The sequence below is a fragment of the Bythopirellula sp. genome (genome assembly GCF_041737835.1).
In the GTDB taxonomy this organism is placed as follows: Bacteria; Planctomycetota; Planctomycetia; order Pirellulales; family Lacipirellulaceae; genus Bythopirellula.
Window position 1 is genome coordinate 1 of sequence record NZ_JBGSQY010000050.1, and the last position, 57671, is coordinate 57671.

46 protein-coding genes and 1 riboswitch (1 of these 47 running past the window's edge) are annotated in these 57671 nt (G+C 55.2%); of the genes, 16 read left to right on the forward strand and 30 right to left on the reverse strand.

Features of this window, described 5'->3' with window-relative positions; translation table 11 throughout:
* Together AC6T8Q_RS15330 and AC6T8Q_RS15335 are read left to right on the forward strand one after the other, a co-directional pair.
* Window positions 1-760: galactose-1-phosphate uridylyltransferase (locus tag AC6T8Q_RS15330; protein WP_500679915.1), on the forward strand; the 760-nt coding region annotated here is incomplete at its 5' end.
* 266 nt (window positions 761-1026) lie between these two features.
* Complete coding sequence (locus tag AC6T8Q_RS15335; protein WP_500679916.1) at window positions 1027-3213, forward strand: alpha-amylase/4-alpha-glucanotransferase domain-containing protein; 2187 nt, start codon at window positions 1027-1029, stop codon at window positions 3211-3213.
* A 48-nt stretch (window positions 3214-3261) separates the two neighbouring features.
* On the opposite strand, the gene AC6T8Q_RS15340 is transcribed toward AC6T8Q_RS15335, so the two are convergent.
* The 3 genes from AC6T8Q_RS15340 to AC6T8Q_RS15350 all read right to left on the reverse strand — a co-directional run bounded on the left by AC6T8Q_RS15340 (window position 3262) and on the right by AC6T8Q_RS15350 (window position 5446).
* Window positions 3262-3561, reverse strand: a complete 300-nt coding sequence (locus AC6T8Q_RS15340; RefSeq protein WP_500680096.1) for a GxxExxY protein — start codon at window positions 3559-3561, stop codon at window positions 3262-3264.
* A gap of 153 nt (window positions 3562-3714) precedes the next feature.
* A complete protein-coding gene (gene bioD, locus AC6T8Q_RS15345; RefSeq protein WP_500679917.1) occupies window positions 3715-4401 on the reverse strand; it encodes a dethiobiotin synthase in 687 nt (228 codons plus the stop codon).
* 187 nt (window positions 4402-4588) lie between these two features.
* Complete coding sequence (locus AC6T8Q_RS15350) at window positions 4589-5446, reverse strand: shikimate dehydrogenase family protein (RefSeq protein WP_500679918.1); 858 nt, start codon at window positions 5444-5446, stop codon at window positions 4589-4591.
* 234 nt (window positions 5447-5680) lie between these two features.
* Here AC6T8Q_RS15350 and AC6T8Q_RS15355 point away from each other — a divergent pair, with 234 nt between their 5' ends.
* Window positions 5681-6475, forward strand: a complete 795-nt coding sequence (locus AC6T8Q_RS15355) for a hypothetical protein (RefSeq protein ID WP_500679919.1) — start codon at window positions 5681-5683, stop codon at window positions 6473-6475.
* A 33-nt stretch (window positions 6476-6508) separates the two neighbouring features.
* Here the strand turns inward: AC6T8Q_RS15355 and AC6T8Q_RS15360 are convergent, their stop codons facing one another.
* The 19 genes from AC6T8Q_RS15360 to AC6T8Q_RS15450 all read right to left on the reverse strand — a co-directional run bounded on the left by AC6T8Q_RS15360 (window position 6509) and on the right by AC6T8Q_RS15450 (window position 31062).
* Window positions 6509-7309 carry a class I SAM-dependent methyltransferase gene (locus tag AC6T8Q_RS15360; protein WP_500679920.1) on the reverse strand — a complete coding sequence of 267 codons (801 nt, stop codon included), beginning with the start codon at window positions 7307-7309 and terminating at the stop codon, window positions 6509-6511.
* A gap of 146 nt (window positions 7310-7455) precedes the next feature.
* Window positions 7456-8256, reverse strand: coding sequence for a PEP-CTERM sorting domain-containing protein (locus AC6T8Q_RS15365; RefSeq protein ID WP_500679921.1), 801 nt, complete (start codon window positions 8254-8256; stop codon window positions 7456-7458).
* The gene (locus AC6T8Q_RS15370; RefSeq protein WP_500679922.1) at window positions 8253-9164 is read right to left on the reverse strand and encodes a hypothetical protein; all 912 of its coding nucleotides are present in this window, start codon (window positions 9162-9164) and stop codon (window positions 8253-8255) included. The genes AC6T8Q_RS15365 and AC6T8Q_RS15370 overlap by 4 nt, the downstream gene beginning before the upstream one ends.
* Window positions 9161-10072, reverse strand: coding sequence for a DUF1559 family PulG-like putative transporter (locus AC6T8Q_RS15375; protein ID WP_500679923.1), 912 nt, complete (start codon window positions 10070-10072; stop codon window positions 9161-9163). Before AC6T8Q_RS15375 ends, AC6T8Q_RS15370 begins: the two co-directional genes overlap by 4 nt.
* A gap of 152 nt (window positions 10073-10224) precedes the next feature.
* Window positions 10225-10457: riboswitch (cobalamin riboswitch) on the reverse strand.
* 53 nt (window positions 10458-10510) lie between these two features.
* Window positions 10511-11680, reverse strand: coding sequence for an alpha/beta hydrolase family protein (locus AC6T8Q_RS15380; RefSeq protein ID WP_500679924.1), 1170 nt, complete (start codon window positions 11678-11680; stop codon window positions 10511-10513).
* A 37-nt stretch (window positions 11681-11717) separates the two neighbouring features.
* Window positions 11718-11948 (reverse strand): type II toxin-antitoxin system HicA family toxin, encoded by a 231-nt coding sequence (locus AC6T8Q_RS15385; protein ID WP_500679925.1) that lies wholly within the window; start codon window positions 11946-11948, stop codon window positions 11718-11720.
* Window positions 11941-12174: a type II toxin-antitoxin system HicB family antitoxin gene (locus AC6T8Q_RS15390; protein ID WP_500679926.1), complete on the reverse strand. Its 234-nt coding sequence runs from the start codon at window positions 12172-12174 to the stop codon at window positions 11941-11943. Before AC6T8Q_RS15390 ends, AC6T8Q_RS15385 begins: the two co-directional genes overlap by 8 nt.
* Window positions 12175-12298: 124 nt before the next feature.
* On the reverse strand, window positions 12299-13870 hold the full coding sequence (locus tag AC6T8Q_RS15395; protein WP_496921155.1) for a sigma-70 family RNA polymerase sigma factor: 1572 nt from the start codon (window positions 13868-13870) through the stop codon (window positions 12299-12301).
* 1128 nt (window positions 13871-14998) lie between these two features.
* A complete protein-coding gene (locus AC6T8Q_RS15400; protein ID WP_500679927.1) occupies window positions 14999-15565 on the reverse strand; it encodes a PEP-CTERM sorting domain-containing protein in 567 nt (188 codons plus the stop codon).
* Window positions 15555-19613: a hypothetical protein gene (locus AC6T8Q_RS15405; protein WP_500679928.1), complete on the reverse strand. Its 4059-nt coding sequence runs from the start codon at window positions 19611-19613 to the stop codon at window positions 15555-15557. Before AC6T8Q_RS15405 ends, AC6T8Q_RS15400 begins: the two co-directional genes overlap by 11 nt.
* A gap of 285 nt (window positions 19614-19898) precedes the next feature.
* Entirely contained in the window at window positions 19899-20711 is an 813-nt protein-coding gene (locus AC6T8Q_RS15410; RefSeq protein ID WP_500679929.1) for a class I SAM-dependent methyltransferase, read from the reverse strand.
* Between the two features lie 175 nt (window positions 20712-20886).
* Window positions 20887-21183 (reverse strand): type II toxin-antitoxin system RelE/ParE family toxin, encoded by a 297-nt coding sequence (locus tag AC6T8Q_RS15415; protein ID WP_500679930.1) that lies wholly within the window; start codon window positions 21181-21183, stop codon window positions 20887-20889.
* 2 nt (window positions 21184-21185) lie between these two features.
* Window positions 21186-21437, reverse strand: coding sequence for a hypothetical protein (locus AC6T8Q_RS15420; protein WP_500679931.1), 252 nt, complete (start codon window positions 21435-21437; stop codon window positions 21186-21188).
* 60 nt (window positions 21438-21497) lie between these two features.
* Window positions 21498-22862 carry a YcjF family protein gene (locus AC6T8Q_RS15425; protein WP_500679932.1) on the reverse strand — a complete coding sequence of 455 codons (1365 nt, stop codon included), beginning with the start codon at window positions 22860-22862 and terminating at the stop codon, window positions 21498-21500.
* Complete coding sequence (locus tag AC6T8Q_RS15430) at window positions 22859-24427, reverse strand: DUF697 domain-containing protein (RefSeq protein ID WP_500679933.1); 1569 nt, start codon at window positions 24425-24427, stop codon at window positions 22859-22861. Before AC6T8Q_RS15430 ends, AC6T8Q_RS15425 begins: the two co-directional genes overlap by 4 nt.
* A 280-nt stretch (window positions 24428-24707) precedes the next feature.
* Complete coding sequence (locus AC6T8Q_RS15435) at window positions 24708-26987, reverse strand: glutamine amidotransferase (protein WP_500679934.1); 2280 nt, start codon at window positions 26985-26987, stop codon at window positions 24708-24710.
* Window positions 26984-29122: a BatA domain-containing protein gene (locus AC6T8Q_RS15440; protein ID WP_500679935.1), complete on the reverse strand. Its 2139-nt coding sequence runs from the start codon at window positions 29120-29122 to the stop codon at window positions 26984-26986. Before AC6T8Q_RS15440 ends, AC6T8Q_RS15435 begins: the two co-directional genes overlap by 4 nt.
* 3 nt (window positions 29123-29125) lie before the next feature.
* Window positions 29126-30022 carry a DUF58 domain-containing protein gene (locus tag AC6T8Q_RS15445; protein WP_496921162.1) on the reverse strand — a complete coding sequence of 299 codons (897 nt, stop codon included), beginning with the start codon at window positions 30020-30022 and terminating at the stop codon, window positions 29126-29128.
* Window positions 30023-30102: 80 nt separating this feature from the next.
* A complete protein-coding gene (locus AC6T8Q_RS15450) occupies window positions 30103-31062 on the reverse strand; it encodes an AAA family ATPase (protein ID WP_500680097.1) in 960 nt (319 codons plus the stop codon).
* A 210-nt stretch (window positions 31063-31272) separates the two neighbouring features.
* Between AC6T8Q_RS15450 and AC6T8Q_RS15455 the strand changes: the two genes are divergently transcribed.
* Window positions 31273-33630 (forward strand): DUF4159 domain-containing protein, encoded by a 2358-nt coding sequence (locus tag AC6T8Q_RS15455; protein ID WP_500679936.1) that lies wholly within the window; start codon window positions 31273-31275, stop codon window positions 33628-33630.
* 37 nt (window positions 33631-33667) lie between these two features.
* Complete coding sequence (locus tag AC6T8Q_RS15460; protein ID WP_500679937.1) at window positions 33668-33901, forward strand: hypothetical protein; 234 nt, start codon at window positions 33668-33670, stop codon at window positions 33899-33901.
* 42 nt (window positions 33902-33943) lie between these two features.
* Here the strand turns inward: AC6T8Q_RS15460 and AC6T8Q_RS15465 are convergent, their stop codons facing one another.
* A complete protein-coding gene (locus AC6T8Q_RS15465) occupies window positions 33944-36205 on the reverse strand; it encodes an efflux RND transporter permease subunit (protein ID WP_500679938.1) in 2262 nt (753 codons plus the stop codon).
* A gap of 274 nt (window positions 36206-36479) precedes the next feature.
* Between AC6T8Q_RS15465 and AC6T8Q_RS15470 the strand changes: the two genes are divergently transcribed.
* Complete coding sequence (locus tag AC6T8Q_RS15470) at window positions 36480-39638, forward strand: organic solvent tolerance protein OstA (protein WP_500679939.1); 3159 nt, start codon at window positions 36480-36482, stop codon at window positions 39636-39638.
* A 56-nt stretch (window positions 39639-39694) separates the two neighbouring features.
* Here the strand turns inward: AC6T8Q_RS15470 and AC6T8Q_RS15475 are convergent, their stop codons facing one another.
* The 6 genes from AC6T8Q_RS15475 to AC6T8Q_RS15500 all read right to left on the reverse strand — a co-directional run bounded on the left by AC6T8Q_RS15475 (window position 39695) and on the right by AC6T8Q_RS15500 (window position 45904).
* Complete coding sequence (locus tag AC6T8Q_RS15475) at window positions 39695-39856, reverse strand: hypothetical protein (RefSeq protein WP_500679940.1); 162 nt, start codon at window positions 39854-39856, stop codon at window positions 39695-39697.
* 234 nt (window positions 39857-40090) lie between these two features.
* Complete coding sequence (locus tag AC6T8Q_RS15480; protein WP_500679941.1) at window positions 40091-40690, reverse strand: hypothetical protein; 600 nt, start codon at window positions 40688-40690, stop codon at window positions 40091-40093.
* Entirely contained in the window at window positions 40687-41379 is a 693-nt protein-coding gene (locus tag AC6T8Q_RS15485; protein WP_500679942.1) for an RNA polymerase sigma factor, read from the reverse strand. The genes AC6T8Q_RS15480 and AC6T8Q_RS15485 overlap by 4 nt, the downstream gene beginning before the upstream one ends.
* Before the next feature lie 24 nt (window positions 41380-41403).
* Window positions 41404-42354 (reverse strand): hypothetical protein, encoded by a 951-nt coding sequence (locus AC6T8Q_RS15490; RefSeq protein WP_500679943.1) that lies wholly within the window; start codon window positions 42352-42354, stop codon window positions 41404-41406.
* Between the two features lie 194 nt (window positions 42355-42548).
* Window positions 42549-43709, reverse strand: a complete 1161-nt coding sequence (locus tag AC6T8Q_RS15495; protein ID WP_500679944.1) for a DNA topoisomerase IV subunit A — start codon at window positions 43707-43709, stop codon at window positions 42549-42551.
* Window positions 43710-43810: 101 nt separating this feature from the next.
* Window positions 43811-45904 carry a DNA topoisomerase VI subunit B gene (locus tag AC6T8Q_RS15500; RefSeq protein ID WP_500679945.1) on the reverse strand — a complete coding sequence of 698 codons (2094 nt, stop codon included), beginning with the start codon at window positions 45902-45904 and terminating at the stop codon, window positions 43811-43813.
* Between the two features lie 504 nt (window positions 45905-46408).
* Here AC6T8Q_RS15500 and AC6T8Q_RS15505 point away from each other — a divergent pair.
* The 8 genes from AC6T8Q_RS15505 (at window position 46409) to AC6T8Q_RS15540 (ending at window position 55433) form a co-directional block, all read left to right on the forward strand.
* Window positions 46409-46798 carry a hypothetical protein gene (locus AC6T8Q_RS15505; RefSeq protein ID WP_500679946.1) on the forward strand — a complete coding sequence of 130 codons (390 nt, stop codon included), beginning with the start codon at window positions 46409-46411 and terminating at the stop codon, window positions 46796-46798.
* 80 nt (window positions 46799-46878) lie between these two features.
* Entirely contained in the window at window positions 46879-47256 is a 378-nt protein-coding gene (locus tag AC6T8Q_RS15510) for a hypothetical protein (protein WP_500679947.1), read from the forward strand.
* A gap of 206 nt (window positions 47257-47462) precedes the next feature.
* Window positions 47463-48050, forward strand: coding sequence for a peptide deformylase (gene def / locus AC6T8Q_RS15515; RefSeq protein WP_500679948.1), 588 nt, complete (start codon window positions 47463-47465; stop codon window positions 48048-48050).
* 182 nt (window positions 48051-48232) lie between these two features.
* Window positions 48233-49165 carry a methionyl-tRNA formyltransferase gene (gene fmt, locus AC6T8Q_RS15520; protein WP_500679949.1) on the forward strand — a complete coding sequence of 311 codons (933 nt, stop codon included), beginning with the start codon at window positions 48233-48235 and terminating at the stop codon, window positions 49163-49165.
* Window positions 49166-49278: 113 nt separating this feature from the next.
* A complete protein-coding gene (locus AC6T8Q_RS15525) occupies window positions 49279-49446 on the forward strand; it encodes a hypothetical protein (protein ID WP_496921184.1) in 168 nt (55 codons plus the stop codon).
* A 17-nt stretch (window positions 49447-49463) separates the two neighbouring features.
* Window positions 49464-50888 (forward strand): tRNA (N6-isopentenyl adenosine(37)-C2)-methylthiotransferase MiaB, encoded by a 1425-nt coding sequence (miaB, locus tag AC6T8Q_RS15530; RefSeq protein ID WP_500679950.1) that lies wholly within the window; start codon window positions 49464-49466, stop codon window positions 50886-50888.
* A gap of 220 nt (window positions 50889-51108) precedes the next feature.
* The gene (locus tag AC6T8Q_RS15535; RefSeq protein WP_500679951.1) at window positions 51109-54294 is read left to right on the forward strand and encodes a [protein-PII] uridylyltransferase family protein; all 3186 of its coding nucleotides are present in this window, start codon (window positions 51109-51111) and stop codon (window positions 54292-54294) included.
* Window positions 54295-54335: 41 nt separating this feature from the next.
* Entirely contained in the window at window positions 54336-55433 is a 1098-nt protein-coding gene (locus AC6T8Q_RS15540) for a hypothetical protein (RefSeq protein ID WP_500679952.1), read from the forward strand.
* On the opposite strand, the gene AC6T8Q_RS15545 is transcribed toward AC6T8Q_RS15540, so the two are convergent.
* Complete coding sequence (locus AC6T8Q_RS15545) at window positions 55430-56134, reverse strand: hypothetical protein (protein WP_500679953.1); 705 nt, start codon at window positions 56132-56134, stop codon at window positions 55430-55432. The two genes, AC6T8Q_RS15540 and AC6T8Q_RS15545, sit on opposite strands and share 4 nt — an antisense overlap.
* Window positions 56135-56299: 165 nt before the next feature.
* Between AC6T8Q_RS15545 and AC6T8Q_RS15550 the strand changes: the two genes are divergently transcribed.
* The gene (locus tag AC6T8Q_RS15550) at window positions 56300-57202 is read left to right on the forward strand and encodes a DMT family transporter (RefSeq protein WP_500679954.1); all 903 of its coding nucleotides are present in this window, start codon (window positions 56300-56302) and stop codon (window positions 57200-57202) included.
* A gap of 155 nt (window positions 57203-57357) precedes the next feature.
* Window positions 57358-57671 carry the 5' end (the start) of a hypothetical protein gene (locus AC6T8Q_RS15555; protein ID WP_500679955.1) on the forward strand. It continues 1039 nt past the right edge of the window, so 314 of the gene's 1353 nt are visible here — the first part of the coding sequence; its start codon is at window positions 57358-57360; its stop codon lies beyond the right edge, outside the window.

Genomic DNA, 57671 nt, shown 5'->3' on the forward strand with positions numbered 1-57671 from the left:
ACCTTTTGCTGGGTACTTAGGTCCCCCGCTCGCCCCTGATGGGGTGCATGAGGTGATTATTGAATCGCCGCGGCATATTCAGGATTGGTCCGAGCTTGCGACGGACGAAATCGCCACGGTGCTTCAGGTCTTTCGAGATCGCATCGCCCATGCCTACACGAACTGCGGCATGCGGACGGCCGTCCTGTTTAAGAATGTCGGCCAAGGGGCGGGGGCCTCGCTTGAACATATCCACAGCCAGTTGATTGCCTTGCCGTTTGTGCCGGAAGTGCTGGAGACCGAGTTGGCCGTGGCGGCGAAGTTTCAAAGCCATTCGGGCGAATGTTTGATGTGCCGTCTGTTGGCCAATGAACGAAGCGAAGGAAGTCGGTTCGTTATCGAGAACGACTTCTTTGCCGCGTTCTGTGCTTACGCTGGTCGCCAGCCTTATGAGACTTGGATTGTCCCCAAAGTTCATGCGAGCGATTTTCTTAAAATCACGACCAAAGAGTCCTCGGCGTTGGCTGAAATTCTTGGCGAATTGGTCCGTCGTTTGCGTACACTTCTTGCACCGCTTGCCTACAATTTGGTGCTTCATACGGCACCCGTTGGGGACGAGCGGCAAGCAGCGTTTCATTGGCATTGGGAACTGATTCCGCGCAGCACATCGTTGGCGGGGTTCGAATGGGGTACCGGCATGCACATTAATTCGGTATCACCGGAACGAGCGGCAATCCGACTGAGGGCGTCAAAATCGGGTGAAAAAGTGCCGATTCAGTAAACTGGGCGGACTTCGTTAGCTCTTTGCCCTGTAGTGTTTATGCCAGCAAACGACACTGACTTGGGCCGAACATTGCGAAAAGTTGGGTAGTTGCCGACTAGCATATTCCGCAGTAACCGGCGATCTTAAAGGGACACCGTGACTGCTAGCTTGAGCATGCTCAGTTAACTCACCAACCAACGGCAAAACACGCTTAACCCTCACCCGAGGGAACACGATAAAATCCTACACGCGACCGCGATTTCGCCTTTCACTCGATAGTCATCATGAATCAACCTTTACGACTCGTACTTGTGCTCCACAATCATCAGCCAATCGGCAACTTTGATGGCGTGTTCGAGCAGTCCTACCAAGACAGCTATTTGCCGTTTCTCGACGTGTTCGAGCGGTACGACAGCAAGCTGCGGATCGCCCTCCATACGAGCGGGTCGTTGATGGAATGGCTCGATGACCGGCATCCGGAATATGTCGACCGGTTGGCCGCGCTCGTGGCCAAGGGACGCATCGAGATCATCGGCGGGGCCTTCATGGAGCCCATCCTGGCGATGATCCCCTCGCGGGACCGCGTTGGACAGATATCGACCTACTCCAAGTGGCTCGAGAATCGTTTGGGTGCAGACGTACGCGGCATGTGGGTGCCGGAGCGCGTTTGGGAACAGTCGATGACCAGCGACATCGTCAAAGCCGGTATTGAATTCACGGTTCTCGACGACTTCCACTTCAAGAACGCCGGTCTCACCACCGAACAGCTGCATGGCTATTTCGTGACCGAAGACGATACCAACGTGCTGAAGGTGTTCCCCGGCAGCGAACAGTTACGCTATCTGATTCCATTCCAGCCGGCGCTTGAAACGATCAAGTACCTGCGCAGCGTGGCGGACACCCATCCCGGTGCGGTCGTCGTGTTTGGCGACGATGGCGAAAAGTTCGGCACTTGGCCCGGTACGAAGGAACATGTGTACGATCGCGGATGGCTTGTGCAATTCTTCGACGCCCTGTGCGCAAACAGCGATTGGCTCAAGGTGACGACCCCCAGCGAAGCCATTCAAAGCGTGCCGCCGCTTGGCAAGTTGTACATTCCCGAGGGCAGCTACCGCGAAATGACCGAGTGGGCCCTCCCCGCGGCGAAGATCAACGAATTCGAAGACGCGCACCACGACTACGAGGCTCAAGGCCTGTGGCAACGGGTGTCGCCGTTCATCCGCGGCGGTTACTGGCGGAATTTCAAGGTGAAGTATCCTGAAACGAACGTCATGTATTCGCGGATGCAGATGATCAGCCGCCGCTTGCAGCAAATGGTCGACGAAGGAGCCGCTGGCGATCTTGTTGATTACGCGCGAATGGAACTCTATCGCGGCCAGTGCAATTGCAGCTACTGGCACGGGGCGTTTGGTGGAACTTATTTGCCACACTTGCGCAACGGTGTGTACACGCATTTGATCGCGGCCGAGAACCTGCTCAATCAATCGGAAGGCCGCGGCTGGCAACACGATCAGCAACCGTGGGTCGAGATCGATGCCAGCGATTTCAACTTTGACGGCCGACCTGAAACTCGCTTGGCGAATAACAAGCTGATGATGCTCGTTTCGCCCGTCGAAGGGGGCCAAATCTACGAACTCGATGTCAAAACCATCTGTCACAACTTGCAGGCAACGCTCACCCGCCGCCCCGAGTCCTACCACCGCAAGGTGTTGCGTGGCCCAAATACAAATGGCGATGGCGTAGCGAGCATTCACGATATGGTGGTGTTCAAGCAGGAAGGGCTCGACCAGCGTTTGGGTTACGACACATGGGCGCGCAATTCGCTTGTGGATCACTTCTACGCTGAGAATGTTTCGCGTGAAGCGGTGGTGGCTGGCACGGCCGAAGAGCAGGGCGATTTTGTCCATGGTCCTTACGAAGCCAAACTTCGCCGCAATCCGGGCCGCGTGCAATTGCAGCTGGTCCGCGAAGGCAACGTCGGTGGCAAGTCAATTCAAATCACCAAGGGCATCACCCTCAACGACGAAGGCACAACGGTCGAGATCGCGTACTTGATCGAGAACTTGCCCGAACACAGCGGCTTTATCTTTGCTCCTGAACTGAACTTTGCGGGTTTGCCGTCGGGCAACGATGATCGCTATTTCCGCACCGCCGACGGTCAGTCGATTGGTCAGCTCGGCCATCAGTTGGATTTGCACGACGCCCACGACTTGGGCCTTGTCGATCAATGGTTGGGTATCGATGTCGGTTTGAACTTCGATCGTCCCACGTCGGTTTGGACTTACCCCGTCGAAACGGTGAGCCAATCGGAAGGTGGCTTCGAGCTGGTGCATCAATCGGTAGCCGTTGTGCCGCACTGGCATCTCACGCCCGATGCGAATGGTTGCTGGAGCGTGACGATCCGCTTGGCGGTCGACACCAGCATGGCCGAGCAAAGGATGGGCGAAGCCCCGGTTGCGGCATCGGTTTAAAGATCGAACCGCTCATTGACGCTGATATGCGCTAATGTTGGTAGGACATCATTTAAGAAATTCAGAAAGAACCATGCGCTTCCATTCAATTTTGGCAATGGGACCAAAGTTGATGAGATAGCCGACCGGCTTGCGGGTCAATCGCATGTAATTTAGCAATTGAGCTTCGTGATCAACGATGAGTTCACGAACCGATTTGAGTTCAACAACGATCTGCGAATAGATGATTAGGTCAGGCACATAGCGTTTCTTGAGCATGTGATCCTTGTAGAAAGTGGCGAGATCCTGCTGTGGTATAAAAGGAATCCGTCGTAATTCGCACTCAATCTCCAAAGCTTCTTGATAGATTTCTTAGAGTAATCCTCCGCCTAAAACTTTGTGAACCTCGAACGCTGCGCCCATCAGATCATAACCCTCTTGTGAAAAGGGTTTGTCACGCTCATTCGGTAACAAAGACATTATCTATCTCATTTATTAGCGCACATTAGCGTCAATTAGCGGTTAACTCCCACCCGCTAATTTGTACCAATCAACGCCCTCGCGGAAATCTTGCTGCTGATAATTCACCGAGGCCAGCACCGGCACGTCGGTGCGGCAGGCGATTTCGTCGGCATTGGTTTTCGTGCTTTCGTCGTCGGGAAAAAGCGCGAGCCGATTGAGAATAACTCCCGCCACGGGCAGTTCGGGTAGCAAAGTTTTTGCCGCGACCAATGTGAGCAGCGTGGCGTTGATCGTTCCCAACTCGTTCACTGCCACGACCATCAACGGATAGCCAAATTCTCTGGCGAGCGCACAGTTGTCGTCTTCATCGCTCATGGGCGACATGAGGCCACCCGCCCCCTCGACGAGCACGATATCGCTCCGTTCGCGCCAGACTTCAATCCCCGTGCGGAGCAGATTGCGATCCACTTCGCGTCCTTCAAGACGCGCGGACACGGGGGGTGCCAGCGGCGCGACGAATCGTTGGGGGCAAACTTCTTCGAGCTTGCCGGGCTGACCGGCCGCTTCCCAGAGTTTTAATGCATCGGGGGCGACGACGTCGTTGCCATCGCGCTTGCAATCGGTGGCCACCGGCTTGTACACGCCGACTTTGTAGCCGGACTTCACCAGCGCCCGGGCGATCAGCCGCGTGACGTGGCTCTTGCCGACACCCGTGTTTGTTCCCGTGATATAGAAGCCAGGAGTCATAGTTTTTCCTTTTTGTCATCCCGAGGGATCTGGCAAGAAGCTGAGAGCGGATAGTCAAGAGTCCAGAGCCAGACAGTATGGCTCTCGACCCTCAGCTCTTGACTCTCGACTGATCCAAGCCAGATTCCTCTGGTTGCCGTATTTTCCCTTCGGGAGTTATGGCTCCCATCGGAATGACAGTTGCAAATTACAAAACCAAAAATTCTTCAACCGCTTCGCGCATCGCTTGGCGGTCAGCCGCAGCGCCGGTCCAGATCTCGAACGCGAGCGCCGCTTGTTCGATGAGAAGCGTGAGGCCATCCACGGTGCGACAGCCCCGCGATTGGGCCTCTTTGATCAGCCATGTGTTGGGCGGATTGAACGCCACGTCGGCGACAATCGTGTGTTTTTCTAAACCATCGAGATCAAGCGGCAAGCGTTCGTTCGGTTGATTGGGCCCGACCGGCGTGGCATTGATCAACAGCTGAAACGTGCCATCAATTGCAAACAAGCTGTCGCCCGCGAGTTCCTCAACACGGCAGCTTCCCAGTGGCGTTTCAGTGACTAATGTTTTGGTAAGCTCTTCGACCTTTTCGGGGCGCCGGCACAGAAAGCGAATCTCGCCCGCCCCCACCAGAGCCAACTCCGCGGCAATCGCGCGCGCGATGCGACCCGCGCCGACAATCGTGACCTGCAAGCCTTTCACGGAACCAGTTTGCTCGAGCAACTGTCGCAGGGCTCGCCCTTCGGTGTTGTAGCCAGAGAACTTGCCATCGGATTGCTTGATGCAGTTGACCTGGCCGCTGATTCGCGCGGCTTCGCCGATCTCTTGCAGATAGGGGACGACGCTGTTGCGATGAGGCGGAGCCAGCATGATCCCGTTGAATCCGAAAATTCGCGCCCCGCGCAAGGCCCCTTCCAAATCCAGCGGCGGAACTTCAAACGTCAGAAACCGCCAATCAAGCCGCGCGGCCTCGAATGCTTTTTCGAGCATGTACTGTGTAGGATTGCCGGCGATCGGCTCGCCCATCAAACAGCAAACGTCTTGTTGGGGGTGACTGGTCAAGGAGGTTTCCAATTCTTACGTAAGCACCAGCGATTCGTCGAATCGCGGCTATGCTGGCGCAATCGTCATAGGACATAGAACCCTCCATTTTGACCTGATGGAGGCCGATTTTCAACGCCGGGAGGAAACGCAAAGAACGCGAAGGCGCAGAGATTCGCAGAGAAATCTGTCAAAATTAAGTGAAGACCTCTCTTTGCGGCCTTTTGCGACTTGGCGATCTTTGCGTTTATTTTCATGCCCCGCAATTACCCACTCACGACGCTGTTTATCATTGCCACGGTTTGCGTGGATTTGGCAGTGATGCTGACGGGCGACGCGGGTTCGGTACTGGCTGCCGAGAGTGGGCTTCGTTTCTATGTGTGGAACTACGCGATCCCCGCGCAGTTCGGTGCGCTCGCTCTGTGGGCCGTGTTTGGCCGAACGCATCGACTCACCAAGGCCGCGTGGGTGACGCTCGCTTGCGGGCTGCTCTTTGCGGTCATCTGGTACACCGTTGAACCGGGCTTTCGCGGCGAGTCGATTTCATTCAGTTTCATTCAGTTCTTTGCCGTGATGCTGGGAGCGGGTTTGCTGAAGTTGTGTGGCGTGGGGAAAGCCATTTCCAACGAAACTTTTCAAGTTTCCTTGATTGAGTTTTTTGGTTGGACCATGATCGTCGCCCTCTGGGCGTTTGGGCTGCGCTTCGGCGGGGTCGATTTCTTGATCGATCAATATTGGGTCGTGTGGATCATCGCGGCCTCAGCGGCGCCGCTGTTACTTGTGCCAGTTCTGTTTTCAAGGATCTCGTCGGGCTCGCGACTGCTAAGTTTGTTGGCACTCTATTTATTCGTGTTTGGCGCTTATGCTCTCCTCACGAAGTTCATGGAAGGCCCCATGCCATTGTGGGCTCTTTCGCTGGCGATTACACAGGTGACATACATCTCAGCTTGTTGGTCGGTGGTGCGGATGGATGAAGTAATGCAAGAACGTCGAGTCGTCTCCGAATCGAGCCGCGAAAAGTTGAAGGTCTTCGATCCGCAAGAAAGTTAGCCGGCAGTGTCCCACTGCCGTGTGAGTCACATTTCACCATTCCACGGCAACGGGACGTTGCCGGCTAACGGAAGAATTTCTTCGTGCCTTGATGCGCACATACGGTGCAACATACTGCGAACGATGACCAAAACTTCCCGTCGCTGCGTCTTCATCGGCATGCATGGGTTCGACCAAATCTTCGATCACGAATCCCGCACGGCACATGCCGCCGACGAGTTGCTCCCAGCGATGCAGAAATTCCAGCGTCCCCGGCTCGCGGATGCGGCAATGCTCGGCGGGTGGGAGTGGACCCGTGCGGTAATACTGTTCCATCAGACGATAACCGCTGCCGGTGGGACGAATCTCGGCCTGCAAACTCGTGGGAGACTTATGCTGGCTGATATAGAGTCCGCCGGGCTTCGTGACGCGTGCGATTTCCGCAAATGTTCGCGTCACGTCGGCTACATAACACGTACTGACGGGATGAATCACGACGTCGAACGTCCCCGCCGCGAACATCGCAAGTTCATCCATTGAGGTTTGCACAGCGCGGATGTCGAGCTTTCGTTCCGCGGCAACGCTTCGATCGAGGGCCAGCATTTCGCCACTTATGTCGACAACCGTTACGCGCGCGCCAGCCGCGGCATAAATCGCGCTGTGACGTCCGCCACCGGCGGCTAGGCAGAGCACTTCCAAGCCGGCCACACTACCGCCTAGCCACCCCAAAGGGTCGACCGTGTCGAGAGGTCGGGCGAGCTCTTCGTTGGATGCAGGCCGCGCGAGGGGAACTTGTTGCCGGGCGAGCTTATCCCACGCGCGGGCATTGTGTTCTTTTTCCGGTGTGTCGGGCATAAGCTAAGCTCGCGGAATGGTTCGCGCACTCGAATCCAAGCAGTTCATCAATTGAACCATTCCGCAAGCCGCATGTCACGACATAAACAGGCTCTCACTAGCCGGAGACAAACTTGTCTCCGGGCCCGGAGGAAGTTGCCCTCCGGCTAGCATCGACGTGTGGCAAATGCAACAATCGCCAGACCGAAGAGTGCGATGGCACTTGGCTCGGGAACTTGCCCACCCATTGCCGAGGCGGCAATCGTAACGCCATCGAGTTCAAAATTGGCGTTGGCCGCGGTATCAGCCACGCTGAAGCGGATATAACCCACCTTCGAGAGCGACGTGCCAGAAATATCGAGCCAAGTTCCCCCCCCCGAACCACTCAGCAATTCAAGAATGTCGGGATTGCCGGGATCGGACAGCCGTAAGCCGTTGAAATCGCTCAACGCACCGGTAAAAGGTTGCTGGAAGCTCGAGGGGTTCGTGCCAGCCAAGTCGTTGTAACCTTGCGTCGGGATATCGAACGTAACCACGCCCAGGCTTTCCCAGCTGATGCCGTCGGCGCTGACTTCAACCTCGGCATCGTCGATGCCAAAGGCGAACAGCGGATTGCCGGCTTGGTTGTTGGGATAATCTTCGTCGGCGATCCCCACGTTGGTGAAGACGCCAATCTCGGGACCAGCACCAGGAATCGCAAAGTGCGAGAGCCGCAACGTGAGATGACCGGTCTCGCCGATGGAAATGAGCTCATCGGCGCCATAAGCCGGATTAAATGCGGTGACATCACCTGGGAAAATTCCTTCGCCCGTATAGCGTTCCGGCGAGCCGAGTGCTGTGCTGGGATCGCTGTATCCCCCCGCCGGGTTCGTGCCGGGATCGTACGAGATGACTTGGTTCGCAAATTGCGCGTAAGTCGATTGTGTGCCAAGGAGTGCCGCGAGGCACAAACCTAAATTCCATTTCATGAGACAATTCTCCGATCGTGATGCAAAAGTCGTGGAAGCATGAACATAAACGAAAACAGCAACAGGCCTGTTGATGGTTCTGGAAGGACGGAAACTAAGGGGGAAGGGGGAGGGGGGAAGGCGGACGGTGATTCGACGCCGTAGCTTGTTTGCCAGTGTGCGAGATCATCGGCACTCAAGGGAGCAGGGGATTCGCCGCGTTGCCAGGCGAGAAAGTCGCGGCCGTCGATGTCACCATCGCCATCGAAATCGGCATCGACTTCGGCGGCAAGTGGATTGCGTGCGAAGGCTTGGTTGCTGAAGCTGGGCGAGAACGCCAAGCTATGCCAACTTTGGTTCAACACGTCGCGGGAAGAAATGCCAGATCCCGAACGTGCCCAAGTGCCGCCGTCGTAGGGATTGCCCGTGGCGACGCCGTACTGCCAAAAGCCGGTGATGAACCAACCCTCGGCATACCAATCGCCGGGATCGACCGATTCCGCTCCGTCGGTGGGTCCCGAGGTCGCAAAGCCTTGTTCATCGAAAAACGTGTCGTCGGTGATCGCAAACTGGCCGTCTTCGTTAGCATCGTAACCCATGCCCACAACGCCGGTGCCGAAGCCACCGATGCTGCCAATCTTCGCGAACAGGCGATTGTCGGCTGCGATGATCGCCGTGATCATGTTGACCGCTTTGATGTTGCCATCCCAGCGGAAGCCCCAAACAAGCGAATTGTCGGTCGTGGCATCACCCTGCCAGTCGAGGGCCAGAGCCGCTTGATTCGCGCCGCTGCCGACCCAGAAATCGATGTCGTCGAAATTAACAACCGCATCTGCCATCGCGTTGGCATTTGCCACGCACAAAAGCGCGATCATAAAAAATGCCGTTAGCCGGCAGCGTCCCGCTGCCGTGTGCGATTGATAAATCACAGCGCTTCGCCTCCACTGCGAGTCAGCAGCGCATTGAGCATGGCTTGTTCAACCTCGTCATGGAGGAATGAAACATGTCCATCGCAAAAGGTGACCGACGCGCCGCCGGGATGGGGGCTACCGATTTCGTTGTCGAGGCTCGGATGATTGATGGGGTTGGATTGTTCCTGAGCAAAGATGTTATGTCCGTTCGCCCATTCCATGCTTGTGGTCGCGATATCTCCACTAGGCGTTGAAAGTTTTGATTCGCGTCTGAGGAACGCCTCGCCAATCATAGCCGTGTGGGCCGAGCCATCGGTCATTTGCTTGAAAGTGACGGGTTCGTTAAAGAGCATGACTCCCAGCGACTGGTCATTAATATGTTGAGTCGAGGGATTCTCAGCCTCCGGATCTTCATAGACATCGCGCCCATCACCTTCGACGCCGTACAATCCCGCGTAGTCGGTAAAGCCTTGCCCCCGCCACAAAGTTGCCGTACTGTAAAACTGTTCGCTTGGTGTGCTGGGACATAGGAAGAGAGGAATCGTAATCGTGGTGAGATCACGATTGGGCGATTGGTAGGCAGGCAGATCGATATCGTATTGATCCCATAGCGATTGATACTCGATGAACGGAAGCAACTGGACGTTCCAGGAGACAAGTTGCTTGCCCGAGCCACCCGGCAGCATGTTGTTGCCAATACAGCCGATGGGGAGTTCCCCACGTTGTTGCTCGAAATTGAGCGTCGCCGTGCCATTCTCGCGCAAGTGGCTTTGGCATTGCGTGCGGCGCGCGGCTTCCCGAGCGGCTTGGATAGCTGGCAGCAAAAGCCCCACGAGCACGCCGATGATGGCGATCACCACCAAGAGTTCCACGAGAGTGAAACCACGCAACTTAAACGGACTAGGATGTGCTCGAACGCCAAACATGAACGACTTTCTGGTGTTCGCATATTTTTGCCGGGACCTTCAGCGCAGCAATGCGCCTCAGAATCAAATTCAGACCGACAAAGAAACGCGAACTCGCAGAGTTTCCTCAATTACGCGGCCGGCGTCCCTCGCGCCCATGCTACATGTAGCTAGCCACATACAACGCATTGGTAGGTCTTCTGACTCCCAAGCTCAAGCGAACCGGGCCTTCTCACCGCAAGCAAGCTGACGGCAATGGCTCTTAGAATTAGTTCGCTTGATCGGCTCGGTCACAGCGGCGGGGCCGTCCCGGACTGAGATTCCCGAAGAATCTGGCACCGGAGTTCCCTGTTGTGTCGGCGTAAAGAGTTTTTACCAACCGACCACCAACGCACGATCAAATACAGACCGAAGTGTAATGCGTGAGCAGCGGAGTGTCAAACATACATAAATTAGCAGTTATTTTGCCTTATTCAGCAACCCAATCGCCTGTTCGCAATCAATCGCATGATCGGGGCGAGGGTATTCCGCGGTGAAGACTCGCAAGTCATCTTCGGGCAAGACTTTCACAAAACTTTCGTCGATTTCGCCGGCGGAATTTTCGAGGGCTTTCAAATTCAGGTCTAAATGTTTCGCTAAAAAGCGAGACGCGGCGGCGCGTTTCGAGGGCCCATAGTCGTGGCCTTCGCTTGGGAAATGGGCATTCTCGATTTTGTCGTCTGCGTTAAAGAAAGAATAAATTCGCTTGATATGGGGGTACTCGACTTCGGGTGTGTTGAGAGTCCAATCGCCGCCGTCGGAGATGAGCATCATCGGCTTGGGTGCCACGAGCGCGGCAATCTCGACATTGTTGGTTTCATAATCTTTTGTTTTGTGAATCGGCATCGCGCTTTCGCATTCGCAACCGCCGAAGAAGTGAGCCGATACCTGTACTACGGGGATGGACAGATCAATGCGGTCGTCAATCGCGGCGAGCAAGAATGTTTGCGTCCCACCACCCGATTCACCGGTGACTGCGAGACGGTCTTCGTCGATAAAACCGAGCGATTCCAGAAAATCGAGAGCACGGATGCTGTTATAAGTTTGCAGACGCTGCACTTGATAGCGGCGATGCTCGCACTGAGTCGACTCGCCGTAGCCGATCATGTCGTAACAAAAGGCCGCGGCCCCCATGAGTGCTTGAGCCGCGCAACGCTTTTGCATGTATTCCTGCATGCGGCCGTTGCCGAGATGACCGTGGGGATTCAAGATGCCGGGGATTTTGCCGGTGAACTCAGCGGGGAGATAAAGGTTCCCCGTCACCCAAAAGCCAGGCAAGCTTTCAAATGCCACGTTTTCGACGGTGTAGCCATCCATCTCGCGTTTGTCGCGACGGATGACTTTGAGATCGCACGGCTTCGGCAACTTTTCGAGTTGTATTCCGCGCCGCAGTCCCGTGCGAAGCAAATCGGCGCGCTGCTGCCAGCTCGCACGATCGTTGTAGAGCGAGGCCTTTTCAGCGAGTTTTTCCCGGCCTTCGGCTTCGGTGTAGGCGGGTCCCTGGAGGAGGGTGATTTCTTGGGCGTGAGATGAGAAACTCGACGCTACTAACAGCACAACAAGAAGTCTAGATATCTGAACAGAGTTCATCGTGATCTACTCAAAGAAAAGATAGACTTCATAGTTTCTAAGACTCATTCAAGCGTTTTTCAAATTCAGAAGGAGAAATCTTTATGTCCCTTAAGATACTGCGCAAGGTACCAATTTTAAGATCCTTGCCCGCATGCACTGGCACTGATGTACGTAAATCTTCTTTTTGCAAAAAGTGATGGCTACCGCGCACACGAACGACTTCAAAACCCTCGCGTTCAAGGAACTTTATCATTTCCTTGCCAGCAATTCGCGGTAGCTTAGCCACCTGCAAGCTCCGCCAATTCGAGGTCGATCGTCCGTAGAGAGGGTTGCGTGATGCGACTCAGCGCGTCTTCCAAACCATAAGTTTCTACATAGCCGGCAAGTGCCTCTTTCAGATCAGCAATTGCCTCGTCCTCTGTTTCTCCCTCCCCGTAAGCTGGGATGTCCGGTAAACGAGCGGTAAAGCCGCCTTGGTCTGGATCAGGGATGAGTTCTATCGTTACAGACATGAAAAGGCTCCTGATAGTTCGTGGTTCTCGATTATACTCGGATCGTGAGCATTTTCGCACCAACAAAAAACCCCGCGAAGTGAAACACCTCGCGGGGTCGTTAGTTTTTAAGATCCGAGCGTTGTTAGTCCAAGAAGCCCGACAGTTCGGCACTGCGGCTCGGTTGCTGCAGTTTGCGAACGGCCTTGGCTTCGATCTGGCGGATACGCTCGCGGGTCACTTTGAAGATGTGGCCCACTTCTTCGAGCGTATAGCTGTAACCGTCGCCCAAGCCATAACGCAGCTTGATGATTTCGCGTTCGCGATAGCTGAGCGTCTTGAGCACCTTGGAAATCCGAGTACGCAACATCTCTTGAGCGGCACCGATGGCGGGGCTTTCGGCACCCGAATCGGGTAGCAAATCGCCAAAGTGGCTGTCTTCGCTGTTGCCGACGGGGCGGTCCAAGCTGATCGGATAACGGCTCATAGCCAACACGCGGCGGGCTTCGTCGACGGTGCATTCGGCGGCACGAGCGGTTTCTTCAATCGTCGGTTCGCGTCCCAGGCGTTGCAGCAAAGCTCGCGAAACGTTCCGCACGCGGCTCATGGTTTCGACCATGTGAACCGGAATGCGAATCGTGCGGCTTTGGTCGGCGACGGCCCGGGTGATCGCCTGACGAATCCACCAAGTGGCGTAGGTACAAAACTTAAAGCCACGGCGATATTCAAACTTGTCGACGGCACGCATCAAGCCGGCGTTGCCTTCTTGGATCAAATCCAAAAAGCTCAAGCCGCGGTTGCGATACTTTTTGGCAATCGACACGACCAAACGTAAGTTGCCTTCGGACAAGCCGCGTTTGGCTTGCTGATACTTGGAAAACACGTCCCGCAAAAAGAGGACGCGGTTACGAAGGCTCGTGGGTGTTTCTTGAGTCATCCGCAAGATGTTGCGATACTCAACCATCAAAGGCTTCCGCTCGGACATCGGGCGGCGGTCCTTCTTCATTTGGTCGAGTTGCTTCTTGAGATCATCCACGCGGCGGCTGAACTCTTCGAGCGGAGCAATCATCGCTTCGATTCGCTGAGTCCGCAGACCCAACTCTTCGATCAGCATGACGGCCCGACGACGACGGCCCGCGAGGCGAACCCAAGCGGCTTTGCGAGCAGCGGGCTTGGCGCTTTTGCTGGTCGCCGTGCGATAGTCTTCCTCGTTGCGCTGGAGCAAGATTTCGAGCGTGCGCAAATTGTGAGGCAATCGGCCGAGAATTTGTTCTTTCTCCAAACGGTCGGTCACCGACACCTGCACCGTGCGATCGAATGGTAGTTCACCACGATGTACGCGGTTGAGCACCTTGTAGGCCACGCGAATCACATAGTCGCAGGCCAACAACCGGCGCCGGAAGGCCGTGCGAGTGTGCTCAATGCGGCGGGCCAAGTTGATTTCTTGCTGGCGGGTGAGCAGCGGAATCTCGCCCATCTGCGTCAGATACATCCGCACGGGATCGTCCGACCAGGATTCGAGATCGACAGTTTCATCGCCAAACTCGCTGTCCTCTTCGCCGTCAGCCTCTTTAACGTCGGTATCCAGCCCGAGCGACAAATCGTCATCGACGTCAACGTCGACGACATCGTCGATACTCTTGGTATCGAATTCCTTCTCCACGTCGGCGACGTTCGATTCATCATCCAATTCGTGATCCAATATCGCGTCGTACAAAGTCAATACTCCTCAACTACGGGAAGTCAGCAAGTGGTTTATGAACGGTTCGTGCTGGGATGAGCGATTGTGGCCAGGACCCAAGCCGGCCTTGTGGCCAGAACCCAAGCGGGTCGTGCGATCAACATCCGACGAGTTGCCAGGAAAGGGATAACGATGTCAAGCAACGGAAATGCAAGCAAAGCTCGCAACGCGTCGCGCAGGTGCATCGAACATTTGGCAAATCGAACCAGGAGAGTGAACGCGGCGATCAAACTATTCCCCTAAAAACACAAACCTTAAGAAAGTCATTTGAAAAGATTGGGTCTGTCATCAATTAAGACAACTAATTCTAACACCAATCGTTTCAAGGGCTTTCGTCTTACTCAATTTGGAAAAAAATTACGTTTACACGAGTCACACTGGACAAGTTTCCGCGCGACGAGCGCGAATCAAATTACCCAATGCGAACAATCTCAATCGTTAGGAAGCTTGCTCGCAGAATGTGTCGGCAGACTTCACGCGATCGGCACGGCCTATCAGCCTCGTGAGACTTCCCCCAACTTGGGTGTCTCGTGCTCGATCCTCAAAGTCAGCCCACATGCCCCTATGAGCGCGCTTGAATTTCAAATCACTGCTTTCTGAAATGGTCCTTCCTGGAAATGACGGTTTCCCAATCATGGCAAACCCACCATCAACCGAAGTACCGATCATTACCTCGGAACAAGTAACCGCACGCAACTTGTTCCGGAACCGTTCTCAGACCCTAGTCTCAATCAACCCGGCCAGCAGATATGCCCTTAGGCAATAAGGTCACTTGGCAGCTTTGGTTACACCACAATGAGAGTGTGAACCTGGAGGGGAGATGCCGAAGTAAGCGACTTATTTTGCGTGCGTCTGGCTCTTTGGGGAGTTACTTGAGGGGAGGGGGGAGAACCTATCGTTTTCAACCTTATAATTTTATCTGGGGACGAGCGGCGGTCCAGTGTTTTTTTGAAGAAAAACTTGACAAGCGATGAAAGTTGTCTTTTTCCTCGCCTTGAGTATGACGAGCGAGCCACAGTTTGTTGACTCGAATCTCGCAAATTCTATTTCAAGCTCATTACCAAATTAGTTGCCAGATAAGCACTTGCGCCCAATATGAGCGAGTCAGTTCTTATTCCTAGACCGGCAGAGTGCTGGCAACAATCCACTTCCGATCAGCACCAATAATAATGCGGACGGCTCGGGAACCACGCCTAAAATGATTCGGTCAGGTCGATAAGTGATCGGCAGCGTGACATCACCCACGGTCACTGAACTCACAGCATTTGCAAACCTGCCGGTAATCGACTTGGCCTTGAGTATCACAAAGGATCGAGAGGTGTTTGGCACATAATTGTCCAGTAATGAAAGTTCCAATAAACCACCGTCTATGGTTACATCCCCGATCACATGTAAGAAATCATGTTTCGAGCCTGCTTCTGTGCCGCCAAGCTCGATGTCGAGTAGGCCGTTGTCTGCAAATGTTACGCTTCCCTCGATGGTCAGATTTCCGGGCGACGTTCCTGGAGAGATGGCTGCCTCGTTAGCAACAGTGAAATCGCCCACTAGAGTGCCATTGCCGCTCATGACGGTCGTCGCTCCATTGATCTCCATGGGATGGCTTCCGCCGTTGAACAGAACCTCCAGTCGTTTTCCAGCCTCCGCCAGGATCTCTGCGCCATCAAGAGCCAACAGATGAGACGAACCGACGAAATTGACAGATGCGTGCGTTGAGCGCGCGAATTGCGCCAGAAATCGATAATGACGACGTTAGCAGATTCCAGGTCGTGTTGCTACCGATAACAAGTTCACCTGATACATCAACTAGTGCCACATCGTATGAGGCCTTCCAGTGACGTTCGTCGCTGAGCCCGCACACGCGCGAATTGTCAGTCAGTATCAACTCACCAGCAAAAGTGAGCCCCGGCAAAAAGACACCTTCCTTGAAGCCTGGCCTAATCGCGCCGATAAAAGCCTCGTCATGAACCGTGACACTACCGGCAAGAATGCTAGGTGACGCCTCCCCAACGCCAGACGTCTGTAAAGGTGGTGTGCTATAAAGAGTTCCGCCATAGACGTGGACATCGTTATCGATATTGGTGGCAGGGTCGGAATAGTGATTGCTGCCGAGTATGAGACGGCCAGCTTCTTCAACCCTGATAATTCCCGAGCCCGCATTGCTTGGTGAGCCAACGCGAAATGCCCCGGACTCCAGGGTAATGTTCCCGGAATATTCATTGGCATTGCCGAACCAGCCGACATAACGGCTAAAAGGATTTGTTTGTGTTCCGAGTATAGTCAGATCACCGCTGCCTTGGATGTTGCCATAGAACAGTGTTGACAAATTGTGGTGCATCGTCGAATCGCTTTGGACGTTGATCGTGCCCGTCGAACGCGCGACGCTGATACCTCCTCCATCCAAGGTGACGTTATTGGCAAAGTTACTGCTACCCGTTACCTCAAGCAGGCCTCCCGAGACTGAAAACGCAGCCTGTGGAAGCGTATTGTTGGTGACGAACAAATGTCCTTCTTCGACGAGTACGTTGCCCGAAAAACCGCTGGCTTGAGAATTTGTAAATTCAGCAGTGCCATCAGTTCTTTTGGTAATTGTTCCAGAGCCAGTCAGTACTGCATTGATTCTGCCATCTTCGAGGTATAAGTTTTCGACGTCTATCGGAGTTGCCGTGCCCGCCGTGAACAGACTCCTGTTGCGAATGTGAATTTCGTCAAATTCTACAAGACCGCCGGAGAATTGCATTTCATACGTCCCGTTGTCCAAATAGACTTTGTCATTGGCAGGGATAGCGGATCGATTTTCGACGATAAGCTTGGCGTTGGCGGTAGGTGAGAAATAGTCGGAACCAATAACCCAAGTTCCACCTGTGTAAGAGTTGGTGCCGCTCGTGCGCATGCTATTGGAACTCACGACGACCGACACGGCCCCGCCACCAGCGTTGTCCACGATGTTTGCGCCAACGCGCTCCGATTGGTGGAATATAAGTTCCGTGTCCTCACTTGTGCCGGCAGTGATTTCGCCATTGATGATTTGTTGGTTGCGGAAGACGCCGCCGCTGACGACTGTGAGTCGATGGCCATTAAGGTTTACCGTGTTCGGATCACCGGTCGAGTCCACTTGCAGGGAAGCAACAGTTAAATCGCCCGTGAGGGTGTGATTGCCAATAACTCGCACGTGCTGGTGGGGTGCCGCGGTGTTCAAATTTCCAAGGCTGGCGGGAGTTAGCGTTCGAACCTTACCGGTGTTATCGAGAGTGGCAAATCCATTTTCTGTTACCGCCCAGGGACCGATAATTCCGTGTTCTGGGATACGCCCTAGGATTCGAGCAGCATTCAAGTTCCCCGCTTCAAGAAACCGCAGAATGGATCCTTGTTCTCTATTGAGCTGGCCAATCGTCAGCCCAGCGGCCAAACTGCCATGGTCGGAGCTTACGGCGATTCGAGTACTGCCTTGTTTGAGATGAAGTGTACCCAGGTGTTCGGATGTGGGTGTCGTTGAGTTAGAGGCCAACGAAATATAACCCCCTTTTGAATCCACGACCACCGTGTCAGCAATGCGGTCTGTGTTCGCGTTAGGGTATAAGTACAGGGTACTGCCTTCCTCGATTGCAATCTTGTTGATTCCCGAGAGACTTCCGCCATACATATTGAGTGCAGCCTCGTCGAGTAAGCGTAACGTACCCGTCAAGCTCGATTGGGCGGTGCGTAATTCCAACCCTCCAGAACGATATGTCAGGTTGTTTCCTCGAATAGTCCCCGTGATCGCGATCGATCGAGTCGATGAAACCGTGGATCCCTCATTGCCAACGTCCAAGGTCCCGGCGAAAACCAAGGGTACATACGAATTTCCAGCGTAATGGAAAGCAGATCGGGTCGAATTGAATCCACCATGAGCGTTGTGCAGGTAAATGTCGTTTTCGATGACGTAACCCGATGGATATCCGCTCGTAAGATTGATATGCAACTGGCCCTCTTGGCTGACGTGAATATCACTGTTGCCCAATTTTGCCCATTCAGTCACAAAGAGGCGACCACGATCGACTTCAAAACGGCCACTGAAATCGCTGAGGTCTCCTTCAAGGCCAAGATTTGCCCCCAACTGTCGTATAGTTCCTGTTCCGGTGACTTTGCCTTGAATGACGCCCTCTCGCAGGGACCGCAACTCTCCATCGACACGAAACGCTCCCGCGCCCGACGTTGTCAGCCTTGTAAGATTGTTTGTTCCCCTAAGCATTATGAGACGCTCAAAGCCAATCTCTTGGGTTGCTTCCATGGTGCCTGTGTGGTGTATCCATGTCTCGTCATAGTTTTGTGCCGCATTGAATACCAGTGTGCCTACATTGCTAAACCCTTCGCTGACGATGGCGTTCCCCCTCGTCGGTACGTTGAGGTATAGCTTGCCGGCGTCCACGTTTGTGGCGGCCAACGGCAAGGCGTCGGGATGGTTGACATGAACATTGCCACCGCGTGCTTCGGCAAAACCAGTGAAGCTATTGGCTGTGTTGAGATGGACATCTGCCGTAGTGGTGCCGATGAGGCGCAGTGGTCCATCTCCACTGATTTGGCCATTGAAGTTGCCTCCGTAGACATCATTTCGCAGCGAGTTATCCCGCAAGACATGAATACTACCCGTGTAGGTCGCGTTTCCCCTTATTGAGGCATCTGGAGTTCCGCCCAAAATAATATTGTTTGCGACGATGGCACCGTCTGGAAAAAGCAGCTCGCCATCCTCGACAAAATAATCAATTTGTTCGCTGGGAAGAGCATTGAGAGTCAGATACCCACCTTTCATGAGAACCTTGGTTGATTGACCGAAAGCTCCTGCATGATTCACATAGGATTCGCCGGTGACGATAGTAACGCCGGTGTAATTGTTGGCAACGTTGAGCGTGGTGTCTCCAAGCGTCAGATCGCCTTGGTGCAGCAATGGCGAGGCGGCAATAATTCGACCTCCAAGACGAAGGTTGCCCACGCCCGACGAACCGCCCGTCCAAGATGTGCTGTTATTCGTAGCGCGTAGTTCGCCCCCATTTCCGCTCGTGATAATTGGTGTCTGGGCAAGCGTTACATTAGGCAGATATACAACGCCTCCACCAATGGTGATGGGATCGTTCGGGGCTGTAGCGGTGCCCGTAAATCGCAAGTCACCGCCTTGAACATTAAATTGTTCGTTGGTTGGCACTTGCACCACCAACGAGCCGCCCTGAACAATAGTGCCCGCCACGTCCGAGCCCAAAGCCATCGACGAGGCAGCGATCACCTGACCTGAAACGATGAAGGTTTGACCCAGATAGCTATTGTTGCCACTCAATGATATGGAATCTCGCGTCGATTGATTAACAAGCAGCAGACCACCCATGCCAGAAATACTACCTGTGATGAGGCTCGGACCGAGAACAGTTTCAGTCCCTCCTCGGCCACCGGACAATGGATTCTGAGGACGGCGTACTGTCGACAGACTTTGTAGTTCGATTGGTCCAGACAATGTCACGGCCCGAGGCACCAGCGTGCCTTGATTAAGTAAAAAAGATTCGGCAGTGGACAAATTAATGTCGAGACTTTCACCAGGGCCCACTATTGTTTGCCCATTCAAAAAGTATGGCCAAGAACCACACAAAAAGCTTAATATAAAAATCAGGCACGACATTCCATGCGAGCGTGGCGAAAGCTTCATCGTAATTCTTACCTTGAAATAACAAAAAAAACGCCAAACAAAGATCCCCATGCGCATTAACAATGCGGTAAGGGATCAATTGTTTGACGTTTTCAGTAGCGTTTTACTATGATTTAAATGACTTAAAGAGCAGGCTCGAACAGGTAATTCTTACCCAGCGCCGTAGTGCGATCTTGCCATGAGTCTACCAGAAATGCAATCAGAATTCTGCATTTTCGCGCAAGTTTAGCAAACCACGAAATTTTATTGACTATCGCTTCGTCGCGCCATCAATCAGAGTCATTCGCTCGGAAACACAAAGAGTGTGAAAACTCCAAACTGTGAAGAGCCTTGAACTTAGGGAAAGTGCACCTTTAGTACCCCCCTCCGTTTCCGCAGCACATACACCACGTCTTCGGTCGCCGTCGTGACTTCAACGGGCGTGTCGATATCGTAGCCAAAGTCGTAGATGCCCACGACTTCCAGATCGGGGGTGCTATCGATGAGCTTTTGCATTTGGGCGGCCGAATAGGTGCGGAAAATAACCCGATCTTCGATGCGAAACTGTTTCGTGGGGGTGTAAACGTCGAAACTCATTCCGACGGCTTCTTGTCGTTTGCGTGTATTGCAATCGATCACCCACAATTTGGAGAGAACCGCCAGATTTCCCCGCCGTGCGGCCCAGCTTTCCTCCTGCATCGGATCGACGCTCGTAGGTGTAAGATGCAGGCCCAATACGTAGATCCCGCCGGGACGCAGGGCATTGGCCATCGCCTGGAGATGATTTTCGGCCTGTTGCTGTGTGGCAAGATGCCGAAAGCTGTTGATCGTGTTGAACGCGGCATCGACGGGCTTGCGGAGCTTGAAGTCGCACATGTCCCCCACGAAGGTCGATCGGGGAAAGCCCGCCCGTTCGAGGCGATCATTGCAAAAATCGACAGCCGCTTCGTTGAGATCGAGCCCCCCGACTTTGTAGCCTTCCGCCGCAAACTTGACGAGCAACCGCCCCGTGCCGCACGCGGGTTCAAAAATATTCTTAACCTTCCCGCCACAATGCTTGTCAAAACAATCAAGCAGAAAATCGAACTCGGGCTTCCAGTCGGAACCGTACACCAAGTCGTAGTATTTGGGAAAGTCGTAGAGGCTGGCTTCGATGGTGGGGAGTGTCATGGGGCCTAGTGTATCGGCAGAACAATGAAGCCGCAATGAAAATCAAATTTCGGCTTTAATAGTACGACGAGGGATTCGAAGATATATGCCGAAGGCATTAAAGCAATTAGCCCGGGGTTGCAAAAAACGAGCTTGAGCGAGTTCTGCAGCTACCCCGGGGCACTATAGGATCACATCAACGAAAAAGGTGTGGGTAGTCGCGAGCCCCATCGATAATGCGAATTACATCAATCCCTTCCGGTCGAGGACGGTAAAAGATGATCCAGCGTTTGTGTCGTCCATACCGGCAGCCATCGAAGAGTTCCTCTGCCGCAGTACCCAGTAGCGGCATTTTTGCATAGAAATCGCATTTAGCGACGAGTTCCTCAATGATTTTTTCAGCCGTGTCAGGGCGGCCATCAGTAATCGCAATATGATCGGCGATTTCCAGTAGATCTTGTTCGGCCTGCAACGATTGAAATGCAATCGCCATGGCTAATTCTGCTTGGATGATAATCGCTCGCGTAGTTGCTGTTTGAGCATCGTCGCATCAAGAGGTTTTGTCTGTCCCGCATTGCATTGATCGAGACCAATTTGGAGTTTGGCTTTGAGGTCAATTAACTCCGACTGATAGCTGCGAAATTGTTCAACAGCTTCATCAAGGGAGCTGGGTAAATTTGCATCCGATGAACGCAAGACTAGAAACTCTTGAAACAAACCCAGTTCGGTGGATGAATTTATAGCCATGACAGTAACTCCTTCATGAATTCTACCACAGGAAGTCAAATACACAAAACTGGTACAAGGTTATTTCTCCCCCACGTAACGATTGAGCGAAATCTTCTTGCCGATTTCGACCTTCAACCGCTCAAGCACCGATTCCTTGTCGGTGTTGGAAAGGATTTGCTTCACAACTTCTTTGGGCGATTCGTCTCCCCAACTCGCGCCATGTTGGAAGTAATGCCGCGCGGCTTGGCCGACGATGTACGAACCATATCCCGCCGCGGCGCCTTGGGGGAGCGCCGTCGCCACGGTGCCGAAACCTACGGTGAGCGCTTTGAAAATGCTCGACGCATAACTCACCGCTGCTTCGCTGAGCATCACCCAGCCGGCTGCTTTAAAAATGGAAGTGACAAGGTCGCGTGCGTTTGAGGTGGTGATGTTCATGCCATACACGCGGCCCAGCGTGACCACCATCGTCGCATCGACTGCCGAACCCCCCAACACATCAAGAGCTGGTACGGGATTCAGTGCGACGGCTAGCGATTTGGTGACGGCGAAATTCCAGATTAGCCGCGAAGCCTCTGTTTCTCTTAACCGGATTCTCAGCGCCCCCATGCGGTCGCTCTTATCGGCGGCGAACATCGCGGCGTTGAGCGCGATCAACGATTTGCCTTCGGCGTTGAGAACTTCCAGTATGCGGCTGCGTAGCTCGCTCACTTTGGGCGCGGGTTTCCGCCATTCGTGCCGCACGCTGCCGTCGGGAGATTCAATTACGAATTCCATTTCACGCGGATTGGCCTGCGTCACCAAAATATTGGCCGGTTCGACTAAACCCGCGAGCCGGCGACCGCGGAACAATTCCAAGAGTTGCTCAAGTTCATGACGTGAATATAAATCTGACTTGTTAAGCACCAACAGAATCGGCTTGTGACTGGCAGCAAGTTCCAACAGAGCGGAGTATTCAGTTTCATTCAAATCGGAATCTGTGACGAACAAGACCAGGTCCGCCCGCGCGGCTGCCGAGCGGGCCATTTCCGCCCGCTGCGCGCCATCGACTTCATTGAGTCCCGGCGTGTCGACGAGCACGACTTCGGAATCCGCCAGCCCCGGCACGCGATAGCCGATGCCGTTCCATGGCACGTGCCACACGTCTTTGGTCCAACCCCCTTGCACGTTGACGTGGGTGATTTCATCACCGACCAACGCATTGATCAGCGCCGACTTGCCGGTGCTAATCTCACCAAAGACAACAATTTCGACCCGACCGCATTCGAGCTTTTCGGCCATGCGCTCGAGTTCGCTCAGATCCCGCGCAAGTTCCGCGCGTTCCGCGGTGGTACAGCCTTTGTACTTATCAATGGCGCGACGCACCGAATTCACGGCCGCGTGAAAATCGGTGTCGCGGTGCGTGCCGATGGGTGTTGTCTCGAAATTTGGGGAATCGCTCATGACTGGCCCTCGTCACGCAGCGATTTGGTGAGTTCCGTGCGACCGCGCTGCACGAGCTTGCGCAGCTGATCGGGACTGGTGAGCAATTGCCATTGATCGCGGGCGAGTTCCGCGATCCCTCCGGGTGGTGCTTCCATGTCGCGGCGATAGTATTCGACAAACACATTACCGATCCAGCGCGTGACGAGGGCTTGCGTGATGCCTTGCACAAGTCCGCCCGCAATCGTGCCAATGCCCGGCACGGTTTTCAGCAGCGAACCCACCCCCGCCGCCACGGCGGGTGAGACGGCGGTCGCTCCTACCATGGCGATGAGATTCTTGCCAAGTTGTTCGAGCATCTTCACCACGCCGTCGGTATCAATGGGCTGCTTATAAACGTTGGCCAACTCGATCACCATTTTGATCGTGATCGCACTCCCGCCTGCCAGGTCCAACAAGGGAATCGGATTGATCCCCGCGGCACCCCCAGCTGCCCACATGTGGCGGTTGATGATCTCGTTGGCCTTCGCATCCAGCACCGCCCGCACGCGATCTTTGGCTTCGTCGACAAGACCTCGCGATTGGAGCAGCAAATTCGCGAGCAACAATTCGCGGCCATCCTTCTGCACGATTTGTAGCAGCCGCTCGGCGAGCGGCGCCACATTCGGCGGCACTTCGTATTCTTCGGTCAGTTCCTCGCCAGTGGAAGTCACGCGAATCCGCTCGCGATTCACCGCCGCTGCCCGCACGGCGACGACATCTTTCGGAGCAATGCCAGGAAGTTGGGCGACGATCTGACCCACGAGCAATTGTTCCTCTTCCTCGTCGTACCAATCTTCCTTGTTGAGGCAGACGACGATCCGTTTTTCCATCTCGCGAAGTTTTTTTACGAGATCAACTTCATATGACTTGAGCGGCCCATCGACCACCAGCAGTACTAGATCGGCATTCTTGGCCGCCAGCGCCGCGACCGCGGCCCGTTCTTCGCCACGGACTTCGGCAAGCCCGGGGGTATCGACCAACACAACCTGTTCGTTCGTGGGCCAAGGGACTTCGCTCCGCACCGACGTTGTGCCGCCGATGACGTCCGAGGCAAAGACTTGCCGCCCGGCGAGCGAGTTGAGCAGCGACGACTTGCCGCTGGAGATCGTGCCGAATGCGACAATTTCGAGTCGCGAGTCGGCGTGCTTCTTATCAAGAGTTTTGAGGGCTTTCTCGATTTCACCGCGCAACTGCGCCGAGACCGCGGCATCGGCGGCGAAGTTTTGACTTGTGCTGAGGTTTTCGCGTAATTCTGCTTGAAGCTGCGCGGTCGATAGCTCGCTTGGGTTCTGTTGCCGACGTTCGCGCCCCAGGTCTTTCTTGCGAGTGTTTCGCCACAATCGATAAAAGACGACCACGGAAGTGCCGAGCAACACGAGCGCGCCCAAGCCCACCGCTCCGAGATAGCCATAAGCCAGCCACGGATAGGAGTTAGCGATTGTTTGATAGCCGCCAATGATCGAAGGGAGCCACGACACGAGCAAGTACCCCGCCACGGCGAGATAGATGATCAAGAGCAGCAACATTCCCCGGGGGAGTTTCATGTTTTAACGGTAAGGGAGGGAACGCGGACGAACACGATCAAACAGATTGGCGCGGATTAGATTTTACAGGAGGAAGCAGAGTGAGCAGAGTTGTAAGGTTAACCGCTCATGCACGCTGAATTTCGCAAATTAATGCGAGATCAAATATTAGCGAGTATTAGCGTTCATTAGTGGTTAGTCTTAGATCCCCTCTGCTTCCTCTGCGATCTCCTGTAAAAATCCGTAGTCTATCCTAAGCATAGTTGCTATTCGCTTGGCGAGACAGGTGATTGGCCGGGTGTTAGACCATTCCCCAGCGTTTTCGTAGATACCACTCGCCGCTCAAGCAACCTACGAGCGTCAGCAGCATCGGCCAGCTGTCCCAGAGGCTATGTTCGGTCGCGATTTCTTCCTCGAACTCTTCCGTGCGGTCTTTGAGTTTTTCGAGCAGATCAGGCAATTCCTCGGGCGCGAGTCCCGCTCCTCCGGCGTCGGCGGTGAGATTGGCCAACGATGCCATGAATGTGGGTTCGGCAGCAGGTTGGTCGAGCTCCATATCGCGGTCGGGAACCGTGAAGCGTGCTTCCGCCGCGCCGAGCACACCCGCTGAACCTGTGGCGGTGACATTGATTTGATAATCGCCGGGGATGGTGCTTTCTTCAAAGCTGCCGACGAAATCTTGCCCGCGCCGCGAAACATTGACCGTCGCGGTCGTGCCGTCGGGTTTATTAACTTCGACCTGAAATTTGGCATCGGCAATTGGTTCGCGGTTCTTATCCAAGGCCCCCACGGCGAATTCCACGCGGCTGCCGCGCTGGTAACGGCGTTGATCGAGTTGCACAAAGACGGATTCGCCGCTCGTGTCATCTTTCCGCGACAGCCACAACACGAGTTGCCGCCAGAAGCGTTTTTGCAATTCGCCAAAGCCTTCCATCTGCCACCGCCACGTGGTGTCGAAGGCCACCGCCGCGGTGCGACCTTCGCCCCACGTTCCGACGACAATCATCGGCGAGCGCTGCGGATCATCGGCCTCGGCAATGATCGCCGAGTTGGGTTTGATGGCCAAGCGATCAAATTTGTTAGCACCGTCGAGTGCGGGTAGCTTATTCCAATCGAGCTTGAGCGCGCTTTCTTCATCGAGTTGGAAGATCGGATGCAACCGATTGCCCGCGGTAAGTGGAATCATCCGCACGGGACCAGGCAAATGCATATCTTGTCGCGGCGGTTCGCCAAAGTTCTGCCGTTCGGCGGGGCCCATAATGATGGGCAGCACATCGTCCATCGGCGTGTTGCGAAAGCCCCCGGGCCCGAAACTATGAAAGCCCCCGACCATGGCCAGCCCCGCGCCGTGACCAACTTGATCGGCCATCATCTGCCAGGTGTCAGGGCTTAAGCCCATGTAATCGACGTTGCCGATGAGAAAGACGTCGTATTTGCCGTCTTGCAGTTGGTCGCGCAAGTCGAGTTGTTGCCGGCGATAGTTGATCTGTTCGTAACGGACATGCTGATCGGGATACGATTGAAGTGCCGCGCGGACAAACCGGGGTTCGATGCCCGGCCCACCACCCAGTCGCTGGGTCCCCGCAAGATAGAGGATATTGATGCCCCCCTTCATGACCGTGACGAACGTGCTTTGCGAATTGTTGGTCGTGGCGAGCTCACCGTCGGGGGGCTCGACCGCTACCGAGACTTTGAATTCCCCGGCCTTTTGCGGCGTGTAGCTCAGCGTAAGCGGGTATTGCCGCTGCCCGGCCGTGATGCGCACTTGTCGTGTATCGACGGCTTCCATTTCGCCGTCAGCATTTTCCCACAGGAGCTGCACTTTGACCGTTTGGTTACTAAATCCGTCTGCCGACAGCATGGCCTGCACCGTGGCGGGTGTTTCGGCGAAGAGTACATTGTTCACGAGCAAGTCGTCCACGCGCACGTCGGATTGTAATCCCAACGAAGGCTTGCCGTAGGTGAACGTGTAGAGCGGAATGCGATCAGTGGCCAACCGTTCGACAGGAATCTGCGGAGGTTCATCCCGAGGCGCGAACGCGCGTTGGGCGCCGTCGCTCATCAAGAGTACGGCGACGATCCGCTGTTGCGATTCGCCTTCCAACACATCGTCGAGCGCCGCACCAACGGCGGTCTGCGCACCGTCGGCATTTTCAGGCAGCTCAAACTCGCCGTCGTCGAATTTGACTTCGCTTGTTTTTTCATCGAAGTGATAAAGCTTCACATCCCAAGCTTCAGACAGCTCCGTGAATTGGTCCGATGCCGCGGCGAGTGAGTTTTTCAGTGCCTGCCAGCGCGACGTATCGCCGATGGCATCATTTATCGTCATGCTGCGAGAACTGTCGGCCAAGATCAACAGCGAGCCCGGCAATTTGTTGGTGTCGGTCGTGACCAAGGTTGGCCGGAGCATGACGAGAAACAACAGGAATGCCGTCGCGGCGCGCAAGGTGAGCAGAATTGTTCGCTGCTTGGGGGTCAGTTTTCTGCCGCGCGGCCCGACCGTGAGCACTCCGATCAAGAGCGCAGCGATGCACGCCATGAACCACCAGCCACCGACGGGATCGATCGACCAACTTGTCATGGCTGGCGCTCCTCACGGTAAAACCGATTGGAGAGCAAATACTCCGAACCCCACACGAGGGCTACGACCATGATCGCCCAGGAGAACAACTCACGACCGCGGCGGCCGATGTTCACGTATTGTTCCACGTCGGCAAGTGTATGAGCGAGTTCGACGCGTTGGGCGGGGAGCGCCGCCAGGATCGTTTGCGGATCGGCACGGACCAGATCACTCAGCTCAGCCTGCGCATTGATACTGAAACCTTCATCAAGCGCGCCGCTGGCTCCGCCCGCCGCGACACGATAGTTGCCGAGTTGCTCGGTCGTGCTGATGCGAATGGCATCTTCCCCCGGCGGCAAGGTTCTTCGCAACGCTTCGCCCGTCGGTTCCTTGAGCACAAAGTCGGTCACTTGTTGCCGCGGTGAGAGCGGCAAGCTGACCGTTTCACCGGCATTGAAATTCAGTTCGCCCCCTTGGTTCTGTGAGAGATAACCAACGATTTGATTGGCGAGCGCCACAAACACCCAGGGCGGGTCTTGCGTCGGCAAAGCATTCCACGAATCCCGTCCCAGCGGTGCGAGTGGGTCCGACACCGGTGTGGCAAACGTCATCACGCGACCACGACCGACGGAACGCTCGACCAGCGCGGGGTCGTTGTTCGCGAAACGTGCGACGACATAAGCATCTCCAGACAGTTCGCCAAACGTCCAAAAACTCCACACCGGATAAATCTGCCAGGGAATTTCCTCGGCATAGTTCCGAAAGCCCACGAGCGCAGGGTGGTCAAACTGCTGGGGGCGAAACCAAGTTTCTTGACGCGAGCGGAGTTTCAAAGGTCCGGGCAACAGCTCTTGCGGCGGATCGGTGTTGAACGCGCTCGGTACGGCCCGATGTCCGAGAAAAATACCAACGCCACCCCCTTTGCGAGCAAACTCCGCGAGCTTGTTCCAAACTTCGTCGGTAAGTGGCGGCGGGTCCAACAAACACACGGATTCAAAATCGGTAAGATTCAATTTGGCTGCATCGGCAAATCGACTCACCGTGCATTCAAAGCGTTGCGGTGCGTCGGGTCCCATCAGCGAAGGGCTCAGTGCTTCCTTAAGAAATAATGTGTCGGCCGCCGATTCGCCCAGTAGCAGCACTTTGGCTGCCGGGCGGACTTCAACCGTGAAGTAACGGCGATTGTCGAACTCCAAAGGATCGCTGAGCGCAATCTGCACGGCCCCTTGATGAACGCCAAGCGGCAAATCGCCGAGCACGAACTCTGTTTGGCCCGTGCCGTCGGAACCGAGTTCCACGATCCGTTGCCCGCGCTTCACGAGTTTTCCGTTGGCATCCTCAAGAAAGATTTCCACAAGCGGTTGTTCAGAATATCCCACGCTTTTCACGTCGACCGTCACGTTCAAGGGTTCGCCCGTGCGGAGCGAACTTGACCGCATCTCGACCGGAGCAAGCGACATGTTGCGCGCATCGCCACTTCCCACGTCGACGACGTAAATCCGCACGTCGGGCGAATCAGTGAGCGCCTTGTTAATCGCCGCGAGCGATTCCTCGTTGAACGACTCGATGCTCAAGTCGCTGAAGACAAACACTTCCTGCCGACGATCTTCCTGCTCGGCCACTAGATCGACCGCATTGCGCACAGCTTCGGCGAGCGCGCGGGGGTGTGTTTCGGGCCGCAACCCACGAATTCTTGTTTCGGCCGTGTTCTTGTCCGCAGCAAAATTGCTCGTCGAACGGCTTAAGTCGATCACCGCGATTTCGGTGTCGTCAGGCAACTTATCGACCAGCGTTTCCGCCATCGTCGTGGCTTTCGTTAGCCGGCTTTCATTCCGTTCGACATACTCCATGCGGAGCGAATTATCGAACACCAGCGCAACGGCCAGCGGGGCGCCTTCTTTGCCACGCAACCCCGTGCCACGCAGCGTGGGGCGGGCCAGCGCGAACGCGATGCCGGCAATCAACAAACAGCGCATCGCCAACAGCAGCAGATGACGCAGATTCAGCCGACGGCGGTTGGCATCGCGACGTTGCTTGACGAACCGCAACGCCGGAAAGAGGAATTGCTGCGGCTGCCGGCGCATCACCAGATGCAGAATAATCGGTACGGCGATCAAACCGATTCCGGCCAGCAATAGAGGGGTTAAAAATCCCACGACTTATCCCATGTTCTTGCGATTGATGAGATACTCGGTGAGTGCCCTGTCAAACGGCATGCTTGTGTCGAGCGGCACATAGTCGATACCGCTCTTGCGGCATTCGCGTTCGTAGTAGGATCGAAACTCGCGGATCTCGTCGAGATAATCTGCGCGATAAGCATCGGCATCGACTTCAATCGTTTCGTTCGACTCGGGATCACGCAGTTCCACGAGGCCTTCAAACGGGAAAGCGACTTCAGCCTGATCCAAGATATGAAACAGAATGACGTCGTGCCCGCCATGGCGCAGGCGGCGTAACGCGGCAATCACCGGTTCAGGGTCCACGAGCAAATCGCTGAACAGCATGATCAGGCTGCTGTGCTTGAGCATCGCGGCGAGTTGGATCAGGCTTTGCGCGACGTTCGTCTGATCGCGCGGCTCGAGATTGGCGAGCACCGACAGGATGTTACCGATCTGTTGACGCTTCGATTTCGGCGGCAGGCAATTGACGATTTTTTCGCCAAATGTCACCAGCCCGACGGGGTCGTTCTGGTGGATCATCAAATAACAGAGCGCTGCCGCCAGGCAAATGGAATACTCGAACTTGGTGAGTTCTTGTTCGTGGCTATAGGCCATCGACGCGCTCAAGTCCATCACCAGATAGCCAGTGAGATTCGTTTCGGCTTCGTACTTGCGGATATAGTATTTGTCGGTCTTTGCGTAGACGAGCCAATCGATGTCATCGGGGTTGTCGCCGTGAACATATTTGCGATGCTCGCTGAACTCCACGGAAAAACCGTGAAAGGGGCTGGCATGCATCCCCTGGAAGAAGCCTTTGATAATAAACTGAGCGCGTAGGTCGAGCCGAGCAATATGCCGAATGACTTCGGGTTTCAGATATTTTTCAACTGTCGACATCGAGTTCCTGTTAGCCGGCAGCGTCCCGTTGCCGAGTAAAGCATGAAACATTCATTCCCACGGCAGCGGGACGCTGCCGGCTAACTTGCTGCGTACTTCGGCTGCTCGGGCACGGGGATTTCTTTCACCAGTCGGGCGATCACGTTTTCAGTTGTCATCCCTTCGGCTTGGGCTTGAAAGTTTGTGCTGATGCGATGCCGCAATACGGGGACGGCCACCTTTTGGATGTCTTCAATCGCAACGGTGAAGCGACCGTCCATGGCGGCGAGCGCTTTGCCGCCGTGGATGAGGAATTGCCCCGCGCGGGGGCCAGCGCCCCAGTCGACCAGCTCGCGAATAAATTTGGGTGCCGATTCATCGCGCGGTCGAGTGGCCCGGACGAGCGAAGCGGCATACTTAATAATCAGTTCGCTCACGGCGACCGAGGCGACGAGCTTTTGCAGATTGAGGATGGCCCGTGATGAGAGCACTTTGCCGACTTCAGGTTTTTCATGCCGCGTGGTCGAGGCAAGAATCCGCTGCTCTTCGTCCAAGCTGGGATAATCGACCTTGATGTTGAACATAAAGCGGTCGAGCTGTGCTTCGGGAAGCGGATAGGTTCCTTCTTGCTCGATCGGGTTTTGCGTGGCGATGGTGAAAAACGGATCGGGCAAGGAATAAGTCGTTTGACCGATCGTCACTTCCCGTTCCTGCATCGCTTGCAAGAGCGCGGCTTGGGTTTTGGGGGGTGTCCGATTGATTTCGTCAGCGAGCAAGATATTCGTGAACACCGGTCCTTCGACGAAGCGGAAGCTGCGTCGGCCATGTTCGTCTTCTTCCAACACGTTCGTGCCCGTGATGTCCGAGGGCATGAGGTCGGGCGTGAATTGGATGCGTTTGAAATTGAGGTCAAGAATCTGCGCCAGCGTGCTAACCATCAAAGTCTTCGCCAGCCCCGGCACGCCTTCGAGCAAACAGTGGCCCCGCGTGAAAATGGCGGCAAAGATTTGTTCGATGACTTCGTCCTGACCGACGATGACCTTTTGCAGCTCTTGCTGCATGACCAACCGATGTTGACGAAAGTCCTTGAGAATGTCGCCTAAGTTACGTGACACTGAGATTGGCTCCTCGACTGATGAAAGTTCCAGCGTGAATTTTATAGGTCCGCCACGGGACCGACAATGCAAGTGAGGCGTGCATTGTTTTCCCAGTCGTCGCAGCTTACGATTAATCACGGTTTTCTGATTTAGACTGCGTGAATCGGTGTAGGCATGAAGCGCCATCGACGAATTTCGATTATTTTCTGTTTGCTTATCTGGCAAGCCGCGGTGCCCTATTTGCTTCATGCCCAACTGCTTCCCGGGGCCGCCGCGGAGCCGATCACAGCCGATCAGGTTCGCGAGTCGATCGACGGTGGCGTGAAATATCTGCTCGAGCAGCAGAATCCCAATGGCACTTGGAACGATCTGGCGCCCTATCCTGGGGGCGTGACAGCGCTTTGCACGCTCGCACTCTTGAACTCGGGAGTCGAGCCGGGGCATCCCCAAATTCAAAAGGCCCTCAGATATTTGCGCGACATCGAGCCGAGCAAGACCTATAGTGTGTCGCTGCAAACGATGGTCTTTTGCGCCGCCGAGCCCGAGCGCGATCAAGTGCTCATCCAGCGGAATGTCAATTGGCTCGAAGCGACCCAAGTCCCCAACGGTGCGTGGTCATATCCTTCCGGGGATGGCGACAACAGCAACGCGCAGTTTGCCGTGTTGGCTCTCCACGAAGCAGAACGCGTCGGGGCGCAAGTTCGCCTCGATACCTGGCAGAAGGCCGCTGATTATTGGGCGAAGTGCCAGAACCCCGATGGGGCCTGGGGCTATCGCATGGATTTCAACGAAGGCCTCGGTAGTATGACCTGCGCGGGCATAGGCGCCACCGTCATTTGCAACGAGCGCGTCCGCGCGGCCGATGCGAAAGTTGAAAACGGCTTCGTGCAATGTTGTGAGCCCTCGGAAGAAAATGATTCCATCGAGAACGCCATCAACTGGCTCGCGCGGAATTTTTCGGTGCGACGCAATCCCGGTCGTCGTGGCGGGGGACAGGTGTGGCACTATTATTATTTGTATGGACTGGAGCGCGTCGGTCGACTTACCGCGCGGCGCTTTATTGGCGATCACGATTGGTATCGCGAAGGGGCCGAATTTCTCGTTCGCCAACAAGACCCATTCAGCCATCGTTGGCAAGGACAGAATACAGCGGAGGATAGCCCGCACATTGCCACGTCGATGGCGCTGTTGTTTCTTTCCAAAGGTCGCCGCCCCGTGTTGATTGCCAAGCTTGAGCATGGCCCCGACATGGATTGGAACAATCACGAAAACGATTTGGCCAATCTCACCGCGCGGATCGAAAAACTGTGGAACATGGCCCTCACCTGGCAAGTGATGGACCTGCAATCGGCCACTGTCGACGATTTATTGCAGTCTCCCGTGCTGTTTCTCACGGGGAGCAAACCGCCGGAACTTGATGGCACCGAAACCAAGATGCGCGATTATTTAGATCGCGGTGGTTTTTTGTTTGCCGAGGCGTGTTGCTTGGACGGCAGTGGCTTCGAGCAAGGTTTTCGCGAATACATGGCCAAGGTCTTCCCCGAGGAGGAATATCGGCTCCGCCGCGCGGGGCCTGAGCATCCCATTTGGCGCGTAGAAGAATTGGTTCGCCCCGAATCGCCGTACATCGGCCGCATTTGGACAGTGGAATACGGTTGCCGCACGAGCGTGGTGTTCTCGGAAGTCGACCTTTCCTGCTATTGGGAGTTAACAGGCCGCGGCAGCCGCCCCACGTTTCCCGATGCGATTGAGAATCGCCTAGCCGATGCGAATGCAATCGGCGTGAATGTTATGGCGTATGCCACCAATCGCGAACCCAAGGGCAAGGAAGCGGCATTCGTCGACACGATTGATCCTGCGGAAATCTTGGCGGCGGGGAGTCGCGGCACGATTCAGATTGCCAAGTTGCAGCATGGGGGGGGCTGCAACGATGCACCGGGCGCTCTGGTAAATTTGCTGCGCACGGCGGCTCAGGGCGATCTCAAGTTGCAAATCAGTACTAACGAATATCCGATCTCGGCCGACAACCCAAATCTGTCTCGCTACTTAATGGCCTTCATGCACGGCCGGCATAATTTCCGCTTCACGCCCAACGAGCAGCAAGCTTTGCGTGAGTATCTCACCAACGGCGGCACGTTGTTCGCCGACAGCATTTGCGCGAGCAAGGAATTTATTGTTGCTTTCGAGCGAGAAATTCAAGCGGTTCTGCCGGATGCAAAACTTGAGCGCATTCCGATCACCGATCCGATCTTCAGTAGCGCGGCCGGCGGGTTTGATATTCGCAAAGTGAAACGCCGCGACCCAGTTTCGCGCCAAGCGAACGAACCGCTCGAAGCGCGAACCCGTGAAGTCGAACCCGAACTCCTGGGCATGCAAATCGACGGCCGTTGGGTCGTGATCTTTTCACCTTACGACATCAGCTGCGCGCTCGAGCAACACGAAGCGATGGAATGCCGCGGCTACACCCGCGAAGACGCGGCTCGTATTAGTCTCAACGTGCTACTGTACACGCTGAATCCCGACGCGGAGTGAGAATTGCCATCTGTCTTTCGCGTGGTAGAATTGTGGTATGATCCGCGCTTACGAAGAAATTGTTGACTTTATTGCCGCCGGCACGACTTCCGATGCCGTTTCACGGTTTGAAGCTTCGGAAGCCACGAAAGAGCAAGTGGCAAATCTCGTCCATAAAGAGAAAACCGTAGGACTTACAGCGGACGAGGCTTCCGAACTTGATTACTTCTTAAAGATCGAACACCTGATGCGGCTGGCTAAGGCGCGCGCTTTGAGTCTTCGCGCGTTATGAGCAATTCAAATCAATAATTGGTCTTCAATTTCTAAATAGCGTTCACTTCTCCACCACGCGCAACAACAGCGGCAGCGCCACCAGATTCCCAACCAGACCGCCGATCATGGTGAGGCTCACCAGCGTGCCGAAGTAGACCGTCGGGATAAACTCGCTGAAGCAGAGCGTTGAAAAGCCCACCATCAGGGCGAGCGTGGCCAGCACCGCGGCGCGGCCGACGCTCGATTGCACGTCGAGCAATGCTTGATCGCGTGACAGGCCTTGACGCTTTAATCTTAGATAGGACATCACGTAGTGAATCGAGCCGTCGACGGAGAGCCCCACCGAGACGGCGGCGATCATGGCGGCGCCCATGTTGATTTTTAGGCCTAACCAGCCCATCACACCAAACAACCAAAACACGGGCAAGATATTGGGAATCAGCGTAGCCACGGCAAGCGGCAAACTGCGAAATGCCCACGCCATCACCAACAAAATACTAATGGCAGAGACGGCAAAGGTCGTCCACTGATCGCGCAGTAAGCTTTCGATCAGGTGAGTAAACAACACAAAGTAGCCCGTGACGTGTGCCTGAGGGTATTCCTTGGAAGTCGTCGCGCGAACTTGAGTGATCAAAACGGCTTTTTCACTGGCTTTGAGACGTTCCGGGGCGCGCAACATAATGCGCAAATAGCGTTTGTCGCTGTCGGCGGTGGGGTTGTAGATCGTGGCGATGAAATCAGGAAGCCTTCCGCGAACTAGACTCAAACTACCCCGTACCGCCATATCAGCGCCAAGGGTAATCCGTTTCAAACCACCACTGCCCGCATCGAGCATATCGGCCAGCGAAGTTGTCTTGGTCAGACCGGGGGCTTGTTGGCGTAACTGCTCTTCAAATTCAAGGATCTCCAACACAAAAGCTTTATTCATTCGAGCAGGCGCAGGGATAAGAATATCCCAAACACCCGCCCCTCCAAAATTGTTGTCAACAAATTGAAATCCGCGGACGAGATCGCTGTTTTGACGAAAATTGCGGGTGAAATCGGTCTCTTGTTCGAGGCGAATATTTCCCACCACGGCCAACATTGTGATGGCCACGGAAGTCAGTCCAATGAGCCGAGCGTGTCGACAGCTCCAGTCGTAGAGCGCTTGTAAGCGCCATTGCAGACGCCTGGCCTCGAGTTCCGGTTGGGGTTTCTCGCGATGCTTGCCAAAGAGAATGATGGCCGGTGAAATCATCACGATTACGACGAGAACCAGCATGCTGCCGATCGCCATCATCAAGCCAAAGTCGACAACCGGTTTGACGCTGGAGACCATCAGCGCGGCGAAGCCCAAGGCATCGGTCAAGCAGGCATAGAACAGCGGGGCAGCCACCAATTCGGCGGTTCGCTGGAAAGCTTCGCGTGGCGGAAGCCCAGCGAGACGTTCATCTCGATAGCGAACGATCACGTGCATCACCGCGGCAATTCCCACAACGGTGACGATCGCCGCGAGCATCGAGCTCACCATGCTTAGCTCAAGATCGAGCGCCACGAGAACGCCGCGGGTCATGGCCAATGTCAGTTGCACTAGTAAGAGAGGCAGCACCAGCCAACGAAGGTCCCGAAAGCAAATCCAAAACGTAATCAACAAGAGCGCCAAGCACCACGTATTGAGCCGGCGTCCATCGATCTCCAAGAGATCAAACGCCTCGCCGATGAGTACCGGCTCGCCGATCAAGACTCCGCCGGGCAAGGGCTTCACAAGCTTGCGAAGCCCGGCCAGAGTTTCACGTGTGGGAACCTTCGCGTTGGCATCTTTATCCAACAAACAAACCACACCGGCTGCATCCAAGGTGTCGTTATGGGTGTAGCCGGCAAACACATCCTTGAGCTTTTCTGCGCGGATGTTGGTGTGAAATTCTTTTCCTGCATTACCAAGCAGGCCCGGAACATCGTGCAGTGATACGACTGACACCACGCCGGGGAGTTCTCGGGCGGCTTGCGCCAATTGATCAACGCGTGCCAATCCCTCGGCTGTGGGCAACTTGGGATCACGATATACGGCCAGGACGATTTGATGTTGCCCGAACGCTTGTTGTAACTTTTGATAAGGTGCGAGCAGCGGATCATCGGGAGCGAACATTCGTTCCAGGGACCGATCCATTTGCAAATCGCGCCCCATGTAAGCACCGGCTCCTCCCAATACGAGCGCCAACGCCAACAGCCACCATCGCTGCTCAATGAGCCAATGAATCGCTGAATGAGTGGAAGTGTCGGACATCGTGTCGGCATGACGGAGTGGGAAAGAACGCAAGGCGGGATGCGTAGTATCGATGTTCATGGCAGGCTCGACAACTCAAGGGGAGACGGGAACGGCCGGTTACTCTGCTGAGCGCAGGCGGTGCTGGCGTGTTACCTACCAAGTTGAAAAATCGAACGCGCCACTACGGCGGCTTGCGGAAGCCAGATGGCCGAATAATTTGGCGTTTTAAGTCGTTGACTTCAAAGGCTTTAGGAACTGCTAGCAACAAGCCAAAGTACCTTGCTTCCCTTTTTGACGGCTCCTATACTTCGCCACCCAAATTTGGGCAGGATTTTTTTCGTAACTCGAACCCTTGCTTATCGTTGGCACGATTGCCATTCCCATTTCAGAAAGCCCACCCCTGAGCATCGCGCGCATTACCAAGCGTTGCCCGCCCTCTCTCCGCACCAGCCGGACCGGCTCGCGGTGCGCAAAGTTTTTCCGTGTGTTGCTCACGCTGGTGTGTTTTCTCGGTTCGAATGAATTTAGTTCTCGCGACTTGCGAGCCGAGGAGCCTGCTCCAGCTGCGAGTGCGACGGTAGAGCCGATCACCATCGCGGCTGATTGGTGTTGCCGCTGGCAGCAAGGGACCTACGAAGTTTGGCATCTGAAAGGGAATTGCTACATCAACCACGGGCTCACCTATGCCCGTGCGCCCGAAGCTGTGTTGTGGCTCGATGCCAACCGACCGGCTCACGATCCGAATCGTGTCGTGGTGTACATGGAAGCTTCGCGCACCGACAAAGTCGTGATCGACGATTCTCCGGGCGCTGGCGATCAATCTTCGCGCAAGACCGAAACCGCTTGGTTCAAGCGTTTGGAAACCAACGGCGAATTGCGGATGAAATTGCCCGAACCGGTGATCGCGACTCCACAACCACCACAAATTTACGATCGGGGCCTCGCGCATTTCGATCCCGAACATCAACGCCAATTGATGCTCGCACAATACAACGAATTCTTGCCCCCGGCGGTCGCGGTTCAGCCTAGCCCCAGCGGCATGCGACGGATCGAGTTCTTCCCGCGTAGCGATTTTCCGCCTGATATTCAGAGCAAGAATCTGCCCTCGGGCGAAACGGCCGTGACCGTTTCCGGTGGTATGCGGCTGCTCATCGAAGGTTTGCCGACTAACGGTTTGCCGAGTGCTTTTGGTCCCGTTGGTACGGTGGATATCACGACCGATCGCGCGGTGATTTGGACTGCTGGCGACTTGGGCGTCGGTGGGCAATCGTTCCAAAGCCAGGACACGCCGCTGCAAATCTACATGGAAGGGAACATCGAGTTCCGCCAAGGGGATCGCGTTGTTTATGCCGACCGCATGTTCTATGACGTGCGCCGTCAGGTGGGTGTGATCTTGAACGCGGAATTGCTCACGCCGCTTCCCCGGACCGAGAATTTTGAATATCAGGGGCTCGTTCGCTTACGTGCCGCGGCGATTCGCCAACTCGATGCTGCGAATTTCTCCGCCACTGATGCACTGGTCACCACGAGCCGTTTGGAAGAACCGAGCTACCATTTCGGCGCCAACGAAATCACGTTCCAAGACATGCAAACGCAGGCCTTCGATCCGCAAACGGGGGCCGTCATCACCGATCACGCACAGCTCGCCGAAAGCCAAGGCAATTTCGTCTATCTCTCGGGCGTGCCAATCTTCTATTGGCCGACGATTGCCACCGACCTGCGCAAGCCGACCTTTTTCATCGATAGCGTTCGTCTTGGCAACGACAACGTGTTTGGCTTCCAATCGATGTTCGACCTGGATGCCTACCAATTGTTCGGCATTCGTAACGCTCCCGCTGGCACGGATTGGGGTTTGAGCCTCGATTACTTGAGCAAGCGCGGTTTGGGCCACGGCACCGATTTCTCGTATGGCCGGAACGATATCTTTGGCTTTACGGGTCCGGCGCAAGGAATCTTCGATTACTGGGGCATCTACGATAACGGCAACGACAACCTCGGCTTTGGCCGCCGCGATATTGTGCCCGAGGCAAACTATCGATATCGGCTCTACGGCCAACATAGGCAACGGTTGGACAACGGCTGGGAAATCACCGGTGAATCGGGTTGGAGTAGCGATCTCACGTTCGTCGAGCAATACTTCGAACAAGAATGGGATGAACGCCGTGATCCGCGCACCGGTCTGCGGGCGAGGCACATCGTCGACAATCGCGAATTCCTGATCGAAGCCAATGCCCAAGTGAATCCGTTCTTTACGGAAACGGGTTGGTTGCCGCGACTCGATCATTACTGGCTGGGTCAGTCGCTCTGCGACGATACGCTCACTTGGTTTGAGCATTCGCAGGCGGCGTATGGGCGCATTGACTACGCAAGCACGCCGACGAATCCGACGTTGGCCTCTCAGGTGGCCGATGGCTTGCCGTGGCAAGGTCCTCCCAGCACGAATTTGGCGGGTGAGCGCTTGGTCACGCGTCAGGAACTCGATCTGCCCATGATGCTCGGTGGCGTGAAAGTCGTGCCGTTTGCACTGGGTGAACTCGCGCAATGGGGCGAGGATCTCAACGGCGAGGAACTTCAGCGGGCGTACATTAACACTGGCGTGCGGGCCAGCATGCCGTTCTGGGCGACGTTCCCGAGTGTGCAAGATCCGTTGTTCAATTTAAATGGCTTGTCGCACAAAGTCGTGTTTGAAGCGGAAGCCACCTACGCCGATTCCAGTCAAGATTTCGATCAACTGCCGCTGTACGATCCGCTTCAGGATCAAAATATCTTGCAGATGAACTTGCGAACCTACACCGGTTTGTTGCCACCCCAGATTCAGGATCCTAAATTCCTTGCACCGAATTACGCTTTACGGACCGGTATCCAAAGTTGGGTTACGTCGCCGACGACTGAAATCGCCGACGATCTGGCGACCTTGCGTTTGGGTATGCGGCATCGTTGGCAAACCAAACGTGGTGGCCCCGGGCGGCAACACATCGTCGATTGGCTCACTATTGATTCGAACATCACGTACTTCCCAGACGCCAATCGCGATAACTTCGGTCAAGATATCGGCCTGTTCAATTACGACGCCCGTTGGCATTTGGGAGATCGCTTTACCGTCCTCTCGGATGGCTTCGCCGACTTCTTCGGCGACGGTATGAAGACGATTTCCGCCGGTGTGCTATTGAATCGTCCCACACGGGGCAATGCTTATCTGGGCTTGCAATCGATTGGCGGGCCGATCGAGAGTAACGCCCTGATTGGCAGCTACAACTATCGCATCAGCGAGAAATGGATTTCCTCACTCGGTGCTTCTTACGACTTTAGTGATACCGGCGCGATCGGCCAGTCAATTTCCGTCTCGCGGATTGGCGAATCGCTGCTCGTGACTTCCGGCTTGGCGTACGATTCATCGAAAGACAACGTCAGCTTCATCTTTGCTATCGAACCACGATTCTTGCCGAAGCTCAATCTCACCAGCCGCACCGGCATCGAAGTGCCACCCGCGGGCGCGTATGGGATCGAGTAGCAGTACTCCCAGAGCTGGGACAAATCCCAAACGAGCAGGCTCGCCAGGTGTGTCACTTACTTCTGCATCAAAATTAAAACACCGGCCACGATCGCCAGCACGGCTGTGATGTCGGCACTGTGTGAGAAGCTTACCCCTAGGAATGGCGCGGTGAGCACGCCGAACAGAATCAGCCAAATGGCCAGCAATAACATCCCGAGGTTCTTGGGAACATTCATCGTAGGATTATCCAAGTGAAAGTAGCTTCGCCCGGATTGAGAAATCCTGGCCTATGGTGTACTTCGACAGGCGGCCTGATGAGCATGAGCGCATCACGAAAGTGAGAGCACATTCCGACGAGACCTGACCGAAGGACCGGGTTGAGCCAATATTCACGCTCCTTTTGTCAGCAAATTGATAATCCAGTTAATTTAAGTGTATTGAATGAATTGCCCAGAAGATCGGCTATTCACTTAGTTCATTTCTGCGCTCACGTCGAACCGTTCATACACTCGTTCGCCCATCGCCGACAATTGCGAACCCCATTCGCTGAACGATTCGCGCAATTTGCCCTGAGTCGTGCGGGAAATTTCGTTCAACACCGTGACCTCAGGAAGTTTCAACTGCGCGAGCGGTGAATAATCTTGCGATGTTCGTGCGGCTTGAGCGAACACGCCCAGCATTTCGTCGGGCATCGCCGCTAATTGAGTCGAAATCATCTTGGCGTGCTCGGCTCGCGTTTGCTGTTCCGCGTAATTGTTGAAGAGCAATGTACCGACCAGCAAAATCGCTGCTGCGGCAGCCATCCAGCCAACTGGTCGGTAAGCGAAGACACGTTCAGGCGGTGCTTCGCGTCGAGCTGTTAAGCTTATCGCGGCAGAAGCAGGCCGACTCGCCAGCTCCTTGCGACGAGTGCTCGCCGACACGCGCAGCAAATCGTCGAGTTCTTGGGCCTGAGTCGCATAGTTGCGTAAATTCGCATCGCGCCGCTCCAGCCAACGCAGCCAAGTTGGCAGCGGTGTTCCTTTGTCAAATGAGCGTTGCATCAGAAATTCGAGCCATGTGCGAATCATGATTTGTTTCTCCCGGCGAGCTGGTAAACCGCGTCTCCGCTGCCTGAATCAAACAGCAAAGTGGGCGATAGCTCAGTGTTCGAGAATTCCTCTTCGGCAGCGTCGTCCTCCGTGACGGTCAGTTTTTTTAAATGAGGCAGCAAGGCCTTACGAGCGCGGAACAACAGCACGCTGACCGATGTTTTGGTTCGCCCCAGCGATTGGGCGACTTCTGGAATCGATTGCTCCTCGCCGTAGAACAACCACAAAGCGGTCCATTGTTCCGCCTTTAATGCACGGTCAGCGATCTGCCAGAGTTGATCGCGTTCTTCACGGCGGCTGGCTTGTTCGTGGGGCGAATGCGAGCCGTCGGTCAATTCCAACGGCCCGTCTACTTGTTGCCCCATTGGCAAAGTTTTCCGACGGGAATGCCCCGCGGCGAGTCGCAAGGCGATTGTGAATATCCAAGGACTCAATCGTTGCTGTGGATCGTAGAGATGAATCTTTTCGTACACCCGCAGCAAGGTTTGCTGCACAACGTCTTCGGCGTCCTCCCGCGTGGGAAGACGCCGTGTTAAGACGTGCAGCAAGCGCGGTCGCAGGCGACGGTCCAGCTCTGCAAAACTTTCCACGCAGCCGTCCTGCACGCGCTGAGCCAATTGCTCATCGCTCTGATCTGCCGATTCGGTGGTTGCCGTTGGATTCGCCATTAAAGCGTGGACCGTTGCGTGAATCTATTTAATCTCGTCAATTAAGCCTTGAACCACATCATAACCGACTTGGAAATTGGCTATGACGCTTGTCTCGCCTTCAGCATGGCTCACGCTCAGGTGATTAAGCATCTCGGCCAGCTTTTTGGCTTCTTCGTCGTTGTCGGGGACGGCCAGTTGCACCATCGCCTTCATGCCGACTATTAACTGATTGATCTGCTGAGCCCGAGCCGGCGTATCGGCTGTGATATTGGCGTCGATGGAGAGCGTATCTTGTGCTGACGCAGCCGAAAGGGCCAGCGACTGAATCGTCTTGATCAAACCCGAGCCAGGGGCATCTTGATCGATTTCGATGGGAGCTTTGGAAAGATCGTTTACGGAGATTGACAGAAACTTTTCGCCCGTGAGTTGGCCAGCAAGTTCAGCCGTGCCTGCAGTTTGCAATTCCTTGGCCAAGGCTACGGTTGTTTCGCGATTGAAGGAACCGACAAACACGTAATTCTGATTGCCGCTGGTCTTGGGCATCGCGCACCACATCCGGGGGATGTCTTCTTTTTCGGCAACGAAGGAATGCACGATCGTATTCTCGTCGAGGTCTTCCGATTGGTAACCGGGAGCGGCTAGAAGCCACCCTTCGATATTGCCACGGTTAGGTCCGAGGTTGGCGATTACAGTCGCCGATGTTTTCTCGAAGTCGTTACCGTAAATCACTACCTCACCAATCGCCGTGCGTGGATCGAAGCCTAAGGCGTCGATGAGTGCCTTCACATCGAGTTCTTTCTCTTTGCCTTTGTCGGTATTCTCGGCGATGACCTTATTAATCATGTCCCCCAGCGGACTGGCAAACAGACCTTTGACGTTGATGTGCAGTTGCCACGCCGCGTCGGTCGTGGGGGCCGTCGCCGTGGTTTGCGCGATCGCCGGCAAAGCGGTTAAGAAGAAAACAAGCGTGAGTAGTTTTGAAACGTATTTCATGGTCGCACTCCTAGCAAGAAAATGGGATCGAAAGGTGTTGGTTTTTAGCGGCCGCTACCAAGACTACGCGACCTCAGCCCCGAGAATTACACACAGCATAACGCAATCGGCGCTGCTGGCATTTCGCCAAAATGGCGGGGAAATTGGCGATTTTGCAAAATTCGCCATAAAAGTTAGAAAACCGTTGGCTGAAATCAATCCAACCAGTCCTGCGCTTCGAGCCGTTCGGGGACGTACACCTCGGTGACGTAGCTAATATCTTTCGAGATCAGCGATTCGACTTCCAACTTGAAATCGTTTTTGAGCATCCGCTGAATTTCTGCCTGCCAACGCTTCTTTTTCTCGAACCACGGGTAATGCGCAATCTGCTTCGCGCGTTTGCGGTCGTTTTCGTTGAGCGCGATCTTCACGCTGTCAGAGAGTTGGCAGCGATCGAAGTCAATGCTGCGTAGTCCTAAATACTTGGCGTCGGGGATCGCCATGCGTTGCGATTCATAGGCGAGGTTAATCGAACCCTGTTTGATCACGCTGTAGATATAGTAGCCCCACGGATCGTTATCGAGCACACAATACACGGGCAGTTTCAATTCATTGTGCAATCGATAAAGCATTCGCCGCACGCCGCGCGGGGGTTGTCCACTGCCGTGCGTGAGAATGCAATTGTGCTTCTGCCAAAATTTGTCTTCGTTGAAGCGTTGCCAGACAGTGCCCTTTTCAACATGGAGGATAAACGTCGCACCGCACTTTTTCGGATCGAGCTCAATCACTTCGGGCTCAACAATCGAGGGGATCGCGTAGCCACCAGAGCCCATCCGCGAGCAATCAATCGTGTCTCCTTTATCGATCAGCGTGATGTTGCCGACCATCGCCCCGCGATTTTCCGCGTAGAGATGCAACTCTTCGCGGATCGAATCCAACAGTACTTCAACGTCTTCGATGATCGTGTCGCACTCATTTTGTTCGTCAAAAGTGTTTTCCTTGGAACCTTCGATCGTGGCTTTAAGCATGTAGTACAGACCCCGGAGGCTCGTTGTCTTTCCCTGATCGAGCAGCCGCTTGCAGCCGCTCGCTACGAGCATGGTGCGCATGTAGGCCTTGGCTTGCGACAGATCGAAGAGCTGTCGGCGGTTTTTACTGGTGCCCATCTCAAGGATGCCCTTGCGCGGGCTGAACTTGACGTTCGCCAGCGTGCGCGAAGGGATATCGACATAGGGATCTTTCCGCGTTTTCGCCGCGGCGACCACGCGATCCGCGAGACCAGTGATGCTCGTCATCGTTTTCTTGTCACGCGGCGTGAGTTTCACCGAGGAACCGCGCTTAGGAGCTTCAACTTTAACGGGGCGTTTCTTGGCCATGATGCTTATTTATTTGATTGCCGGTCCGCCGCGGCGAATTCCGATGCCGTGTGATTTGGTATGTGTAACGACTCGGCATCGGGACGATGCCGGCTAACTTTTTATTCTTCGGTTTCTTCTTCTGGTTCTTCGGCGACCGCGACGCGGTTGATGGCCGCTTCGTGCGACATGGGATCAACGATCAATACGTTTTCGCCCAAGTCGAGTTGCGTGGGGTCTTCAACCTTTTTGCCGCGTTCGTCGAGCTTCATGTCGGCGTCGGCCGTACGATTCTTGGCGACTTTCACGAGTTGCTCGTAAAGCTCCGATTGTTTCACGCCGTTGATTTCGCTGACGGCTTCCGAAACTTTCTTGAGATATCGCAAAAAGATTTCCCGGCGATCCGATTGTTGCTTCACTCGCAAGCGTCGCCGCAAAAACATGCCGAGCTTCCGTCCCACGGCTTGCAGTCCGAGCCGGATTTCTTTTTGAATCTCGGGATAGTTGGCAATCGCTTCCTTCGATTCGCTGGTGAACGGCACCCACACGCTCGCCATATGCACCATCAAACTCACCGGCCCCTTAGGAAGCGTCCCGCGTGACTGGCTCAAGCCATAGCTCCGCCAGTTCGTGCCGATGATTGTTTGCGTGATCGCACAGGCACTGTGTTGAAATTGCAACGGCACGCGGTTGGCGTACCGCAAGATTTCCATCGACTGGCCTTCGGAAATGTTCACATTCTTCATCGCGGCGAACAGGCTTTCAATTTCCTTAGGCTTGAGCTTGTTCGGCGTTTGCCGGGTGCCGATGCTGGCCGTTTTGATAATCTTGTCGGCCCCTTCGCCACCCAGTCCGTTGAAAGTGTGAACCAAAAACTGCCGGACCGTGCGGGCATCGGTTTCTTCCAGTAGTTCAAGCAGCAGATCTTTTGTGATGTTCTGCGTGGGGGCGGTTCCGCCATAAGTAAGTCCCACTTCAATCTGGAACGGATTGCCGCGGTACACCGCCGGTGGCCGCGTGGCGGCGGCGTAAAACTCACCTGGCACGACTTTGTGCATGCCTTTGAGGATCAAATCCTCGCCGATCGGGCAAATACAATCTGTCGCGGGGGGAGCAATTTTCGTTTGTTGAATCGCTTGATAGAGAGCTTCTACTTGTTTGCGATCAACCTTTTGTGAATTGGTTCGCGTGCTGACTTTGGCCGTCTCGCAGATCTTCTTGGCGACCGTGCCATTCACCCGCGAAAAGCGGCTACTGAAAAACTCCGACAACGATCCGCCGGGGCCTTCCTCGAGCATCGCCGCCAACCGACCGAGCTCTACACCATAGGGATGCGGTTTGATTTCCTTCGGCTCGGGGGGCAAAGTTTTCGTCGAACGTTCGTAGATATACTCGAAATCATCGGGGTCTTCGTAGTGCAGCGTAATGTGCGGGTTGGCAATCGCCGTTTGTTCGAGATACTCGCCGACGCTGCCTCGCCCCCGATTGAACTTTGCCTCAAGTTCAATCGTCACCCGCGTGCCATGGGCTTGCTCGACCCATTCGATGCCATGTTTTTCGATAACGGCTTTGCCCTTTTCGCCGGGCAGAATGTCGACCCCTTCGCCGTTGCCATTGAGAATGCGTGGCTCGTTCTTCTTGGTGTCGATCTGAATTTCGTAATAATGGGCCGGCTTGTTGGCACCGACCTTGGAAATGATCTTCACCGGCTTGCCGGTGGTTTGCACGCCGTACATACCCGCCGCGCTGATGCCAATGCCTTGCTGGCCCCGGCTTTGCCGCAAACGATGAAACTTCGAGCCATACAACAGCTTGCCGAAGATCAGCGGAATTTGCTTCTTGAGGATGCCCGGTCCGTTGTCTTGAATGCCAACCTTGTAGCGATCGGGCGCCATCTGTTGGATGTGAACCCAAATCTCGGGCAAGATGCCGGCTTCCTCACAAGCGTCGAGCGAATTGTCGACCGCTTCCTTCACCGTTGTGAGCAGCGCCTTGCGGGGATTGTCGAAGCCTAGCAAGTGGCGGTTCTTGGCGAAGAATTCGCTCACCGAGATATCGCGTTGATTGGCGGCCATCGCTTGGACGGTGGTGCGCCGCTTGGGCTTGGCTTCGCCGTTGCTCTCGGCTTGGGTTTCGATCTCTTGGTCGTCGGTTGCTTCGTCGCCGACGGTTTCGCTCTTAGCGCGCTTCTTGGCGGGGCGCGCAGCCTTTTTCACGGGTCGAGAAGCTTTCTTCTTTGCAGTGGCCACTTTATCTCTTGCCGCTAAACGGACATCTCCCTCGATTCCCAGCTGGAGTCGCCCCAACGGAATGATTGGGGCTGGCCGGCGTCGTTCCGACGCCAAGCCTGACAATGAACCCACGGCGGCTATCCCGGCATCCCGGACCGCTAAACTTTGTGGATTAGGGGGATTGTAGCGATTTTCGTACGTCCTACCCAGGGCAGCGTTCCCGCATTTCGCCTGCAACCGGAATTACCGTATCCTTCGGCAAACAAATTCTCATCGATAGGAACCGTTCGAGCCGAAACCCTCTGTAGGACGTTGCAATTCGGCGGCTGAGTCGCCGTTGCCGTTCGTGACCCCCGCAGTCCAATCCCGGTCAACCAAGACCGCCTGCCTGATTGGACTCAAACAAAACCAACCCCAAACTCTCGCCGGCTCCTTGCTTTTGCTGCAAGCACTCCGCGCGTGAGCTTCGTGAACGCAGGGAGGCGATACATGGGTATTCGAATTCTCGCCGTCGGAATGCTGGCGTGCCTCGTGGGCACCGTGTTGGATACTGCCAACGCTAACGCCGAAGTCGAAGGCCGCTACAAGCGAGTCATCAGTTACCAGAACAAAGGCGATTTGTTCTACAACTTCTACGAAGGTCCACAGCCCAGCGGCACGGCAGCTCAGATGTATGTTTCGCCGTTGCCCGTACCCGCTTACGTGGGACACAGCTACACGACCTATCAGCCGTTGATGCCTCATGAAATGATGTATCACCATTGCCGCACGCACTATGCCCACACGCCCGGTGCAGGTTGGTCGCGGGCGAAGATTCGCTACTGTACCTACGGCTTGCGTCTGCAGGACATCGTTCACAATTTGAACATCCGGTATTAGTTTTTCCTTGTTCCTCTCTGCTTGGGAGGAGACAAGGAAAAGCTGCCTTAAAATTCAATTTCAGCACGAGGAATGGAATCGTGATCAATAAAATTTCAATCTGCTGTGGTGCCGCGATCCTGGCCGCCTCATTGCTGGGGTCAGTAGCCTCCGCCGAAGCGCCGTACTTGCATCCGTTGCGTCGCGCGGAGCTTTCGAACTGGCACGCCAATTACGCTCACTCGTCCTATGGGTATCCCGTGGCGATGGTCGTTCCTCCCACGGCCCAATTGCAAACCAACTGGAGCTGGGGCGCGCCAAGCATGAGCGTTTCGCGAATCGACCACCAATTCGGTCGCAATTACCCAGGCCCTGCACCGTTTGGCGCTGGCTTCCGCAAAACCCCCTACTGGCCAAGCAGCACGCACCAATTTGGTGTCTACCACGTGCGGGCCCCTTGGTATCCGACGCAGCGGTAAGCGGTTCCTCGTAGTTCTCGAACAACAATCCCGGACCACATTGTGGTCCGGCTAGGTGAAGACCTTAGCCGGATCGCAACGCGATCCGGGATTTCCGTTTTGGTAGCTAGAAAGTCTATAATAAACCTGTCCCTCCACGCCCTAATTGCACACAATAGGCGTTTCGTTACGGACAAATTTTAACTTCTGGGTACGAAGGTGCTGGCGTGAGTTTGCAGGTTATTCATTATCCCCATCCCACTTTGAGGCACGTGTCGAAGCCGGTCAAACGGGTCGACCGCGAACTGCGCGACATGATCGCTCAGATGTTCGAGCTCATGTACAAGCATGAAGGGGTGGGACTGGCGGCCAATCAAGTTGATTTGCCGTATCGCCTGTTCATCGCCAATCCGACGGGCGATGCCAATAAGAAGGAACAAGAGTTCGTCTTTATCAACCCCGTGATTCTGAGCGGCAAAGGCCAGGTCGACGGCGAGGAAGGCTGCCTCAGTATTCCCGGCCTGACCGCGGAAGTGACTCGCAAGGAAACAGTGCAAATCGAAGCCTACAACTTGGCTGGCGAGTTGTTCACGGGCGAGCTCGAAGGACTGTTTGCCCGGATCGTGCAGCACGAAACCGATCATCTCGACGGCGTGCTGTTCATCGATCGTTTGTCACCCGCCCAGTTCGCCGACTTCCGCGAGGACTTGGAAGAGTTCGAGATCGACTTCCAAAGCAAACGCGACGTGGGGGAAATGCCGACCGATGAGCAGATCGTCGCCAAAATCGTCGAACTCGAAAAATTGCGAACTTAGAAATTTATTAACCACGATCAAACGAATAGCATGAATCAGAAAAGAAAGATTAACCGCTAATATTCGCTAATAAAACGCTTATGAAATTATTAGCGATCATTAGCGTGGATTAGCGGTTTAAATTCTTTGCCTTCATTCGTGCTATTCATTTGATTCGTGGTTTCAAAATCTTTGGTACTACCATGCGGATTGTGATGTTAGGAACGGGACCGTTTGCCGTACCGACGTTGCGCGCCTTGCATGCCTCTCGCCACGAAGTGCTCCTTGCCGTGAGTCGTCCGCCGCGGGGTCGCAAGCCGCTTCCCGCGCCCGTGCAGGTTGTCGCCGCAGAACTTGGCATACCAACTTGGCTTCCCGAGACCGTCAATGCCGGTGAGGCCCGGGCGAAGCTCACTGATCTCGAAGCCGATCTGTTGGTCGTGTGCGATTACGGCGAGATTTTGAAATCAGAAACGCTCGCCGTCACGCGCTTGGGTGGGATCAATTTGCACGGGTCACTGCTTCCCAAATATCGCGGCGCTGCCCCCGTGCAATGGGCCGTTCTCAACGGCGATTTGGAAACCGGCAACACGGTGATTCAGATGACGCCTGGGCTCGATGCCGGTCCCTGCGTTGGCGTCGATCGCGTGGCCATCGACCCCGATGAAACAGCCGGCGAATTGGAAGCCAGACTCTCCCAGCGCGGGGCAGATCTCGTGCTGCAAGTCGTCGACCAGTTGGAAGCGGGCACTGCTGATCCTATCGTTCAAGAAAAGACACAGGCCACCAAAGCGCCCCGATTGGAAAAAGAACATGGCCAGGTCGATTGGTCGCGCTCAGCCCAACAGATCAAAAACCAAGCCCGCGCGCTTCATCCCTGGCCGCGTGCCTATACTTCCTGGCAGCGCGATTCGGCCGAGCCGTTACGCCTGATTCTCGACCGCGTGCAAGTGGCCAACGGTGATTATCCGGCGAGCGCGCCAGGAACTGTCGTCGCCGCGGAGCAGCAACTCGTGGTCGCGACGGGCGATGGCTTTTTGAGTCTCGAACAGATTCAACCGGCCGGAAAGCGTGTTATGTCCGCCGCCGAGTTTTTGCGGGGCTATCAAGTCAGGGCAGGGGATGTGCTTATTTAGCCTCCACACCTGCTATCAGCCGGAATTTCCACCTCGCCCGGCACCCCCGCCGCCGTGTATGATGGGGGTTTCGCGGAAGTCCGCCGTACCTGAAGGGAATCAGGAGCCTCGACATGGATCGCTGGGACATATTCATAGTGTGCGTGGCCGGCTACGTGGCCATCATGGCACTCGTGCGGCTGATGACCGGTCGGCGGAACCAATTGATCAGCCAAGTCCGCGAACAAATGGCCGACATGCAAAAGAAGAAAAAGAAATCCAAAAAGAAAGAAGCCGCGTGAGTTAGTCGGCCGCCTCAATGACCAAGAAACTCTACATCGAAACCGTGGGTTGCCAGATGAACGTGCTCGACAGCGAGCTCGTCGTGGCCAGTTTGCGCAAGCGTGGTTTCGAGCTGACCGACAACACAAGCGATGCCGACACGATTCTGTTCAACACGTGCAGCGTGCGGCAGCATGCCGAGGACAAGATCTACAGCGCCTTGGGCCGCCTGAAGAATGCCAAAGTCAAGAATCCCAACAAGATCATTGGCGTGTTGGGCTGTATGGCTCAGAAAGATCAACGGCTGATCTTCGAGCGGGCTCCTTACGTTGATTTGATCGTAGGCCCCGGCCAGTTGCATCAAGTGCCTGACTTGATCGCCGACATCGAAGCGGGTGGCGGTCAGAAAATGGAAGTCAGCTTAGGTCGTAAGGACGGCACGCGGCAACAAATCGAACGCAGCCACGAGAGTTTCGATCCGCTGCGCGACGCCACAATGCGTCCCACGCCTTACCAAGCGTACGTACGGATCATGATCGGCTGCGACAAGTTCTGCACCTATTGCATTGTGCCGAGCGTCCGCGGCCCTGAACAAAGTCGGCATCCCGCCGATATCATTGCCGAAGCTCGGCAACTGGCCGGCGAAGGTTGCAAAGAAATCATACTGCTCGGCCAGACGGTCAACAGCTATCGCTATCGCGAAAACGGCGGTGTCACGCGGATGAGCGATCTGCTCTACTCGCTGCACGAAATCGATGGCATCGACCGCATCAAGTTCGTCACGAATTATCCGAAAGATATGACCGACGATTTGTTGATTGCCGTGCGCGACTTGCCCAAGTGCGCGAAGTACCTGCACGTTCCCGCGCAGAGCGGCTCGAACCGCATGCTCGAACGGATGAAACGCGGCTACACGATCGAAGATTATCGCGAGATGATGGATCGCATTCGCACGTTGATTCCCGATGCAGCCGTCACCAGCGACTTTATTGTCGGTTTCAGTGGCGAAACAGAAGATGATTTTCAACTGACTTGTAAGCTCGTTCACGAACAACGCTTTAAGAACAGCTTTATCTTCAAATACAGCGAGCGTCCCGGCACGAAGGGGGCGGAACTCTTTCCCGACGACGTGCCCGAAGATGTGAAAAAGCGCCGCAATAACGAACTGCTGGCCATGCAAAACATGATCAGCGAAGTCGACAATCATTCGTTCCTGGGTCGCAATGTCGAAGTGCTCGTGGAAGGCCCCAGCAAAGCCAGCGAAAAATCCGACGAGCCCAACGCACAACAATTACAACTCACCGGCCGGACGTTGTGCGACCGCATCGTCGTTTTCGACGGCAATCGCCGCCAGATTGGCCAAACTCTCCCGATTACGATTTACGATGCCAACGCCCACACGCTATTTGGTGCGGTCGTCACGCAACACGTTGGACCTGAGTTGTTTTCGCTGAAAGCCTAAGGGTTGCCGTTGATTTTCCCTTCGTTCGGTGGGACAATAGAGCAAGAGTGGCGTACTTGGCGGCACGCGCTCCTCATAGTCGGCCACTCGGTATCGACGATCCAGGCAAAGGGTCAGCAGACTGCGATAGTTCTATCGCGGTCCGCGGCAGCTTGCATGAACAACGGCCTCGCCGTTTGCTGCCGCAAATCGGAACATCCGTAGCGACGAGATTTGCCTGGTGTCTAAGCTCGCCATTGAGATCGATCAACTGCAGAGCGTGCTCAATTCGCGCGAAGAAGCGGAGCCGTGGCTCGCTTCGTTGGGAATTGCCAACTCGCGTTCGGCCTATACCGATCTCACCAAGCTCGCGAGCCTCGTGCCGCTCGATTTGCTTTCGATTCTATTAGATCAGTTTGCCGACGCCGCGCCGCAGTTGGCCGATCCCGACATGGCGCTCAACAACCTGGAGCGATTTTTCCTGGCGTCGCGCAGCCCGTTGGCGATGGCCGCGCTGTTTGAGCGCGATCCGGTGGCGCTGCCAAATCTGCTTTTGATTCTCAACAGCAGCCAGCACCTCAGCGATCAATTGTGTGCCGACCCCGAAAGCTTTGAGCTCTTGCGGCTCACCGAGGGGCGGCCCGTTGCGCGTGAGTTACTGATCGAAGAATTGCTCACCGATATACGCCGTTTGGAGAACCAAGAAGACATACTCGCGGCCTTGCGGCGTTTCAAACGTCGCGAAACTCTGCGGATCGCTTACGGCGATCTCGTGTTGGGCGTGCCCGTGGCACAGATCACGCGGCAGATTTCCTATGTGGCCGACGCCACGGTGGAAGCGGCGCTCGAATTCGCGCAGCGGAAAGTTTGGAAGCGCAAGTCTCCGAACAATGGCCGGCAGTATGCCCCGCCACGCTTCGTGGTGCTGGCCTTGGGAAAACTCGGCGGGCTCGAACTCAACTATTCGAGCGACATCGACTTGGTCTTCCTGTATCAAGGCTCCAACGGCAATGGCTCGCGCGAAGATAACAGCCACGAGTTCTGCACGGCCGTCGCGCAAGAATTGATTAGCCTGCTCACCGAAACGACCGATTTGGGATTTGTCTATCGCGTCGATATGCGCCTGCGCCCCGAAGGTCGCCAAGGCCCTCTGTGTGTCAGTGTCGAGCAAGCGCTCGGCTATTACGACATGCGCGGCCGCACCTGGGAACGCCAAGCCTATGTGAAAGCGCGGCCCATCGCCGGCGACATGGAACTTGGGTACGAATATCTGGCTCGCTTGGAGCCCTGGATTTATCGTCGTTATTTGAGCCTCACCGACATCACAGGTATCAAGTCGCTCAAGCGGCGGATTGAAGATCACAGCACCAGCGGCGAATTGGCTTCCAGTGATGTGAAGACTGGCATGGGGGGGATTCGTGATATCGAGTTCGTGATTCAATTCCTGCAACTTTTGAATGGCGGGGCGCTTGAGCAAGTCCGCACGGGCAACACGCTCGAAGCAATCACCAAACTCAACCAAGCCGGCGCACTCACGCATCAGGAAAGCACGATTCTCGAAGAGAATTACGCCTATCTCCGTAAGCTCGAGCATCGTTTGCAGATCATGTACGATTTGCAAACGCATCAACTTCCCAAAGCGACGGGCGATTTAGCAAAAGTTGCCCGGCGGATGGGCTATGCCGATCGCGCTGGCACAACGGCCCTTGATCTGTTTCGCAAGGATTACAAGCAACGGACCGAACTGAATCGCAAGATTCTCGATCACTTGCTGCACGATGCCTTTGGCGACGATGCCGAGACCGAGCCCGAAGTCGATTTGGTGAACGACCCCGATCCCACGCCGGAAACGATAGATCGAGTCTTAGGCAAATATCCGTTCGCCGATCCCCGCACGGCCTACACGAATTTGATGTCGCTGGCCGAAGAGCGGATTCCCTTCCTCTCGACACGGCGTTGTCGGATGTTTTTGGCCTCGATTGCCCCGCGCTTGTTGGCCACAATCGCCCAAACGCCCGACCCCGACGGTACGCTCGTCACGCTCAGCCGCGTGAGCGATTCGTTGGGGGGCAAGGCCGCGCTCTGGGAACTCTTCAGCAGCAACCATGCCACGCTCAATTTGTACGTCACACTTTGTGCGGCTTGTCCTTATCTGTCGGGGATTCTCACGAGCAATCCCGGCATGATCGACGAGTTGCTCGATAGCTTGTTGATTGCACGGATGCCGGATCTCGCCGCACTCGAAGCTTCGCTCGCCGAACTGACGCGTGGTGCAGAAGATCGCGACCCGATTCTGCACAGCTTCAAAGCCTCGCAGCATTTGACAATCGGTGTCCGCGACATCCTCGGCAAGGACGACGTTCAAGTCACTCACGCCGACCTGGCCGACGTGGCGGAAGTTTGCTTGCGACAGATCATGGACTCCGAAGTCGCCAAGCTCATCGAGAAGCGCGGCGAACCGCAGATTGGTGAACCGTCGAGCGTGCCGCTCACTGACGGCGAATTGCCTTCTTATTGGCGCTTCCATCCCGGATCGGAGCGTATTGGCGAGGCGTGTGAATTCATCGTGCTGGCGCTTGGCAAGCTCGGCGGCCGCGAGCCCAACTATCACAGCGATCTTGATTTGGTGTTCCTCTACGAAGCCGAGGGGATGACTCACGCCCCGCGGCGTTCCACGATTCAGAACACCAGCAACAATCATTTCTTCAGCGAGCTGAGCCAGCGGATTATCAAGCGGGCCACCCACTTCGGTCCTTATGGCCGCTTATACGAGATAGATCCCCGCTTACGGCCAACGGGTCGCAGTGGTTCCTTGGCTATGTCGCTCGCCGGGTTTGTCCGTTACTTCCACGAAGGGGGCGGTCAGCTTTGGGAGCGGCAATCGTTGTGCAAGGCGCGTGTGATTGTCGGCAGCGCAGCCGCCGCGGAGCGAGCGATGGAAGCCGTCACTGAAGCCATCTATTGCAAGCCGTGGCAACGCACCGATGCTACGGAGATTCGCGCGATGCGCATGAAGCTCGAAGAGACGGCATCGCAGCGCAATCTCAAACGTGGCCCCGGCGGCACGATGGACACTGAGTTCCTCGTGCAGATGCTACAGCTCAAGCATGGCAAAGAAATGCCCGAAGTTCGCAAGCAGGGCACCATCGCTGGTCTATCCGCTTTGGAAAAAGCTGGCGTTTTGAGTGCCGACGACGCCCTCTTTTTGCGCAGCGCGTACGGCTTTCAGCGCAGCATCGAAGCGCGGATTCGCCTGATGGATGCCGCGGGACGTCATGAATTTCCCGAGGAATTGCGGGAACAAGCCAAACTTTCGTTCCTGATGGGGATGAGCGACCCCAGCGCACTCGATAAAAAAGTTTTTGACACCTTCCAAAAAGTGCGCGAAACTTTTAACAAGGTGTTCGATCACGCCGAGCGAAGCTAACACGATTTTAGCCGGGCCGCCACGCGGTCCGGGATGCACTCATGCGTACCCTTTTACTTGCAGCGCTGTTATTCGTTCTTGTGCCCACAGCCCACGCCCAACTTCCCGTTGCCACGGGCCGCCAATACACGCTTAGCAACGCCGCTTGGAAAGTCTTCATCCCCAGCACCTATGTCCAGCGTCCTAACAGCGTGGCTGATGTGTTGGTCCACTTCCACGGCGATCCGCAGACGTTTTACAACAATGCCGCGTATGCGAATCTCAACGCAATCTTAGTGACAGTGAACTACAGCGGCCTGTCGAGTGCCTATACAACACCCTTTAGCAATCAAGCCCTCTTTCAAACCGTGATCGATGAAGCACTCGTTAAAGTGCGGTCGCTAAGCGATATCTCGGATTCGTTGGCTTGGGATCAAATTGGTGTTTCGTCTTTCAGCGCGGGATACGGTGCGGTCCGCGAGATTCTTAAATCATCGAACTATCGCAATCAGATTGATGCGCTGCTCGCCGCCGATTCGTTGTATGCCACCACTGCGGGAGATGGCACGTCGGTCGATTCGCAGCTGGCCGACTACAAAACTTTCGCTAACTTGGCCAAGAATGGCAGCAAGACGTTCCTCTTCAGTCATTCGCAGGTCCCCACTTACACCTACGAAAGCACTGGCGAAACGGGCGATGAATTGATGCAGTATCTCGGCATTGCTCCGACTGCCACGACGGCCAACGGTTTAGGAACACTCAATTTCTATCGCACGGCACAGACCGGCAACTTTCGCTTGTGGGGCGCGCACGGTACCGACGGCGATTCGCATCTTGAGCACCTGCGCTACATCGGTGAGTTTCTGAAACAGATGCCCTTGGCTTTGGTCCCTACGTCTCCCGCGGACTTCGACCGTGATGGTCGTTTCGACGCGGGTGATTTACCGATCTGGCAAGCGAGCTACGGCGTGAACGCCAACGCGGATGCCGACGGTGATGGCGACACCGATGGTCGCGATTTTCTATTATGGCAACAGCGCGTGACTTATGCCGACGCTACGCCGTCAGTCGCAGCGATCCCCGAGCCATCCACAACGATCTTGATTGCGATCGCCATACTCCTAGCCGGATCGCAACGCGAACCGGGCAAACACCGCTAATTCAACGGGAACAACCAATCCTTATCTTTGTTCTCGTCGATCAGCTTAATCATCGCACCTTCTTGCTTCTCGAGTGACCGCGCCGCCGAAGCCCTGACCCGATCATTGGCGATCGCGTGCGCAAACCAAGGGGCATGCGTTTTGATCGCTTGCGTAAGTTTCAGCGTCACAAGCGTGTGATCCCCCTCGCGCTCCAGCCGAGTTGACATCGTGTAACCCAACAAACGGGGCGACCCTTTGATTAATTGCGTTTCGGAGTTGATGTAATTCGGATCGATTTCTACGTTCTGCTGCAACGTGACGACTTCATGCCCCACGTAGTCGTCGAGCGTACGAACCTGGAGCTCACCCTTCAAATCGAGTTTCCAGCCCGGGTCGGGGGAAAACACCGATTTGAGTAATGCCTCGCCAATGTTGCCCCCTTCGGCTTGCACGTTGGCCTCGTCCCATTTTTGCGAGACGAATTCGCTGGTGCCCCCCATGGTGATGATCTCTTTCGCGGCATTCGTGCGGACCATGATCTTGCGGACTTTGGTGAAATCCTGATCGATCACAAAGGTTCGCTCGACGGTCTGCTGCGAAACATAATTCGCGGTCAGCACCCAGCTTGCGGCAAACGCGGCGATCGATAGCACCAAGCCACCCACAATCCACGGCCATTTAAGTTTTGTGCGGGGTGTCTCAATATCAGAATCAGGCATGCTCTTTTCCTGGGAGTTATGAATTATCGTAGCTTACTCACCAGAAATCCGCGGGACCAGCCAAACTCATCGAATCACCGGATTTACGCCTGTTTCTGAAGGGTTTTACGCGTCACAATTTGCAGTTGCTCGCGACACTTACCCACACCCGTCGGCACAATCACCTTGCGTTCGATCAGCATCTATCTGATGGCCTTCTTCACGGTGATCATCTTCTCCAGTGCCCCCGCCTGCGTAAAAGCCGTGAGTCTCAACACGATCACGCAAGGGATCGTTCGCTTAGGGCTGGCCAGCGCGGGGATGACGTTGCTGCTCTTGTTTCCCGGCAAGCTAACCCTCCAAGAATTCAAAAGCTGGAACCGCCGCACCTGGTGGGCGCTGTCACTTGTCGGATTTGCTTTCGGTCTGCACTGGTTGCTCTTCTTCGCCAGCATCAAACTTGCCAACGCGGCCATCGGCGCGATTGGTTTCTCGACCTACGGCTTGCACTTGCTGCTGTTGGGTTGGCTGTTTGGTTTTGGGCAAGTCTCGAAGCTCGATTTGTTCGGTTTGGCGCTCGCCTGTGTGGGCACGTATCTGCTGATTCCCGAGTTCAGTTTTCAGAACGACCACACCGTGGGCCTGATCATCGGCATCTTGAGCGGCCTCGCCGCCGCGGTCTTGCCATTGATTCACCAGCGTAACGCCGACATCGACGTTAACATTCGCACGTGGGGACAATTTACGTTGGCCCTCCCCATGTTTTTTCTGCTCTGGCCTTACACCGATTGGACAATCATCCGCAGCGAGATTCCATTGATTCTGTATCTGGGACTAGGAATCGCGCTCGTGGGCCACGGCATGTGGGTCCATGTGACGACCGAGCTTTCGACGACGACGGTCAGCATCCTGTCTTATCTGTATTTGCCGATCTCGTTGATCTTCGGTTATCTGACGCTCGGTGACAGCGAAAAACTCTCCGGTCGAATGCTCGTCGGCACGGTGCTCGTGTTGATCGCCAATGGCATCGTCCTCTGGAGTCAGACCCGCCTCCGCGCCCTGGAAGCAGAAGTCATCGAAACGGTGTAAGATTATCGTTGCGTAGGCCGGAACAAGCTCCGCGCAGTTCCGGCATCTTCCGTCATTCCCGCGCAGTGCCTGCCCTCACGAAGGTGGGGGCGGGAATCCAGGGTTCGTGCCGGAACTTCGTAGAACTCGTTCCGGCCTACAAAAGAGCAACATTCATGTTCAAAATCATTCTAGGCGTTCTTCTCTTTTCACTCTGCCAAAGCTCCCATGCCATTGAACCCTGCCGCATCGAAATCATCGACTCCGAAAACGGTTGGCCGGTACCGTTGGTTGAACTACGCACCACCCATCAAATGCGATTCGTTTCGGACAACGCAGGGGTGATCGCCTTCGACGCGCCCGAACTCATGGGCCGCGAAACCTGGTTTTCTGTCGAAGGCCACGGCTATGATGTGCCCGCCGATGGCTTCAGTAAGCGGGGCGTGCGGCTCGTCCCCGAGCCAGGAAGAACTCTCGCCGTCAAAGTGAA

What these genes read in the sequence shown, in the direction of transcription:
- AC6T8Q_RS15355 (WP_500679919.1), top strand. Translation starts at nt 5,681, where the DNA reads ATGCCCCGCAATTACCCACTCACGACGCTGTTTATCATTGCCACGGTT.
- AC6T8Q_RS15405 (WP_500679928.1), bottom strand. Translation starts at nt 19,613, where the DNA reads ATGGGGATCTTTGTTTGGCGTTTTTTTTGTTATTTCAAGGTAAGAATT.
- AC6T8Q_RS15495 (WP_500679944.1), bottom strand. Translation starts at nt 43,709, where the DNA reads ATGGCCAAGAAACGCCCCGTTAAAGTTGAAGCTCCTAAGCGCGGTTCC.
- AC6T8Q_RS15525 (WP_496921184.1), top strand. Translation starts at nt 49,279, where the DNA reads ATGGATCGCTGGGACATATTCATAGTGTGCGTGGCCGGCTACGTGGCC.
- AC6T8Q_RS15545 (WP_500679953.1), bottom strand. Translation starts at nt 56,134, where the DNA reads ATGCCTGATTCTGATATTGAGACACCCCGCACAAAACTTAAATGGCCG.
- AC6T8Q_RS15380 (WP_500679924.1), bottom strand. Translation starts at nt 11,680, where the DNA reads ATGAACTCTGTTCAGATATCTAGACTTCTTGTTGTGCTGTTAGTAGCG.
- AC6T8Q_RS15390 (WP_500679926.1), bottom strand. Translation starts at nt 12,174, where the DNA reads ATGTCTGTAACGATAGAACTCATCCCTGATCCAGACCAAGGCGGCTTT.
- AC6T8Q_RS15450 (WP_500680097.1), bottom strand. Translation starts at nt 31,062, where the DNA reads ATGCAGCAAGAGCTGCAAAAGGTCATCGTCGGTCAGGACGAAGTCATC.
- fmt (WP_500679949.1), top strand. Translation starts at nt 48,233, where the DNA reads ATGCGGATTGTGATGTTAGGAACGGGACCGTTTGCCGTACCGACGTTG.
- AC6T8Q_RS15375 (WP_500679923.1), bottom strand. Translation starts at nt 10,072, where the DNA reads ATGTTTGGCGTTCGAGCACATCCTAGTCCGTTTAAGTTGCGTGGTTTC.
- AC6T8Q_RS15425 (WP_500679932.1), bottom strand. Translation starts at nt 22,862, where the DNA reads ATGAGCGATTCCCCAAATTTCGAGACAACACCCATCGGCACGCACCGC.
- AC6T8Q_RS15475 (WP_500679940.1), bottom strand. Translation starts at nt 39,856, where the DNA reads ATGAATGTTCCCAAGAACCTCGGGATGTTATTGCTGGCCATTTGGCTG.
- AC6T8Q_RS15410 (WP_500679929.1), bottom strand. Translation starts at nt 20,711, where the DNA reads ATGACACTCCCCACCATCGAAGCCAGCCTCTACGACTTTCCCAAATAC.
- AC6T8Q_RS15365 (WP_500679921.1), bottom strand. Translation starts at nt 8,256, where the DNA reads ATGAAATGGAATTTAGGTTTGTGCCTCGCGGCACTCCTTGGCACACAA.
- AC6T8Q_RS15490 (WP_500679943.1), bottom strand. Translation starts at nt 42,354, where the DNA reads ATGAAATACGTTTCAAAACTACTCACGCTTGTTTTCTTCTTAACCGCT.
- AC6T8Q_RS15505 (WP_500679946.1), top strand. Translation starts at nt 46,409, where the DNA reads ATGGGTATTCGAATTCTCGCCGTCGGAATGCTGGCGTGCCTCGTGGGC.
- AC6T8Q_RS15420 (WP_500679931.1), bottom strand. Translation starts at nt 21,437, where the DNA reads ATGGCTATAAATTCATCCACCGAACTGGGTTTGTTTCAAGAGTTTCTA.
- AC6T8Q_RS15540 (WP_500679952.1), top strand. Translation starts at nt 54,336, where the DNA reads ATGCGTACCCTTTTACTTGCAGCGCTGTTATTCGTTCTTGTGCCCACA.
- AC6T8Q_RS15360 (WP_500679920.1), bottom strand. Translation starts at nt 7,309, where the DNA reads ATGCCCGACACACCGGAAAAAGAACACAATGCCCGCGCGTGGGATAAG.
- AC6T8Q_RS15465 (WP_500679938.1), bottom strand. Translation starts at nt 36,205, where the DNA reads ATGAACATCGATACTACGCATCCCGCCTTGCGTTCTTTCCCACTCCGT.
- AC6T8Q_RS15455 (WP_500679936.1), top strand. Translation starts at nt 31,273, where the DNA reads ATGAAGCGCCATCGACGAATTTCGATTATTTTCTGTTTGCTTATCTGG.
- miaB (WP_500679950.1), top strand. Translation starts at nt 49,464, where the DNA reads ATGACCAAGAAACTCTACATCGAAACCGTGGGTTGCCAGATGAACGTG.
- AC6T8Q_RS15430 (WP_500679933.1), bottom strand. Translation starts at nt 24,427, where the DNA reads ATGAAACTCCCCCGGGGAATGTTGCTGCTCTTGATCATCTATCTCGCC.
- AC6T8Q_RS15480 (WP_500679941.1), bottom strand. Translation starts at nt 40,690, where the DNA reads ATGATTCGCACATGGCTCGAATTTCTGATGCAACGCTCATTTGACAAA.
- AC6T8Q_RS15445 (WP_496921162.1), bottom strand. Translation starts at nt 30,022, where the DNA reads ATGTCGACAGTTGAAAAATATCTGAAACCCGAAGTCATTCGGCATATT.
- AC6T8Q_RS15460 (WP_500679937.1), top strand. Translation starts at nt 33,668, where the DNA reads ATGATCCGCGCTTACGAAGAAATTGTTGACTTTATTGCCGCCGGCACG.
- AC6T8Q_RS15335 (WP_500679916.1), top strand. Translation starts at nt 1,027, where the DNA reads ATGAATCAACCTTTACGACTCGTACTTGTGCTCCACAATCATCAGCCA.
- AC6T8Q_RS15485 (WP_500679942.1), bottom strand. Translation starts at nt 41,379, where the DNA reads ATGGCGAATCCAACGGCAACCACCGAATCGGCAGATCAGAGCGATGAG.
- AC6T8Q_RS15415 (WP_500679930.1), bottom strand. Translation starts at nt 21,183, where the DNA reads ATGGCGATTGCATTTCAATCGTTGCAGGCCGAACAAGATCTACTGGAA.
- bioD (WP_500679917.1), bottom strand. Translation starts at nt 4,401, where the DNA reads ATGACTCCTGGCTTCTATATCACGGGAACAAACACGGGTGTCGGCAAG.
- AC6T8Q_RS15435 (WP_500679934.1), bottom strand. Translation starts at nt 26,987, where the DNA reads ATGACAAGTTGGTCGATCGATCCCGTCGGTGGCTGGTGGTTCATGGCG.